The sequence below is a fragment of the Eubacterium sp. AF36-5BH genome (genome assembly GCF_003460505.1).
GTDB lineage: Bacteria > Bacillota > Clostridia > Lachnospirales > Lachnospiraceae > Eubacterium_G.
Window position 1 is genome coordinate 1 of record NZ_QTVG01000002.1, and the last position, 57,671, is coordinate 57,671.

The window sequence follows — 57,671 nt, forward strand, 5'->3', positions numbered from 1 at the left end:
AGCGGGCATTATGATACGCCCCGGTCAGATAGACAGGGGAGTATCATGAAGCCCGTTATTTTTGCTTAAAAGCAAGTTAAATAAACAGATAAGGCTTTATCATTAGGTTAATCTGAAATTACTGCAAGATCGGAACTGATACCCATAAGGACATACAGAATAGTCCAAATAATTGGGAAAATACATCCCAGTGGAGAAAAAGGCAGCTTGTTTATCCATCTCAAAGGTCTGCATATTTCCCCGGGTTAAAAGGACAGATAAAACACCTAGTATAAGCGGTAATGCTATGCATATGGTAATGGTAGTTTTGTCGGTTTTCAAATAATTCTCCATACAAAAAAATATATGTAGAAGAAATGTTTTATATGAATATTTTAGTAATTGGCAATTAAATTAGATTATGAAAAAATACCCCAATATGCTTTAATATATCTGTCAAAAAATAAACAATAATTGCTATTTAATATGTTAGAAATTATAATATAAATAAGAAAAAACGCAGCAAATATACCCAAAATTGAAAGGAAGGAACATATGAAAAAAACTTTGAAAACACTAATGCTAATTGGAGCAATAGCATTAGTAATGAATTTTGCGGGGGTAAAAGCCCAGGCAGTAGAAGAAACAACGGTTGTGGCAACTACGGTGACAGAGGAAACAACTACAGCACCGGAAACCACTACAAAGGTGGAAGAACCAACTACGAAGCAGCCTACTACTGAGAAACCAACAACGAAACCTAACGTGGACACAAAAGGAACAAAAGTTAAAAAAGGTGGCTATGTTAAGAAATCAGTTTATGCATATAATTTAAAGTTGGAGAAAGTAACAAAGGTCAAAAAAGGAGTCCGCTACTATGTTTATAAGAAATGCAATAGCGGATATTCAATGTTAAAAGTTGGAAATAAGAAGCTATTAGTAAAATCAAAATATGTTGTCTACAAATGTAATGCTAAAAAAATAGTAAATACATTAGATAAGAAATATTCCTATGCAGACATGAAATCTGACCTTAAGAAACTAAAAGAAGCCTACGGCTCAATATTGAAAGTTGAAGTTGCAGGAAAAAGTTTAGATAAGAGAAAGTTGTATTACGTTACTTTAGGTAAGGAAACGGCTAAGAAGACTGTTTATGTAGAAACGTCAATACATGCAAGAGAGTATATGAATACTAAATTTATGATGAAAGTAATTGAAGAGTATTGTAGAGGATATGATACCAAAAAATATCAGGGAAAGAATTACAGTACAATTTTTAACAAGGTAAAATTAGTAATTATGCCAATGGTAAATCCGGATGGTGTAACAATTAGTCAATATGGACCTAAGAAAATAAGAGATATTAATTTACGTCAGAACCTTTACAAAATAGCAAAAGGAGCTAGTTTTAAAGAATGGAAGTCAAATGCAAGAGGCGTGGATATCAATAGAAACTTCGCCGAAGGCTTTGGAAGAGAAAGCGCAAAAGCACCTGGTCAAAAGTTATATGCAGGAAAGAAAGCTGTATCTGAACCTGAGACAAAGGCACAGATAGCCGTAGTTAAAAAAGTAAAACCTAATGTAGTAATTTGTTATCATCAGGCTGGAGAAGTTATGTATCACCGTAAACATACAAAACTTAGCAATATGTTGTATTCTATGACAAAATATACTCACGTAATAAGTGAGCCAACAGCTTATGGTACATTTAGCGATTATTTAGATGCTAGAAATATTTATAATTGCACATTAGAAACTGGTAAAGTACCGGCGCCTGTAAAAAATATTGAATTTAAGAAAATATATAAATTAAACAGATATGTATTAGTAGCAGTTGCAAAAATGTATTCATAAAATCAAGTGTATACAGTATTTTAACAGTGAGAAAAGGTGGTCACATATGAATAAAAATACGATTAAAAAGATAATTGCATCAGGACTAATTATAACAATAATAGCTGCAGGAACAGAAATTGCTGATAAAAGTTCGCAAGTGGCAGGAACAAATTCCATAAACACCATTGTTGGGGCAGAAGAGATTGCTAGATCAGCTACAGATTTTGAAAAGGAAAGACCCACAATAACATCCGTTATAAATAATAAAAACAGCACAACTATAAAATGGAACAAAATAGAATGTGCTAAGGGCTACGATATTTACAGGGATGGAGTGAAAATCTGTCAGGTAAAAAAATCAATTCAGTATACTGATAAGAAAGCAAATAAGAATGGAAGCTTGTACACTTTTAAGGTTGTGGCATACAAAACAGCAAAAGGTAAGAGATACGAGAGCAAACCTTCTTTAGAAGTTAAAAACTATTTCCTTAAAGGAAGCAGCATTAACATATTATCAGGAAAATCTGGAAATAATCAGATTTCATGGCGCAAAAACAGTAAAGCAAACGGATATGAAATTCAATATTCAACAAAAGAAAATTTTACAAAGGGTGAAACTATAAACGTACAAAACAAAAATTCTGCAAAGCTTAGTAAATTAAAGAAGAAAAATTACTACGTGAGAGTCAGGGGATATGTAAAAAAAGGAAAAAACAAATATTATTCAGTTTGGAGCACCTGCGCCGAAATAATTGCATGGAATTCTAAATGGAAATTTGCAGGTTATTCCAAAATACATACAGACGCAGCAACATTATATTTTTCAACAGCATCTAAACTTAAGCAGAAAACAGTTTGTGTAAATGCCGGTCATGGAACAAAAGGCGGCGAAAGTGTTAAGACTTTTTGTCATCCTGACAAAAGTGCAAAGGTGACAGGTGGAAGTACAGCTCAGGGAGCTGTAAAAGCTACATCAATTAACGGTGGAACTACTTTAAGTGACGGAACACCTGAGGCAAAGGCAACACTTAAACTGGCAATGGTTGTGAAAAAGAAACTTTTAAAAGCAGGCTATAATGTTTTGATGGTAAGAGAAAGTGAAGATTCACAGATAGACAACATAGGAAGAACGGTATACGCAAACAACAATGCAGATTACCACATTGCCCTACATTATGATTCTTCATCAGCAAATAAAGGCGCATTTTATATTAGCGTTCCAAATAACAAGTCCTACAGAAATATGTATCCGGTTTCAAAGAATTGGAAAAAACATAATAAATTAGGACAAAATCTTATTTGGGGAATGAAAAATGCCGGTGTAAAAATTTATGGAAATGGAGCTATGGCAATTGATTTAACGCAAACATCCTATTCAACAATAGCATCTGTTGATTTAGAAGTTGGGGATAAACGAAGTGATCATTCAGGTAAGGCATTAAATAAGATTGCCAATGGAATTGTGAAGGGCATGAATAAGTAGGTAAATAGTTAATTAACTCGGAATAAACCGAGTCGGAGATAACCGAATAAAATTAAAGCCAATTAAATTTAATGGATTTATTGTAAAACAATTAAATAAAATTATTAAAAAGTCATTTGTTTTAACTGATAATTATCTGGAAACAGAGATATAGGTCAGTTAGAGCAGGTGACTTTTCTTTTATTTTATAGATAAATGTGATATAAAGGCAGGAATGGATATACTGGATATTGGATGTGGAAACGGTTTGCTCTGGGTTAAGGAAAAAGAGATTTTGCCGGAAAATATAAATATATATTTGGTGGATAATTCTAAAGCCATGATAAATGCTGCAAGAAAATTGATTTTGAATGAAAAAGATTATTATGAAAAGAAAAAGAAGTTATTAGATTTATAAGAGTTTTTTTATGTCTGATTGAATAACACACATTCGTGGCGGTAGTATAATAAATAGTGTAAAAATAGTGAAAATATAATGTAAAAGCATTTCCTTTTAGATATAATAATATTTGAAAGGAAGTGTTTTCTTATTACATAAAAAACGTTCCACTATGGATGTACACTCGCGCAAATGGAAAAATGTTGCTAAATAGGCACGCGCTGGTTGCGTAGAATGTCGCAAGCGACATTCTTTGTTCTAAAAAAATATTGAACCAAATATTATAACGAGCATATCGCAGTAAGTCTATTCGACTTATGGTTACGTGTAAATCTTAAAATATATTCTGAAAGGAGAAAATATGAGTTTAATTAAAGGCATACATCATGTATCAATGAAGTGTAAAAATCAGGAAGAGTATAAAAAGGTAGTAGAGTTTTATAATGAGATACTGGAAATTCCTGTTGCAAGAACATGGAGCGAGGGGATAATGTTTGATACAGGTAATGGAATTATTGAAGTGTTTAACAATGGTGGCGGAAGTGAAGAGACGGGGATTATAAGACATTTTGCCTTTGCCACTGATAATGTAGATGAATGTGTTAAGAGAATTAAGCAGGCTGGTTACAATGTATTTGTAGAACCTAAAAACGTGGAAATTCAGTCCAACCCAAAATTTCCTATAAGAATAGCATTCTGCTTTGGACCGTTAAGAGAACAAATCGAACTTTTCCAAGTAAGATAATAATTACAATCTAAGTAATAAGGAGAAGTGGCATGGAAATATTGTTTGATTTTGTTGTGGAGTTTATTATGGAAATATTGCCAGAATGGATTGCCAATATAATAGGAGTAAATCCTATAAAGATATTCGAAAAAAAGGTGCATAACAAGGTAATACAAAATATATTAATAGTGATTGTGGCAACAATATGTTTGATAATAGGTGTACTAATTGCAGTCGGGATAGTTATTGGTGTAGTATACTTAATTTCAAAATTTGCGTAATGAAAAGCAATTTCAAATTTTGTAATAAATACGGAAACAAATGGAGAAAGGGGTGTTGTAATATGAACATCTATCATACATTAGGAGGACAATATCTTATACATGGTCGAGAATTTCCAATTAACACAGTTGTATTAATATTAGATAATGGTGTAGAGTTGTTTTGTTGTAACTTTAATATGACAAAGGATAAAAAAATAATAGTTACTGTATATAATCCTGCAAGCAAACAATGGGTTAAATGTAAATTAAGAAATAACTATACCAAAGTTATGTGGGAATATTATAAAAAGAATATAAAAAAAAGAAATCATACAAAAAAATATAAAAAAAATAAAACTAAAAGATGGAAAGGTACAGTTGCACGTTGTAATAAGATACCAAATAGTGTGCAGTGGGCGGCAATGCATCCTTTTCAAGGGGGAGGAATGACACCTAGATAACCAAATCCCCAATATTCTTCTTTTTTGCACCCATTTCCTGAAAACAATCGTGTGTTATGTAGAAAGAGAAATCTTTCAAATTTTGAAAGGAGGAAAGTTATGAGTAACACATATGCCGGCATGAGTTATGAAGAAGTTATTGAAAAATATTCTGATTACATAACTAGGATGTGCGTGGTATGGACACAAAATGAAGAGGCGGCTAAAGATTGTTTTCAAAATACATTTATAAAATTATATAAATGTTCAAAAACATTTAACGACAGTGAGCATTTAAAAGCATGGTTGCTTAGGGTGGCAAGAAATGAATGTAATGATTATCATAAGTCTTTCTGGAATAAAAATGTATCCGTTGGTTTAGATAAGGAAAAGTTGGAAAATGTACATAAAGATAGTGGCAATTCAATGAGAGAATTGCAATATGACAGCGATACCGAAATTTTGATAAACGCATTGAGAAGAATACCTTTAAAGTATCGTGAAATTTTAGTTCTTTATTATTACCAGGAATATACTACAAAAGAAATTTCAGACATTCTTCAATTAAGTGTTAATACCGTAAAGTCAAGATTACGACGTGGTCGGGAAAAACTTGCTACAATTGTAAAAAAGCAGGTCTAAGAAATAGAAACTTATTAAAAATTGGAGAATGGAGGCAAATATGAATTTAAAAAAATTAGATACAATTAAAACTCCTGAAAGCTGGAAAAAAGAATTACTTGAACAGTCAATTGAAACTGAAAGTGTAAATTTCAAAATCAAATTTACAAGTTTGAGAAAAATGAAATGGGCAATGGTCAGCTTGGCAGTAGTGTTAGTTTGTGCAACGGGAATTACTGTTGGAGCAAACAATTCGGATTCTTTTAAGGGATTTTTGCAGGGATTATTTGGAACAAATAAGGTTCAGCAGGTAAATGTGGAATCTAATCGCTCAAATGATAAAGGGGAGAAAACTAAAAATAAAATCCAGTTAAATGACAAAGGTGAAACACCTGAAGGTAAAATTCAGTTAAATGAAAATATGGAAATTGCTGGTAGAAATGAAACTTTCATATTGGAATATAACAAAGAAAGTTCTGAAAAAGTTGAAAACGTATATTCAATAAAAGATGATCAGCTATCAAGAGAATCTGTAAATAAATTTAAGGGAAAATATGAGGGTGAAGGTTTTTCATTTCAATATGTTATAAAAGACAAAGAAATTTGTGCCTTTAATTATAGCGGTGCCATTAGTGAGGTTTTTCAGGTTATAAAAGGAAGGTCAATTTATGCTACTTTGTGTCATACCCAAAAGGACACTATTGTGAAGGAAACGATAGTAAAGATCAATTTGGACACAAATGAAATTGAAAAACTTTCAAACGATAGAATGATATGTAATTTTGCCCTTTCCCCAAATGGAAAAACACTTCTTTGCAATTTTAGGTCAAAAGGATATTGGTCGATGTTTGATTTAGAAAACAAAACAGAAAAGAAATTAAAAAAGGACACAATAAATGGATATGCAACTACTGACGAAATTAGTTATGTTGATGATTATCATATATTGACTTTGGGCAAGCCATTTACAAAAAATAAAACTGAGTATTACAGTAAGTACCTTGTAAATCTAAAGAACGGAAAAATAGAAAAGGAATTTTTCAACATAAATATTGACATAAATTTAAATTGGACATATTTATTTGAAAAAAATATCCTGACAATTGAAAATGTAATAAAAGGTGATAGATTTCAAATCAATATATCTGAAAAAAATGTGGAATCAATTATTTCCTCAGAAAAATACGCTATATTTGGTGGTGTTTCCAATGGTGATCTATATTTGATAAATTTTGAAAATAAACAGTTGATGAAACTAAATATACCGGAAAAATATCGGGACAATATACAGTTTTACTTAATGGGAAAAGAAAACAAAATGTTGATTACATTTGATAAAAAAGCGTATATTGTAGATATATCAGATTTAAAATAGTAGAGGATTATAAATAGAATAAGAAACTCTGAATTGTAAAAAAATTAACGTGGAAGTCAGTAGTTAAGAACATACTTAAACAGGTATGCACAAGGGATGCATTTTACAAACAATAATTTAGAAAAAATTTAGATATGACCTTCTGGTAATTTATATATATTAGTTATGCTAATAATATAAATTACCAGGAGGTTCTTTTGGTTGCGGTAGGGAAAATGAGAATGTTAAGGGTGAAAATTAAATAACTTAAAAACTGTTTTCTATGTTGAAATGATGTATACTATAACTAAACGGTTACGATTATAGGGAGGTATTTATGGTTTCTGAAGAAAAAGTTGAAAAGTACGGTTTAGTTCTAGAAGGTGGTGGCGGTAAAGGCGCTTATGAAGTTGGAGTTTGGTTAGCAATTAATGACTTAATGAAAAGCAGAAATATTGAAATTGTGGGATATGCCGGAACATCTGTCGGGGCTTTAAATGCTGCGTTATTTGCCTGTTGTTCACCTAAAGAAGCTGAAGAAATATGGAGACACATACATTGGTCAACAGTTTTAAGTGCAGGCTTGGATAGACAGCCCGGAAAAAAACAAAAGCTTGTATCTGATTATTTCTTTAGCAGAAAGGGCTTAGAACAGGTTATTAAGGACGCAAATGAAAAGAAAAGATATTAAATGTAAAAGAGCCTGTATATGCAGTATGCACTTTTTTACCTGAAAGTTCTATTGATGCTATAAAAAAGGCAATAACAAAAGCTCTGAAAATAAATACCAAAAATGAAGCTACAGATGAAATTGCTAAACAGGTTAGCAAAGGAATAGTTGGAAGTAGTAAAAAAATTAATACAATAAAAGATGTTAGAAGAATGGCTAACATAAGCAGAGTAGGAAAACTAAGCAGGTTTGCCACACCAGTAGTAGAAAATGGAGTGGGTATAGTAGCAAAGCCAGTGGTTGAATTAGCATACAAATATTTCAAAAGAAAAACATTGGGAAAAGCGAAGTATTTTAAATGTAATAACCAATCTGAACAAATAGAGAAAATATTATTAGCTTCATCTGCAATGCCAATTATTTTTAAGGATGAAAACTTAACCGGCAAGGTAGAGTTTAATGAAGATATGGAGCAAATTAAAGATGATTTATCAGGATATTATTGTGATGGTGGAATAAGAGATAATTTACCAATTAGTTGTTTAATAAAGGATATGGAATGTGATACAAACAAATTTATAGTAGTTCACTTAGATAATGATAGTGGCGAGCATAAGAAAGAAAAGTTTTTGGGAAGTGAAATGGTACATATTTTCCCATCAGTTAAATTTTATGGCTTGCTTTCTACAGTAAATTTTTCAAGAGAAAAAATTAACGATTTAATAGAAATTGGCTATAAAGATGCTAAGGAGCAGCTGTATGATTATTTTTCAAAAAGAGAGAATCACGTGAAAAATAATAACGATGAATTACATTACGCAAATGGAGAGTTTTACAATAGTATTGCAGATGTATATGATTCAAAAATTTATGAAAAACCATTGGAATTAGGTGGAGAAATAGTTTCATATATGAAAAATAACAATGAAATAAAATCTATAGAAGATGAAAATAAAGACATTGTTATAAATAGAGAATATCGAACAGATGAAAATAAATTTGTTGAATTTAATATTTCAAGAGAAACATTAATAAGCAATATTATAGTAGAAAAAGATTTAGAAAATCAAAAAGAAGTTCTAAAAGTTTACAATGACAAAAATGATAACATGTCAGATTATCAAAATAACATACAGATATTAGCCGGAAAGGCATTGTCTTTGGCTAAAGACTTAGAAGGAAAAACTATAATAATGAATGATGTCATGCACGACGAAAAAGAGTTCTATTTTGATAAGAAAGATAGAAACGAATATTTTTTTAGAAGTTCATTATATGAGTCTTTTGCAGGAAAAGATGAGGCAAAAAGATTAGATAAGGCAAACAGAAAAAAAGGTTTAGAGTATATAGCTGTTACTCCTAATGTTGTGGTTTTCAGAGATGAAAATCTGAAAAAAACAGATGAAGTTTATACTGTAAGTTTTGAGTCAGTATATCCATTAACAAAGTATAAAGATAATAGAAAAGATTTCGCAAATAATATTGAGGATTTTAAACAAAGAGTTAAAGATTCTTTGCAGGTTGCAGCAAGCATGAAATATGAAAATATTTTAATTAATGAATGGGGAATTGATGAAGATGGAACAAATGCTGAAGAAGTAGCGTCATGTTTTTATGAAATTCTAATATCAGAAAAGTATGCTGAATTTTTCAAAAATATTATTTTTAACTTTGAAAATCCAATACAAAACATACCATCTTTCATTCAAAAATTTAAGGAAGTTATTTCAGTTGAACAATATGAAGAATATCACTGGCTAATTAACAACTTAAAAACTGAAAAGAAAGAAAAAGTATGTGCTTTTGATGAGAATAGTAAATGGTCAATTTTTTTAGAAAGACCATTTAAGTTTGAGGGTATAGAATTTAAAAGTGTATTTCAATGTATGCAGTATAAAAAGGCTCTCATTTATGGGGACAAGCTTATCGCTAAATATATATTGAAAACAAATGATAAGAAAAAGATGCGACATTATTTCAAAGCAGATGTAGTGTCGACTGTAAAATACAAAAAGCACTGGAATGCAGTAAAGCAGAATATAATGATTGAATGTTTAAAAGTTCAAATAGAAAATTATCCTGAGTTGAAAGAAGAATTAAAAAGCACAGAAAATACAACAATAATTTTCTGTACTAAGGATGAAAAGAAGTACGGAATTGTTGCAAAAACTACAGATGAAGATTTGGATAACCAGAAAAAATGGAAGGGAAATAATAAACTGGGATATGCTCTGATGAGCATTAGAGATAATTTACAATAGTACCTTATAAAAAACAAAAGCTTTCAGTAAAAATAGAATAAAATAACAAGGAGATAAAAGGAGTTTTATAAATGGACTATGGAATTGAATTAATGTTAGAAATAGCTGATATGGATATGTATTATGGATTAGGAAATAATTTAAATAGAATAATTAGAATAGAAGATATGGTGAATACAAGATTTGATAATGATTATTTTGATTTGTTATCTGCAATGTTAATATATCATCAGATTGTTGAAGAATTAATGAAATCTTTAATTGCTATTGGTAATTTTAATACTAGATTAAATTTGTTTCCACAAAAAATGCCTATAAAAATTAAATTTGATAGAGAATTTTATAAATTAGTAAAAGAGTTAGAAGAGGGGGTGGAATTTGAAAATAAAGAAGAATTTATTTCATTAATTAAAAAATTTAATAGAAATAGAAATATAGTTGCCCATAAAATTATAAGAGATGAAAATTTTGAAACAGAGTATCTTAAAGAATTAGAAAATACAAAAGATGAATATGAAAAAATTCAGCATATTTATGCGAGTGTTGCTCTTAATTTCTTTAATTATGTTAATAAGAATCTAAATAAAATCAGTAGATATATTGATTATAGTAAAAATTATGATGAGGATTTAAAACAATTAGAAAGTAAAGAAATAGAGGATAGATATAGTATAGAAGCAGTAAATTCAGTAAAAAAAGCTGTTAGGATGTATTTAAATAGCAGAGTTGAAGAAAGGAAGTGTTTGGAAGTTCAAAATAAATATTCATATTTATTTTAAAAGTTTTTGCACAAAAGAACCTGCACAAAAAATTTTTTCCCAATGCAATATTTTTCAAAATGTCAACGTTTCATAATTAAATTAAAGAGAAAGGAGAATAACGATTATGAGAAATTTTAAGAAAAAGTTATTAGTTGGTTCATTAATCATTACGATGGCATTAGGAGGTGTATGTCAGGGAACACCGGTTGGTGCTTATGTAAACTATTCCAGTGACACATCTTTTAACAGTGCAGGTGGAAAGAATTTGACAATACATTATGGAACTAAAACAAAATTAGGCAAGTACACCATATCCACCGGAAAGAATAAAGATAACAAACTTTGCATTTATTCAAAAAAAGTAGGTAAGAAAAAAGAATGTTTGGGAAGAGTGGTAAATGGAAATCACTACTTTACTTACAAAAAAAGAGTTTTTTTCTTGGGAAAACAACATGCAACATACAAATATGTTCCAGGTAAGAAGGTTGAGAGAGTAAAGGCAATAAAAAAAATCACTTACATAGCGGGAATTTATGGGAAGAAGAATTTGATTATTCGTAGTAAGAATGTTTTGAAGGCTTATAATGTTGCAACAGGTAAAATGAAAGTCCTTACAGATAAGTTCCCAAAGAATGTTTATAATTTTGGCATTTATGGAAATTACGCATACTGCGAAAAGTATGTTAAACATCAGGAAAAATTATATGCGTATAATATGAAAAAAGATAAAATGATGTTAACAAGATTGCCAGTAGGAATGTTTATTAAAAACATAAAGATGAATAACAATATATTATATTTTACAGGTAATCAAACTACTGTAAAAAACGAGAATGGAGAAATAGCAACATATACATCAGATGATTATAGAATTTTCAAGTGGGATTTGAAGAATGAACCTGAAGAAATGATAAGTAATGCACAAATTATTAATTTCCATGGTGATAATATGTATTATTTCAATTATAAAGCAGACGAAGAAAATAAGATTCAGGCAAAGACAATCCATGAGTACAACATGAAAACCAAAGCTGTGAAAGTAATTAAAACCCCAGAAGAAGTAGATGTTGAATATGCAAGCAAAATTATCAAAAAAGGAAATGTTTTAAAAATATACATTGCGGGTGAACATTATGATGAAAGTAGAATTTATTCTATAAAAGATGATGGAACCGGTTTTAAATTAGTTAGAACAGAAGAAAAGAAATAACTAATGATAAAGGAAATAAACTTAAGCGTTTACAATGAAAAAAGAAAAGTCGGTAAAATAAAAAGTGCTTACAAGGATAAAGAAATATAATAAAAGGTGGTCAAAGATAAAAAATAAAAAGTAATAAAATAAAAGAGAAGAAGGATAAAACAAAACCTCAGTTGATAAAAAAGTCAACTGAGGTTTTAATGTATGCCCACTTGCGTAAAAAGAAAATGTTGCTAAATAGGCACGCACTGGTTGCGTAGAATGTCGCAAGTGACATTCCAGATTCTTTTAAAAGAATTTTGAAATTAACCCATTTACAATAATGAATATAATCGTAATAGGGAGAATCCATTTACAGTAAAAACGAATTTGTTTTGGAATTTTCAAACCTGAGCCTGAATTAACTTCCTTAATATAATTATCCCATCCCCAACCATATCTGCTTGTGCAGAATAGAGTGTAAATAAGTGAGCCAATTGGAAGGATTAAATTACTTATTAAAAAGTCTTCTAAATCCATAACATTTGTATTTTTTCCAAAAGGCATGAATCCTGACCAAACGTTAAAACCAAGAACGCAAGGGATGGAAGTAACAGTTATAATAATTGCATTTATAATTGCAGTTTTCTTACGTGACCATTTCCAAAGATCCATACATGATGACATAATATTTTCAAAAACGGCAATTACAGTTGAAAATGCTGCGAAAGCCATGAAAATAAAGAAGCAACTTCCCCATATACGACCACCCGGCATCTTTGCAAAAATATTTGGCAAAGTAACAAATATAAGTTTTGGTCCCTGATCAGGGCTAACACCAAATGCAAAGCATGTTGGGAAAATAATCAACCCTGACACAATGGCAACAAATGTATCTAATGCAACAATGTTAATTGATTCTCCAAGTAGTGAATGGTCTTTTCCAAGATAGCTGCCAAAAATTGTCATAGAGCCCATGCCAATACTAAGTGTGAAAAATGCCTGATTCATTGCAGCTACTATAACATTAATAAGGCCAATCTTTTTAATTTGTTCAAAGTCAGGTACCAGATAAAAATACAAGCCCTTGCCGGCACCTTCAAGAAAAATACTGTTAATTGCCAAAACAACCATAATTACCAAAAGGGCAATCATCATGACTTTGGAAATCTTTTCAACTCCGTTTTGTAATCCAAGTGAACAAACCAGGAAACCTACAATAATAACAAGAGTTGTCCAAAATATCATTTCCGAAGGAATGGCATTCATATTTGAAAAATGACTTTGAACAGCATTAGTGTCTGCGTTTACAAAGTCACCTTTTGCTGTATCAAAAAAGTATCGTAGCATCCAACCGGAAACTGTTGTGTAGAACATCATAAGAATATAGTTACCTGCCATTCCGATGTAACCATGCAGATGCCAATATTGACCTTTTTTCTCAAGAGTCTTAAAAGCTCTTGAAATACTTTGCTGACTACCACGACCAACTGAAAACTCCATTGTTAAAATAGGAAGCCCTAAAATAACAAGGAATAAGATGTAAAATAATACAAAACATCCACCACCATTATTTCCAACAACATAAGGAAAACGCCATACATTTCCAATACCTATGGCACAGCCGGCAGAAATAAGAATGAATCCAAGTCTGGATTTAAATTTTTCTCTTTCCATATACAATCTCAATTCTATTTTTATTACAGCATTCAAAAGTCATATTAAATAAAAAAACTTATTCCAAAATGGACGACACTGCAAACAACATCTTAAAGAAATAAGAAGAGTTTGTCAATTTAACGTGTTAGTATTGTAAAGTGATAAGGTTAATACACATTTGCATTAGTGCAATTACTTAAAAAAATTTTCAATAACAAAAATATTGAAGTGTCAATAGTTGCGTAGAATGTCGCAAGCGACATTATTTGTTATTATAGTATAAGTGCAAAAATGTAAATTGAAAAAGATTGAAAAAAAGAAATTATAGTGCTAAACTGAACACGTTAAAAAAACAAACGGAGGTGATATTCATGGATAGTTGCGATAGTATTAGGTCGAGAAATGATTGTGGTATTATATTAGTGAAACAGTTAATGTGGCTGTCTGTGAAATATCAGTAGCCATGTTTAATTAATATGTCTTTTTATAAGCACCACAGTATGGACCTTATATCACAACAGGTAACTATAGGTTCCACGTTATGTGGTGTATTTTTTATGCACTGGCATAAAAAGAGAATATAAGGAGGCATAGATGAGAACAAATAAATTTGTAAAGAAAAATTATGTAAATGAATTATTAGCAATAATTAAAGGCAATTTTACTGAAAATGAATTAAAAAAGAAAATAGCAAATTACCATGAGAAAGATATTGCAGATGCATTAACACATTTAACAGAACAGGAAAGAAAACGTGTATATGGAATATTAGGGGCTAAGAATGTTGCTGAAATTTTCACATATATTGATGATGTGGAAAAATATTTTGGCGAGTTGTCTTTAGAAAAAGCTGTAAAAGTTGTTTCTTTTATGGATTCTGACGAGGCGGTTGATTTAATTGAAAGTCTTGATAAGGACAAAAGAGAAGAGTTAGTAAATAATTTACAGGGTAGCCTTAAGATAGATATTAAGAAGATTTTATCTTACGATGAAGAAGAGATAGGTAGCTACATGACTACTAATTACATTTGTATTCATAATGACTTAACCATAGGCAAGGCAATGAAAGAGCTTATAAAACAGGCTGGAGATAATGATAATATTTCTACAATTTATGTGGTAGATGAAAATAATAAATATTTTGGAGCTATTGACTTAAAAGATATAATTCTTGCAAGAGAAAATGACGAATTGATTGGAATAATCAGTCAGTCATATCCTTATGTTTTAGAGTACGACAAAATAGATGATTGTATGGATAAGATTCTTGAATATTCAGAAGACTCCATACCGGTGTTAATGGAAAATGGCGAAATTGTTGGAGCAATTACTTCAGAAGATATTGTAGAATTAGTGGATGATGAAATGGGTGAGGATTATGCCAAGTTAGGTGGTCTTACAGCAGAGGAAGATTTAAAAGAACCACTTTTAGAGAGCAGCAAAAAAAGATTGCCATGGCTTGTAATCTTACTTTTTTTAGGAATGGCAGTTTCTTCGGTTGTGGGAATGTTTGAAACAGTTGTGGCAATTTTGCCAATAGTAATCTGCTTTCAATCATTAGTTTTAGATATGGCTGGAAATGTGGGTACGCAGTCATTGGCAGTAACAATTCGAGTATTGATGGATGAAAAATTAACCGGTAAAGAAAAGTTAATGCTATTAATAAAAGAGGTAAAAGTCGGTTTATTAAACGGTATGATTTTAGGAATCATGGCACTATTCTTCTTAGGAATTTATATTCACATATTCAAAGGCTATACATTTGGAAATGCGTTCCTGATTTCAGGCTGTGTAGGAATTTCATTATTAGTTGCAATGGTAATTTCAAGTATGGTTGGAACAGTAATCCCAATGTTCTTTAGCAAAATAAAAATTGATCCGGCAGTTGCATCCGGTCCATTAATTACAACAGTAAATGACCTTGTGGCAGTAGTAACATACTATGGACTTGCACTTGTATTCCTTATTAATATTTTCGGATTAGCATAAATATAAAAATATTACGTCTTAGCGTGATATATTCTTTTTCTGTACAACCAGATAAAAGGGAATATCACACTAGGACGTTTTTATTTAATAAGAAATCACTTCGGAATTTCTTATTAAATAAAAAGCGTTCCACTAGGGATGCATATTTGCACGAAAGGAAAATGTTTATAACGGGTACGTGCTTGGTGCGTAGAATGTCGTAAGCGACATTCTTTGCTATATGGAATAAGCTGGGATGGTGTGGTAAAATAAATAGCAAGAAAATTAATTTGTGAAAGGACAAAAATGAGTAATACATTTATCGCACAGGGAGCACATGTGATTGGCAAGGTGACAATAGGGGAGAATGTAGGTATATGGTACAATGCAGTTGTGCGTGGTGATATGGAAGAAATAATAATTGGTGACAATAGCAATATTCAAGACAATTGCACACTGCATACTGGTGAAGGTTTTCATATTGAAATCGGAAAAGGTGTTACAGTTGGGCATAACGCAATTGTTCATGGTGCTATTGTGGGTGATAACACTGTTGTTGGAATGGGAAGTATTTTACTTAATGGAGCTAAAGTTGGAAAGAACTGTATTATAGGAGCAGGTGCATTGGTTACGGGAAAAATGAACATTCCTGACAATTCTATGGCTCTTGGGAGTCCGGCAAGAGTTGTTAGAAAACTTACAGATGCTGAAATTGAATCAAACAAGAAAAATGCAGAAGAGTATGTTAAGTTAATGAAGGCAAGCAAAGAGTTGAAGTAATGCATACAAACAAGGAGTAAAATCTATGCAAATGACTACATTGTGTTACATAGAAAAAGATAATAAATATTTAATGTTACACAGAACCAAAAAGAAAAATGACATTAATGAAGGTAAGTGGATTGGAGTAGGAGGGCATGCTGAAGGAAGCGAGAGTCCGGAAGAATGTTTAAAAAGAGAAGTAAAAGAAGAAACAGGATTAAAACTTTTGTCTTATAAGTTAAGAGGGTTAATAACTTTTGTAAGTAATCAATGTGAACCTGAAATGATGTGTTTGTTTACGGCAGATAAGTTCGAGGGACAAATTACATCCTGCGATGAGGGCGATTTAATGTGGGTGCCTAAGAAAGGTGTTTTGCAACTTCCAACTTGGGAAGGAGATGCTGTTTTCTTGAAATTACTACTTGATAATGAAGAAAAATTTTTCACATTGAAATTAATTTATGAGGATGAAAAATTAGTTGAAAAAAATATTCAGTTTTATTAGAAAGTCAGAGAATTGCAAATGTTTAGACATACAAGAGTAAATCGTGTAATTAAAAATCCTGTAATGAAAACTTGAGTGAAAATAAATCACGCAGAATGGAATCAGATTTTTAACACGAAATAATGTATGATTATAAAAAAGAAAATGAAAACAAGATAAGAAAAAGGAGATAAGATGAGAAGGAAAAATAAAATGAGAGAAAAATTTATATTAAAATTAAAGAAATGTTTAGTCTTGGGAATGTGCTTGTGTATATTCCAGACTACCGTAAGTGCAGCTACACCATGGTCCCAAAGTAACGGTATTTTTTATGATGGTAATGGAAATGAAATTAAAGGTGCAATTGCAAAAGGAATAGACGTAAGTTACCATCAGGGAGATATTGATTGGGCGAAGGTTAAGGCTGAAGGTTTTACTTTTGCACTTCTAAGATGTGGATACGGCGATAATATTGAATCTCAGCATGACAGCAAATTTGTGCAGAATGTAAAAGGCTGTGAAGAAAATGGAATCGAATATGGCGTGTACATATATTCTTACGCAGTGAATACACAAATGGCAAAGAACGAAGCAGACCATGTTTTAACAATGCTTGAGGCCGCAGACGCAAAACCTGCCATGCCAATTTATTATGATATAGAAGACGAAGAAACTCAGGGGAATCTAAAAGCTTCTAAGTTAGGAGATATTGCAGAAACTTTTTGCAGTATTATAAGAGATAAAGGTTATAAGGTTGGAGTTTATTCCAATTATTATTGGTGGACAAATAAGCTTACTGATGCCAGATTTGAAAATTGGGCAAGATGGGTTGCAAGATATAATAATGAGAGTGGTTATGACAAAAAATATGATATTTGGCAGTATAGTGAAACCAGTACAGTTAACGGAATTGGTGGAAATAAGACAGATGTAAATATATTGCTGTCAAGGGAATGTAGCGTGACAGGTCATAACTACGCAGTGGAACAGTTAATTACAAAAGGAACAATATCAAAGTCTGGTAAAGCTACATATTATTGCAAAACCTGTGGTCACAAGAAAACAGATATAATACCCAAAATAAAAAGCATAACTTTATCAAAAACAAAATATAAATATTCAGGCAAATTAAATAAACCTACAGTGAAAATAACTAATTCAAAAGGAAGTCTTTTAACAAAAAATGATTTTACAGTAAGCTATAAGAAGAACAAAAATGTAGGAACTGCTACAGTGACAATAACACTTAAAGGAAATTATCAGGGAACTACCAATAAGACTTTTAAAATAGTACCAGGCGCAGTAAAAAAATTAACAGTAAAAAACAACAGCAGACAAAAGGCAAAGGTAAACTGGAAGAAAGTATCGCAGGCATCAGGCTTTGAAATTCAATATGCTACAAATAAGTCAATGAAGAAAGCGAAGACTGTAACAGTGAAGAAGACTTCAAAAGTATTATCAAAGCTTAAGAAAAATAAAACATACTATATAAGAGTAAGGGCATACAAAACAGTTTCAGGTAACAAGCTTTATGGTTCTTACAGTGGAAAGAAATCTGTAAAGATAAAGAAATAATTAGGAAGTAGGACTATGACGATAAAAAAGAATGTGGATGCTTCTTTGAAAGAACAGAAAAATTTAGAAGAACAGCAGAATTCAGAAAAGCAAAATAAATTAGAAAAACAGCAGAATTCAGAAGAACAGAAGGATTCGGAAAAACAAAATAAGTTCAGTGAACAGGATAATTTAAAGAAGCTGAATTCTGTTGAGCAGCAAAGAGATTTGAATGAAGTGTTAGATGAGGACATTTTGCTTAAGTTAGAACAATTGTTGGAACAGAATCAATTCGAATTGGTTTCAGGCAAAGTAAAACAAAATAAACTGAAATTAATTTATCTTATGAATGATGCTGTTGAAAGTTTTATTGTATTTGAAAATGCTAAAACTACAGGGGAGTATCTAAAAGAATATCAGGGCGAGATATTTTACTCATTAAGCAAAGAAGATACAAATAAATATGTTTTGGTTGTACATCAGGGAGATGTGGTTTTAACAATTTGGTTTGAAAAATTATATATGGAAATTAATTTGTACCAATACGGACGAACCGGACATTTTTGGGTAAAAGGTTATGAAAATATAAGACAGTTAGAATATAAAATTGCAATCCTAACAGACAAAAGAGATTATTTGGGAGAAGAATATTGTAATAAGGAAGAATTGGAACTTTCCAGATTGAAGAATTTCCCACCACTTAATTATTGCTGTTATCCATCAGTACCGGAAAAATATCTTGTGCCAAAGGAAAATCCATGGGTGCCAACAAGTGAAGCAATAGACATAATGAAAAAATATGCCCAGCTTGTTAAAGACGAATCGTTGGTTAAAGCCCTTGAAAAGTACAGAAACAATCCGGGAAAAAAGCAGGCTAAGAAGATTGCAACTATGCTACACCGAAACAGTCATAAACAAATAATTGACCATATAACAAACCGTTTTATAGAAATAACAGATGAATATCCAAAAAGACATTTCGGAAAAGCAAATGACGAAAAGTATAAGCTAATTATAAATAAAGGGAAAAAGCTCCAGAAACAGTTTGCAGAAAAAAATGTAAAAACGCAGCTTTATATTGAAGAACCTTTTGTGGAATTAAAGGATTCAATAGAATTTAAAGTATATGTTTTGGTGGAAAAGAAGAGTATTCTAAATCAGAAAAATTACTATATTAAACTAACAGACAGTAATGATTTTAGAATGTTATAAAGAGTAAGGAGTTGTTATCAAATAGAAAACAACTCCTTTAGTGATTGATATGAAATGTTGTAATAATCATTTTGCTAGGAATAACCTATTTTTCAACAGGAATAAGTTCCATAAGCTCTTCGTTCCATTCGTATTCAATTTCTTTTGTCATAGTCCTTATCCTCCTTTAATGTTTTTATCTTTTTTATAAAAGTTTTTGTTGATAGTTAAATAATAGTACTTTTTAAGAGAAAGTAATATAAAAATATTATCAGAAAAATATAACAATAGTTCAAAAAAATAAGAATAATGTGCTATAATTTAAGTACAAAATACAACAATAGTCCAATACATATAAAGATAATATCTGAATTTAAAATTTATATTGAATGATACTATTGTGGATTTAACGGATCCAGTTATTTTTCAGAAACCTTTAAGAAAGTGATGGGAGTTACACCGAGACAATATAGAAAAAGGCTGCATGATAATAATTAAAAAGAATAAGAGGGAAAAATATGTGAAAAATCATAGTGTATTATTATCAGGACAAATGAAAAATGTATGGTGATAAAACCGCTTAATATAAAAGGCGCAGAAATCGTGAATGTGAATCTGCGCCTCTTTTAATTATTAAATAAAAAAATCTTTTGAAACTTTCTTAATATAAAAATGTTAATTAAGGGTAAATTACAAAATCTAGTGAATATTATTACGTCTCTTTCCGGTCATATCAGAAACAACAAGCTTAAATACTGTTGTAACCTTCATCATAGCAGTGTTGAATTTGAAATCTTCTGCATGATATTGATTCATTAAAATTTTTAAAGCTTCAAATTTATGCTCGTCATCAATAAATTCAATAGTGCCATGTCCAATAACACTTTCGTATCCCATTGTGCATGACATACGTTCCTCATATAAAATAAAATTATGGTTGCAGTCCATTTCAAAAGTTGCACGATTATCTTTTCTAATTAAATCAAGTTTAGTACCTTCGGAGGCACAATGGAAATATAATTCAACCTGCTTGCCACCAACAACATTTAATCCAAAATTGAGAGGGACTATGTAAGGATAGTCACCATCATTGAAAGCTAATCTGCAGGCGTCACATTTTTTTATAATTTCTACTATTTCATTAAAATCTGTAATTTCGCGGTCTTTTCTTCTCATATTTTCACCTTTAACCTTTAACCAAGTTAGTATGGTTAATCCTTTCATTGTTATTTAATGTATAATAATTTTTACACATATTTGCTGAATTTACAATAAAATATTGGTTGTGAAAACCTTTTGGTTCACTAGTCATATATTACAAAAATTAAAAAGTATTTTATACAAGAATAATATTTAAAAAATATAAAAATAATATACATATAATGTTTAGTTAAAAACAAATAAATTGCATAATTATTAAAATAGATAAATTGGGCAATTAGTAAAACAAATACTGTAATTTGACATTACATTATAATTGAATTAAGATGGAGAAAAGACTGAAAATGAAGGAGACGTATTATGGAAAGAAAGAACGCTTGGAAAACATATAATGATAGTGAAAAAGAACAATTACAGAGTTTAAATGCAGACTATATAGATTTTTTGTCTGAATGCAAAACAGAAAGAGAATGTATTAGCGAAACAGTAAAAAGAGCTAAGAAAAAAGGCTATATTAGTTTAGAAGAAGCTATTGCAAATAACAAGAAATTAAAACAGGGCGATAAAGTTTATGCAGTTTGTATGAACAAGACAATTGCCTTATTTAATATAGGTAAGGAACCATTAGAAAAAGGTATGAATATTCTTGGGGCACATGTGGATTCACCTCGAATGGACGTAAAACAGAATCCGTTATATGAGAACGAAGGTATGGCTTACCTTGACACACATTATTACGGTGGTATTAAGAAGTATCAATGGGTAACATTACCACTTGCAATCCATGGCGTAATTGTTAAGAAGGACGGCACAACAGTTAATGTAAATATTGGTGAGAAACCGGAGGATCCTGTATTTTGTGTTACAGATTTACTTATTCATCTTGCAGCTAATCAAATGGAAAAGAAAGCAGCCAAAGTTGTTGAAGGAGAAAATCTTGATATTTTAGTTGGCACTATTCCTCTTAATGATGAAGAAAAAGAAGCAACTAAAAAAGGTGTTCTTGAAATTCTTAAAGAAATGTATGGCATGGAAGAAGAAGATTTCATGTCTGCAGAGCTTGAAGTTGTACCGGCAGGAAGAGCAAGAGAAATGGGATTTGACAGGAGCATGATTATTTCATATGGTCAGGATGACAGAGTGTGTGCTTACACTTCATTAGTAGCAATGCTTGAAATGGAGAAGGTTGATAAGACTTCATGTTGCCTTTTAGTAGACAAAGAAGAAATCGGTAGTGTTGGTGCTACAGGAATGCAGTCACGCTTCTTTGAAAATACAGTGGCAGAATTATTAAATTTATTTGATGATTACAGTGAAATCAAATTAAAGAGATGTCTTGCTAACAGCAGAATGTTATCATCAGATGTAAATGCAGCATTCGATGCATTATATGCAGAAGCTTTCCAGAAGAACAGTTCATCATTTATGGGAAAAGGTGTTGTATTTAACAAGTTTACAGGACGTGGAGGCAAGTCTGGTTCAAATGATGCTAACGCAGAATATCTTGCAGCCTTAAGAAAGATCATGGATGACAATAATGTAAACTACCAGATGGCTGAACTTGGAAAAGTAGATATTGGTGGTGGCGGTACAATCGCTTACATTATGGCATTATACGGTATGGAAGTTATTGATAGTGGTGTTGCAGTGTTAAGTATGCATGCTCCTTGGGAGGTGACAAACAAGGCAGATGTTTATGAAGCATATAAGTGCTATAAGGCATTTTTAAAGGATGCATAAAGTAATGGCATAATTTTTATATAAATGTTATAGAAATAATAATGTAAAAATAATATAATATTTGCAGATAGACATATTTAGTAAGCATGAGATAGTTAGGTGAATCTGTTTCATGCTTATTTAGAGTAAAAAACTTATATTAAAATTAATAAACTTATTTTAAACTAAAAAACATTTTAAAGAATGGAGAAGTTATGTATAAGAATATTGAAAAAAAACAGGTAATTGATTTGAAAGATTTAGTTGAATATCAGGATGGACAGGTTGTAAGTAAAACGTTAGTTCAGAATGACTATGTAAGTGTAACAATTTTTTCTTTTGACAAAGGCGAGGAAATTTCTACACATGCATCAGGTGGAGATGCAATGGTTACTGTATTAGATGGTACAGGCAAATTCACAATTGGTGGAGATGTCTTTATTTTAAAAACAGGAGATTCTATTGTAATGCCAAAGGATGTACCACATGCAGTGTTTGGAGAAGAAAGATTCAAAATGGAATTAGTTGTTTCATTTTAAATAAATAATACAAAAAGTAACTACAATATGATAGAATGAAAAACGGACTTCAAGGAGAAATAATGGAAAAAAACAAAAGAGAAAATATGTCTAATGTATTTTATTTTCTAGGAAGAATTTTAACAAACAAATTAGTAATTGCGTTAATTATTATTGCAGTTTTAGGGGGCATATCTTTGGGTGTAAAACAGGTTGCTTTTACTGACAATAAAACTACCAAATTAGGATTTGAAGATATAGGAGAATTAGCAACTCAGGAAGCACGATGTACAGAAGTTAATGTAACAGACCAGTCGAAAAAACTTTTTGGAATAAAGATTCCATTTACACAGAGTAAGTACATATATAGTTATGATGTGGTTGTAAAAGCAGGGATTGACTTTAATAAAATTACATGGAGCGTTAAGAATAAAACAATTACTGTAAAAATGCCTGAAAGTAAAATTTTAAGTTGTGAATTAGATATGGACTCATTTAAGGTTTATCATGAAGAAGAAAGTATTTTTACAAAAATAACACTAAAAGATAACAATAAATCTTTTGAAAAATTAAAAGCCACAGCGAAGAAAGATGCTAATGCAAATGGACTTTTGAGCAATGCTGAAAAAAATGCAAAAACTATTATAAATTCTTTTTTCTGGAAAGAATATAACAAGGACGAGTACAAAATAAAATATGTAAGATAAAACAAAAAAATATATAAGATAAATGAGGTTAAGGTTTTGGTTAAAGGATTCGATAATGAGAAATATTTAAAGATGCAATCAGAACACATTAAGGAAAGAATTGCACAGTTTGGGAACAAGTTGTATTTGGAATTTGGTGGTAAGCTTTTTGATGACTATCATGCATCAAGAGTGTTGCCGGGATTTGAGCCAGACTCAAAGTTACAAATGTTATTACAGTTAAAAGACCATGCAGAAGTTGTAATTGTAATTAGCGCAGAAGACATTGAAGAAAACAAGATTCGTGGAGATTACGGAATTACATACGACATGGACGTGTTAAGATTAATTGACGAATTCCAGTCAGTAGGTTTGTATGTGGGAAGTGTATGTTTAACAAAATTTACAGGACAGCCTGCAGCAGAATCATTCCAGAACAGATTGCAGGAATTAGGAATTAAGTCTTACAGACATTACAAGATTCCGGGCTATCCAAATGATGTTGATTACATAGTTAGTGATAATGGATATGGTAAAAATGATTACATTGAAACAGAAAGACCATTAGTTGTTATAACAGCTCCGGGACCCGGAAGCGGAAAGATGGCAACCTGCCTTTCACAGTTGTACCATGAACACAAAAGAGGAATTAACGCAGGATATGCCAAGTTCGAAACTTTTCCAATTTGGAATATTCCATTAAAACATCCGGTAAATTTAGCATACGAAGCTGCAACAGCAGACTTAAATGATGTTAATATGATTGACCCATATCATCTTGAAGCTTACGGTGAAACAACAGTCAACTACAATAGAGATATTGAAATTTTCCCTGTTGTAAATGCAATTTTCCAATTAATATCAGGAGAAAGTCCATACAAGTCACCTACAGACATGGGGGTTAACATGGCAGGTAACTGTATTATAGATGACGAAGTTTGTTGCAAGGCTTCAAAGCAGGAAATAATCAGAAGATACTATCAGGCACTTTGTGAAAAAAGAAGAGCCGGTGAAACAAAGAAGAATATTTCAAAGTTAGAGAATTTAATGCAGCAGGCGCAGATTACCGTAGAAGACAGAAAAGTAATTGTTGAAGCATTAAAGAAGGAAAAAGAAACAGATGGAAAACCTGCTGTGGCATTAGAACTTCCAAATGGAAAAATAGTAACAGGAAGTACATCTGATTTGTTAGGAGCAGCGGCAGCAGCTCTTCTTAACGGAATAAAAGCTTTAGGGGAAATAGAAGACGATGTGAAATTAATTGCAAAAGAAGCAATTGAACCAATACAGATTTTGAAAACAAATTATCTTGGTAGCAAGAACCCACGTCTTCATACAGATGAAATCCTAATTGCATTATCATCAACAGCAGCTCATAACGAAAACGCAAAGAAAGCAATGAGCCAGCTACATAAATTAAAAGGATGTGATGCACACTCAACAGTATTATTGTCATCAGTAGATGAGAATATATTTAAAAAATTAGGAATCCAACTTACATGCGAACCAAAGTATGAGCATGACGGAAGAAAATATCATAAACTGTAAATTATGATGGAAAACTTGATTTAGTACAAATATTTGAAAATATAATTAAAAGAATAAATATAGAAAGTTCCCAATTAAGTTGATTGTAGAAATGGCTTGGTTTGGAACTTTTTTCTTGGGAAATATTCTTTAGTAGATGAGGAATGTAAGATGATAAAATTGTTAGGCTTTAATATTGAAGACTGAAGTTGGTACTAATGGAGGACTCAAAAAAATCAATGTATTGAAATCGCAAATGAAATAGAAATCAATGTGAAAGAAATGTTGAGGGAATATATAATGGTGTAAATTACAAAGTAAAAAATAAAATTAGGACACCTTTATAACAAATGGTATCTAGAAAAGTTTTTTTTGTATGTTAGAATTAAGAATATAAACCAAAATGAGGAGGAGTTAAAAAATGAAAAAGTTACAAAGTAGAATACTGGCAATTGTACTTGTAATTGCCGTGGCAGGAGCTTACATGCCAATTTCAGAAGTACCAACTTATGCAGCTACTAAAAAAGTAAAGCTGAGTAAAAAGAAAGTACGTCTAAAAGTTGGAAAAAAGAAAACTATTAAATTAAAAAATGTAAGGAAAAAGGTTAAATGGAAAGTAGTAAAAGGGAAAAAAGTAGTTTCCATTAAGAAAAAAGGAAAATTAAAAAACAAAATTGTAATTAAAGCTAAAAAAGCCGGAAAGGCAGTAATAAAAGCTACATATAAGAAGAAGAAATACAAAGTAAAAGTAACGGTAAAAAATAATAAACAAACATCAGGAAATGCACAGACATCTACAACAGTTGCTCCTACAACTGCAAATGGTGTAGTAGTTACAACTAAAGTTGTAGAATCAAAAACAGAGATTACGACGGAAACTCTGACAGCAGCGCCAACAGAGGCGCCAACAGAGGCACCAACAAAGGCACCGACAGTAGCGCCAACAGAGGCACCGACAGTAGCCCCAACAGAGGCACCAACGGTAGCACCAACAACAGCGGATCCTAATAAACCTGCAGCACCGATAGGATTAACATCTGCAGGAAGCAAGGATTTACCATTCTATTTTGCATGGGCAATGACTGAAGGAGTTACATATAATTTTTACATAAATGATACAAAAATTGAATCAGGAATTGTTGCAGGATTCTATAATTGTGATTCAAAATATTTTACAACAGTGGGAGATTATAAAATTTCCGTAACAGCAGAAAAAAATGGATATGAGTCAGATAAAGCTACAATCGATTTTAAAGTAACAAAAGATAATGTAGCTACAACAGTAGCACCAACAGAGGCGTCTACGGAAGCACCAACAGTAGCACCAACAGAGGCGTCTACGGAAGCACCAACGGTAACCCCAACAGATGCACCTACAGAAGCACCAACGGAAGCTACAACTAAGGCACCGGAAGATGCATCTCATGTAGTAAAGAATCCGGGGGTTCAGGAGGAAGCAGCTGATTCTCAGGTAGCAAGTGACATTTCACTTACACCATATTTGGATGGTATTGATGATAAATTGTCATCAACCAAAGGAAATACAAGTAACAACGAAGGAATAGAAAATTTATTTGACAATAATGTTAATACAAAGTTCTTTACAAATGATGCTCCGGCAATCAATATTGCATGGAAAATGAAGAGAGCAGTTACACTTAAGAGTTACACATTTGTATTAGCAGGGGATGCATCCACATATAAGCATAGAGATCCTCACAGCTGGGCAGTATATGCATCAATGGATGGTGAAAACTGGACAACTGTTTCAGATATCGATAATGGTGGAATTACCCACACAAATAATGGTGAATACACATTTAATTGTACAACAAAGATGTCAGCACAATATTTTATGATTATTATTAAAAATAGTGGTGATGATGGAAAGTTGTATTATGGTTCACAGATGTCTGAAATTTATCTGAAAGGTGATGTCGACAGAATTACAGAAAGTAGAGGAAGTGATATTACGGATCAGGTAAGTGGAATAGATACCGGGGCTACTACAATAAACGGATTTAATTCAAATGAAGGTGTGGAAAATATATTTGATGGTAATAGAGCAACTAAATTATATTCTACATCTAAGATACCGGGGAATATAGTATGGAAAATGAAACAGAATACAACACTTTACAGTTACACAATTACAACTGCTAACGATAATTCAAAATATCCAAACAGAACAATTAAGGCATGGAAGTTATACGGCTTGGCTGACGGAAAAAACTGGGAATTAATTGATACGGTAAATGAAAGCGGAATGGCAGATCAGGATTATGCTGATTATACATATCTTGTTGATAAGATAGGAACATATACTCAGTATAAAATGGAAATTACAGAATTGTACGGAAATAGTTTCCAGATTTCAGACATTACATTAAGGGGTAATTCAGTAACTGATAGTGAGTTCAAAGCTTTGTTTGTAGGTGACTGGGATAAGGTTACAGCAAAGGGATATAAAGAAGCATTGTATAATGCATTCTACGAGGTTTACCCAAGACAGTATAAACGTTGGGGAACAGGTTCGGAACCTAAAAAAATATTTGTAAGAGCTGACAAGGGAGAGAAAGGAGTGGCATACACATCCGGTTCTTCAATAGTAATTTCAGTTGACTGGATGAATAATAATCCAAGAGAAATTGGATATTTTACACATGAGTTAACACATGCTGTACAGCAGTACGGAAATGTATCTTCATCATCAAAAGCATGGTGGGTAGAAAATATGGCAAATTACGGTGGATTCCGTTACTATCATTGGGCACATGAAGATACTGCACAGATATATTATGCCAACGATACATCCCTTCAGGACTGGGGCTATGAGGCATATGGAAATAATAAATGGTTCTTCTCATATATGGATTCAAAATATCCAACAACAAAAGATAGTAATGGAAACGTAAAATATGGTCTTATTGATAGTCTTAACCATTTATTAAAGGACAATAAGGGTACAAGATATGATGACAATCCATATGATACATCAACACCATGGAATCAGTTAGTAAAGAAGATTACAGGATATGATTGTATAGAATCTCTTAGATTACATTATGTAGAGGAACTAAAAAATGGTACATGGAAATTTACAGGATTTGGAAATTATTCAGATAATTGGATTACTACAGATTTACCTGGAGTACCTAATATTGATTATCCTGCGTTCGTAGGAAAAAAACATGGAAATACAACCGGTACAAAACTGTCTTCAGCAGTAACAAGCGGAACAAATTTATTGTCAGGTGCAACAATTATCAGTGAATCAGGTTACACAAAGGATGGTGAGTCTTCATCTAAACTTATTGATGGCGATTTGTCAACAAAATGGTGTGCAACATCAGGAAACGTCGTAAACCAGGCATATGCTTTATCAGGTGCTCAGCACTTTGTAAAGATAGACCTTGGAAGTACAAAGACATTTAATACCTATACTCTTTACAATACACAAAGTAAGGAAGGTTTCGGTAATACTACTGAATGGGAAGTTCTTGTATCAAACGATGGAAAAGAATGGAAGTCAGTAGATTATCAAGTAAATCAGAATGATGCAATTTCATCCTTTGACATAGGAAAACAGACAGCAAGATACATTGTATTTAAGATATTTAATTCAGATAATGGTGGAGTTGGTACTGTAAGACTTTACGAACTTCAGTTATATAACAGATAGAAAAATATTTAATGACCCTTTATGCTATTAACAGTGGCATAAAGGGTTTTTTTAGGTTAAAATAAAACTGAAAGGATATTAATTCAATGGCCTTTGGAAATCCGGCAAAAATAATTAGAAAACTTACATCAAAAGAGATAATGGCTAATAAAGAAAATGCTATGGAGTATGTGAAACTTATGAAGGAATATAATTAAAAAGACTGAAATACGATTTTCTAATGATAGGAAAAGAGACATAAGTAATTCGATATTTAAAAATAAAAAATTTGTATCGGTTTTGGCATTTTTGTGTGCGGCAGGACGGTCATTGGCGTATCCTCTTATAAAACTTGGATATTCAAATCTAAATGTGGCATCAGATGATCTTGGAAGCAAAATCAATATTAATAATAAGTTCTCTAGTGTTAATATTAGCAGTATGTTTTGGTATATACAATCAGCTGATTGCCTGTAACCCAATAAGCAAAATAGCAATTTTTAATGCATTTATTCCTATATTGGGAGTTATATTCTCGGCAATAATATTAGGAGAGCCAATGAAGCTTAAGTACTTTGTAGCAGGAATGCTTGTGGCACTTGGAGTGTATGTAATTAATAAATTTGATGGTAAGTAGAAGGAGGAAAGAATCATGAAGAAGATGTTAACTTTTGTAATTGCAGTAATCTCGTTATGTGGTTTATTTACCATACTAAAGAGTGACAATGCCTATGCGGCAACCAACAGACTGTTGGAGAAGGACAAGGTATACTATTATGATTTGGATGGAGATGGCACTAAGGAAAAGATATATTACCAGACCCATGTAAGCGCTAAAGACAATGAGTTTTTTGACAGTGTAAGTCTGTTTATAAATGACAAAAATGTATATACAAAAAAATTAACAGACGTATGGGCAAGCTATAAGGTAATTGACTTTGACACTTCTGACAAGACAATAGAGTTAAATTTTCAGGTAGGCAGTTATTCGTATACATTGGATTACAGTTCTTTTCAAAGATGGAACGGAAAAGAAATTACAGAATTTGAAACAAGCAGTAACAAGGCACTGATGTATGGGAGAGGATATCGGTTCAAGAATGTGAAAGGTAATGGAAGGTTCCATATTATTGTGGATACACCTTACGCATTGCCAATAGGATGTTTTTACGCGGATATTCCATTACAGTTAAAAGGTGATAAAATTGTACCGGCTACGGGAACTTACAAACTTGTGGAAAGCTCAAAAAAATATATGTATACTGTAAAGAAAAATATGAAATTGTACAAAACTGCATCTAAAAAATCAAAGAATAAATTTACTTTGAAAAAGGGAGATAAGCTTAGAATTATAAAAATCAAGCCGGCAAAGAATGTAGCAAAACGCCCTAAGGGAAAATATGGTCTTGATAAGAGGGATAACGGTTTTGCATATGTAAAAACTAAAACCGGAAAGAAGGGATGGATTTTCTTAAGTAAGAAAATGTCAAGCTGGGGAAAGAAAACTTTGTTTAAAAAGGTTCCAGGATGGGGCTGATATAATAGTGATAACTCCCTATCTTTTTTTTATAACTCACTTATTTTAAGTCAGCAGGAAAAACAATATCCTGCTGATTTCTTATTTTATCCATAACCTTCAATGCCATAAGAGACCCGTTTGAAAAATCTTTGTTAAAGGCGAAGATAATTGTAAGGATGACGGGATATATAAGTATGTAGTTAGACGAAAAGGGAAAGCAACAAATTCTCAAGTGGAAGAAGATGGTTACTTTTTTGTAAATGATAAAGATATTACATATGACCAGATTATGACAAGTCATTATACAAGCAATCTAGATGAAAAACTTGATTTTGTGCAGGCATTTGAATTCTAATTGTATACAACAATAACAAATCCACTATTGCATTATATTGAATTGAGAGATACAATACTATAGGAAATTAAATACAGGGGAGCTTGTAGGCAGGCTGAGAGGAAGTAATCAACTTCGACCCTTAAACCTGATTTGGATAATGCCAACGTAGGAATTAAGTATAGGATTTATTGCGGACAAACCAGATTAGGTTTGTCCGTTTTTCATTTTAACGTAATAATTATGATGAGATTCTGCTGTAAAAAGTATTCAGCAGAACGATAAGGAGGAAATATGTTTAAGGAATGTGTAGAAAACGTAAGAAATAATGTGCCTTTAGTTCACAACATTACTAATTATGTAACAGTAAATGATGTGGCTAATGTTTTACTGGCTTGTGGCGGCAGTCCAATTATGTCAGATGATATTGATGATGTGGAAGATATTACATCTATTTGTGGTGGTTTGAACATTAATATTGGAACATTAAATAAAAACACCATACCATCTATGTTTGCAGCAGGAAAGAAAGCAAATGAATTAGGACATGTTGTTTTACTTGATCCTGTTGGGGCAGGGGCAAGCAAGTTAAGAACTAATACAGCAAATGAATTAATGGAAAAAGTGAAATTTGATGTTGTAAGAGGAAATATTTCAGAAGTTAAGACTTTAATGCTGGGTACAGGAAGTACAAAAGGTGTAGATGCAGATGTTTCTGACAAAGTAACAGATGAAAACTTAGACGACACTATTAGCAAGCTCAAGAGTTTTTCAAAGGCAACAGGAAGCATTATCGCAGTAACAGGCGCAATTGATTTAGTTTGTGACAGCGAAAAATGCTATGTTATAAGAAATGGTAGAGCCGAAATGAGTTCAATTACAGGAACAGGATGCCAGTTATCAGGTTTGATGACAGCGTTTTTAGTTGCAAATCCAGAAAACAAATTGGAAGCAGCAGCGGCAGCAGTTTGTACAATGGGACTTGCCGGAGAAATTGCATGGTCAAGAATGAGTGAAGGCGATGGAAACTCAACATACAGAAACAGAATTATTGATGCCATCTACAATATGGATGGTGAAACATTAGAAAAAGGAGCTAAATATGAAGTTAAGTAATACAACAAAGGAAGAATTACTTTTATACGGCGTAACTGACAGAGCTTGGTTAAATGGCGAAACTTTGTACAGTCAGGTTGAAAAAGCTTTAAAAGGTGGAGCTACTTTTATGCAACTTCGAGAAAAGAAACTTGATGAAGAAAGTTTTTTGAAGGAAGCCATTGAGATAAAAGAATTATGTAGAAGGTACAATGTACCATTTGTAATTAATGATAATGTTGATATTGCTTTGGAAATGGATGCTGACGGCGTTCATGTTGGACAAAGTGACATGGAAGCTTTAGATGTAAGGGCAAAGCTTGGTCCTGATAAGATTATTGGTGTGTCAGCGCAAACTGTTGAGCAGGCAATTTTAGCGGAAAAACACGGAGCAGATTATTTAGGAGTAGGCGCAGTTTTTCCAACCGGCTCAAAAGATGATGCAGAAGAAGTTACTTTTGAAACATTGAAAGCAATATGTCAGGCAGTAAAAATTCCTGTTATAGCCATTGGTGGAATTTCAAAAGGCAATGTTTTAGAACTTGCAGGCAGTGGCATTTGCGGTATAGCAGTTATTAGCGCTATTTTTGCAGCAAAGGATATTGAAGAAGCAACTAAGGAATTAAAAGAAAAAACAATCAAAATGTTATAAAAAGGTGAATAATGGCAAAAGGATTTATTTTTGATGTTGATGGGACAATACTTGATTCTATGGAAATATGGATGGATGCAGCTAAGTTGTATTTAAAGGATTTAGGTATTGAGGCTGAGGAAAACTTAGGAGACATTATGTTTAGCCTGACTATGGCAGAAGGAGCAGAGTATATCAGAAAAACATATAAGGTTAATCTTTCTGACAAGGAAATTTGCGATGGTATAAACCAAAAGGTTTTTGGTTTTTATAAAGAAGAAGCTCCACTTAAAGGGAAGTCAATTGAAATTTTAGAGTATGCTCAAAAGAATAACATACCTATGGTGGTTGCAACATCAACAGACCGTCCTATGATTGAGGCGGCTTTTGAAAGGTTGAATCTTGGAAAATATTTTAAGAAAATATATACAACTACAGAGATTGGTTCAGGAAAAGACAAACCGGAAATTTTTATGAGAGCAATGGAAACATTAGGTACAAAACCTGATGAAACATGGCTGCTCGAAGACGGAGCTTATTCCATGGACACAGCAAAGAAAATGGGTATTCACACAGTTGGTATATATGATAAGTACAGTGATAAGGATCAGGATATGGTTAAGAGCCTTGCAGATGTTTATATAACAAGCTGGGATGAATATGAAAAAGTAATTAAGGCTGTTAAGTAAAACATAAACATATGATGAACCGTTGTTGACACAGGGTAAAAGAATGTTTACCAGCAAAAAGAGTGTTTAATAACAAAAATTAACAGTTGATAAGTTACTAAAAGGATAAGTTAGTAAAGCGGTAAATCGGGGGCACCACTTTTTATCGCTATAAAAAACAGTAGAAATACTGTACCACAATAGAAGACATAAGGAGGAAGCAAAATGAACACAGCATTAACCATTGCGGGAAGTGATTCATGTGGAGGCGCCGGAATACAAGCAGATTTAAAGACAATGACAACTAATGGAGTGTATGGCATGAGTGCCATTACAGCTTTAACTGCTCAAAATACAACCGGCGTATCAGACATTTACGAAGTAACAGCAGATTTTTTAAAGGCACAGCTAAAGGCAATATTTGAGGATATTACACCTGATGCAATTAAGATTGGGATGGTATCTTCAAAAGATTTGATTATAGCAATTGCCGAGAGCCTAAAGAAATACAATGGCAAGAATATTGTGTTAGATCCGGTCATGGTAGCAACAAGTGGAGCAAAATTAATTAGCGATGATGCAATAGAAACACTGAAGGAATATTTAATTCCAATGGCTACTGTAATCACACCGAACATTCCGGAAGCAGAAGTTTTATCAGAAATGAAAATAACTAATGAAGAGGAAATGATTAAGGCAGCAGAAAAAATCAGCAAAAAGTATAATGTTGCAGTTTTGTGCAAAGGTGGTCACAGCATTAATGATGCCAATGATCTATTGTACAGAGATGGTGAATACAAATGGTTTAAGGGGAAACGAATTAACAATCCAAATACACATGGAACAGGATGTACACTTTCAAGTGCTATTGCTTCAAATCTTGCCAAGGGAAGAAATCTTGATGAGGCAGTTGAGAAAGCAAAAGCATATATTTCAGGTGCTTTAGGAGCAATGCTTGATTTAGGAAAGGGTAGTGGACCAATGAATCATGCATTTGCAGTAGAAGGCGAATACTAGAATTAATGGGAGGTACAAAATGGATAAAAAAGGAACATCAGTATTTAGCAACAGTTTAATTTGGTTTGGAGCAGGAGTATCAATTGCAGAAATAGTTACAGGTACATATCTTGCATCGCTAGGAATGGCAAAGGGAATCGCAGCAATTATTATAGGACATCTTATAGGGTGTGGCTTGCTTTTTCTTGCAGGATTAATTGGTGCAAAAACAAAGAAAAGTGCCATGGAAACTGTAAAAATCAGTTTCGGTGAAAAAGGCAGTATTATTTTTGCAGTTTTAAATGTAATTCAGTTGGCAGGTTGGACAGCAATTATGATATATGACGGCGCAGTTTCAGCTAATGGAATTTTTGGCACAGGTCGTCTTATTTGGTGTATTGTAATTGGCTGTTTAATTATTGTTTGGATTTTTATTGGAATTAAAAATATTGAAAAAATAAATGTTGTGGCAATGACAGCATTGTTTGTTTTAACAATTATTTTATGTAGAGTTGTATTTTTCACAGGGAAAGGTGCTACAGCAGTGGCAGCAGATGGACTTACATTTGGGGCAGCAGTAGAGCTTGCAGTAGCGATGCCACTTTCATGGTTACCTTTAATCAGTGATTATACAAGAGAAGCAGAGAAGCCTGTTAAGGCAACAGCGGCAAGTGCCATTGTTTACGGTTTGGTAAGTTGCTGGATGTACATAATCGGTATGGGAGCAGCTATTTTTGCAGAAAATGCCGGTATAGACCAGATTATGTTAAAAGCAGGTTTAGGTATTGCCGGACTACTTATTATAGTATTTTCAACAGTTACAACTACATACCTTGATGCCTATTCAGCAGGTATTTCAAGCGAGTCAATTTGGAAAAAAATTAATGGAAAATATATGGCAATAATAATTACAGTTATTGGAACTGTTGGCGCAATAGTCTATCCAATGGACGATATTACAGATTTCTTATATTTAATAGGTTCAGTATTTGCCCCAATGATAGCAATTCAGATTGCAGACTATTTTGTAATTAAAGAATCTAGTGAAGATAAAAGCTTCAATACCGTAAATATTGTTATTTGGGTAATCGGATTTGCGCTATATAGATATTTAATGACAGTAGACATAATTGTAGGAAACACATTACCAGATATGGTAATAACACTTATATTATGTGTTATTGTAAATTTTGTTATGAAAAAATCAAAAGCTTAAATTGATTAAAAAAACACAGGGAGAAGGATAGCAAATATCTAAATTTCCTGTGTTTTTTATCGTCATAAATTAGTTCTTGATTTCTTTAGTAAACATTCTATTTAACAGATAAGCATGTACAAAGCCTGATATTTCAGGTAGAAATACAATAAAAACTGTAAAGCCTTTAATAACTATTACCCACATAACAATATCTACAACTGTCATTATTAAGAATGACCATATATATTTAACTACAAACTGCCAGGATAATTTCAGAACTCTTCTCACACCGTCATAGAACTGGGCAATGTATGCAAAGGCAGCACTTAAAACCATGTAATAGAATAGAAAAATAATCACGTACAAAGGTAGTGCATATTGAAATACACCGCCAATGGTTTTGGTATTTAAAACTATGTAAATGCTTGTAAGTAAAACAGCTCCGATTACTCCAAGTATTAACCAGACAATAGTGGCAATTTTGAAGTTTTCTTTAAAAGCCTTAAAGAAACTTTTTGTAATGTAGGATTCCTCATCTTTTACAAGTTTAAGCATTACAGAGTAATAGGCTGTAGTAGAAGCACCGATGGTTATAATAGGTATTGAGCATACAAGGCAAAGTAAAGTAGCAATTAGAGTGTCTGTAGCTTTGTTTGAAAAGTTAATAAATTTTCCGTCGTAATCTAAAATATGTCCCATTATTTTCACCTCAATCAATGTAATTGAAAGTCCTTTCTTTTAGTTATTGTTAATTGGTTTGATGTATAAACTGATTTCTATATTCTTTTGGACTAAGTCCTGTATTCTTCTTAAAAAGAGAAGAAAAATAAGCCGCATCATGTATACCGATACTATCAGCAATTTCAAAAGTTCTAAGAGTAGAGCCTGCTAACAAATCTTTTGCTAAGGCAATTCTCAAAGTAGTAATGTAATTGATTATTGAAATGCCACATTCTTTCTTAAAAGTTCTGCTAAGGTAAGATTCATTTGAATTTACAATTTTTGCTAAAACTTCCAAAGATAAATCTTCAGCTATATGGTCCTGAATGTAAGAAATAGTTTCCTGTACAAAATCACTGTATTTCTTAGTGGATTGAGTAAGGAGTTGTTTAACGGTATTAAGTAAATCTCCTATGAAAGTTTTTAACTGAAAAATATCTGAACAGTTATTTATCATGCCACTGTAATCTTTTTCAGGCAAAATCAAATGTGACTTCAAAACTACTCTGTAGCAAATATAATAAATTTGGAAACATATATTTACAGCAGTATCTTCATCAGCAAAAGAGCTTTGCAGTTTAATGAAAATGTCAGAGGCAATATCGTTAGATTTCTTAAAGTCAAGTTGTATTATGGCTGTTTCAAAATCATGTAAAAGTAATGTAGTTTCTGCTGAAAGATTGTTATTACCATCAGCGGCTTTGGCAGTGTAAGTTACAATGTGCGAAGAAGAATAAAAGCATAGCGACAAAGCCGAAATAGCCTGTGAAACACCTGCTGCAAATTCTTCAATGCAGTTATGATGTTCGCTTATGCCAACAAACACCGGCTCGTTGTATTCTTTATAAAACTCGTTAATAACAAGGTTACAGTTGTCTACTATCTGCCCTATGTAATTTTCGTTTGTTTCATAATAAATAGTTATAATCAGATTATTATATCTGTAGCAATAGCCGTTGGATTTAAAATCAATAATTGTGTCTTTAAGCAGATTAATTGAATCTGTTGAATCAACTAATTGAAAGGCAGCAACATAGAAGCCATTCAAATTAATATCGTGTTCAGCAGCACGTTTTTTTATATCCTCAGTTACAACAGAAGAGTCTGTCAATTCCTGAAAAACAGTATCTTTTAAATAAGCAAATTCCTTTTCATCAATTGTTTTGTTGCTTCTTGAGGTAATCAGTTTCTGGGCTACATTTTGAACAGATTCAATAATTTTTTCTTTTGCCGCAGGCTTTAATATATATTCGTTTACCTGATATTTAATTGCAGACTGTGCATATTCAAATTCGGAATAACCTGACAAAATAATAACTGCAATATCAGGGTGGTTTTCATAAACATATTCTGCCAGCCCTATACCATCAAGAACAGGCATTTTTATATCAGTTAAAACAATGTCAATATTGTTGTTTTCTATAATTTCGATTGCCTCTTTGCCGTTACTGGCAGCGGCAGTAACCTGACAATCATAAGCATCCCAATTAATATAATCAGATAAGCCTTTTCTAATGACAACTTCGTCATCAACAATTAACAAGTGAAATTTCATAGTGTGTTCCTCCTTACAAAGTTGTATCTTCAAAGTTAAATGGTACCATAAAGGAAATTGTAGTTTTTTCCATTGGTATACTTTCTATATGTAAGCTGGAATTTCCTCCATACATAAGAAATAAACGTCTGTTTAGGTTTTTTAATCCAACATGAGTGTGACCACCAACCTGTACATCCTGTGTTTCGTTGGTATCAAAAGTTGGAATTTTGGTAAAACCAACACCATCATCAACTACAGATATACAAACATTGTCACTAATTTTCTTTATGGAAATAGTTAAAGTACCTGATGTTTCTTTTGGCTCCAAGCCATGTACATAAGCATTTTCAACTAATGTTTGAATTGAGAAAATTGGTATATGACATTTATCAAGATTTGGTTCAATATCAAAAAATACCTGTATTTTATCTTCAAATCTCATTTTCTGTAAATAGTTATAAAATCTAACATAAGACAATTCATCTTCAACAGTAGCTTCAAAATTATCTCTTGAAATAACTGTGGCTTTTAACAGTTCCCCGAGAGCAATTGCCATGGAATAAATTTCATTATTATCTGACATCTGAGCTTTCCAAGCCATTGTATTAAGCACATTAAATAGAAAATGTGGATTAATCTGTGACTGTAAGGCTCTGATTTCTGCATCTTTTAAAAGCATGTTTTGTTCTAAAATATCATCATGATATGAATGGATTTCGCTTAACATATTATTAACTGATAATTGAAGAGAATAGAACTCTTCGTAATCATCAAGGGAAGAAATGTGTTCTGAATAATTTCCATCAGCTATTCTGTCAACATATCCCTTCATAACTGTTATAGGGCGGGTAATAACCCTACTAAATAAGAAAGCAATAATTGTTACGGCAACAATTATTAAAATAATTACAACTATATATGGAAGTAATACATTAAATAATTGTTTTGATATTTGAGCTTTAGGTGCCATAACTACAGTGTTAAGTTCCATTTTTTCTATATTGTTTGATAGGGCAAGATAACTATTATCTTTAAAAGTTGTATCAAAAAATACCCAGTCACTGTTTTTTATAATAGAATTTTTTAATGCATTCATTTCGTGTTTAGTAGTATTTCCATCGGTCCCGGAAATAAGTTCAACATCTTTATTATATAGAAAAATATGCCAACCGTTAGAAATACTTTGAGTTAAGTCAGCAAGCCATTCCTTTTTGTCAATGGAAATAATTACTGTGCCTAGAATTTCACCACTATCTGAACTGTAAATGGATCTGATGAAATACAGGCAATTGGAATTATCCAAAGAACGTATTGTTAAAGTTGGAGTTTCCTCATTATAAGTTCTATATATTGTTGTTGTCTCTGTTGTGGATAAAACAGATTCATCTTTTGAGACGTGAATTTGGCTACCCTGATTATTATAAACGTATATTGAATTAATGTAGGATTTCTCCCATATATTGTTCATAATAAGAACAGAAGTCATTTGTTTTAAAACTACTGATGAATTAGCATCATATTCATAGTTTTTTCCCAGCCATTTATAAACTGAATCATTTAAAGTAAGTATTCTGTATACAGAATCTATTGTATCTATATTATTGGAAATGGCATCAATTGTGGAACGGCCTTCCTGTAACATCTGCTCCTGATAGCTTTTGGTAAATTCCTTTGCAGTTTTGTAAGAAAGAAGAATACCACTTACAAGTAGGGCGACTACGATTGTAATGGTAATAAGAGTAGTAACCTGTGTTTTGATTTTTTTTCTGTGTGTGTGAGCTTTGCCGGCTTTTGTTATTTCGGTAATGTTCACATTATTAGTTTTTTCTTTATTAATAGTCATGTAAACCTCTTCTGTGTAAATGTATAAAATAGAATCCTATTTGTATTGCTTTTTGTTTATGTTAATTATAACATAAGAAAATAATAAAAGTTGCGTTTATGGAAAATAGACAAAAAATTACAAAAAAATGTAAAAATATGTAAAAAAATCACAAGTTTAAGTAAAAATATTCTATTCAGAAACACACAAAAAACAAATATAATGTAATCATCAAACAGAGCGAAGGAGGAATATTTTATGAGAAAGAAGAAATTGTTAAGCTTGTTACTTGTTGGAACAATGGTAGCAGGACTTATAACAGGATGTGGTTCTTCAAGCAAGGACACATCAAAGAGTGATTCAGGAAAATCAAAGGGCGGAAAGGTAGTACTTAACGTAATTAACTATCATGTAGGTACAGATTACGCAGCAGATTACTACAAATACTTATTTGATGCATTTAAGAAAACAGATGAAGGAAAGAACGTTGAATTTAATTTTGAAGAAATTCCTACAACAGATGCATTTAACCAGAAGATTAAATTATTAATTTCAAGTGGTGATTTACCGGACATCGTTTTAAATGGTGGAAACAACATTACAGCATTAGCTGCTAAGTCAGGTAAGGTTCAGGACTTAACACAGTATCTTGAAGATGACAAAAAATGGAAAGCAATGTTTAGTGATACAGACCTTGAGTTTAACTCATACAAAGGTAAGGTTTATGGAATTCCAGTATCAAAAGAAATTTCATACATTTACTATAACAAAGACTTATTTAAGAAAGCAGGAATTGAAGCTCCTGAAACAGGATATGCAACATGGGATGAATTCTTTGCAGCATGTGATAAGTTGAAAGCAAAAGGAATTACACCTGTAAGTATGGACAGCGCAGACCTTGGCTGGTTATCAAATCTTTGGTACAGTGGTTTAATTGGTACAGCAGGAAAAGAAGGAAACGACTTTATGAACAAGCAGTACCCAACAGACTACAATACATCAGTTGTTGAAGATGCAACAGCAACACTTCAGAAAATGCTTCAGAAGTATACAACATCAGATGCACTTGGCGGAAAATATGACACAATGGCTACACACTTCTTTAACGGAGAAGTTGCAATGCTTCCAAATGGACCTTGGATGATTCCTGATTTCAAGAGCACAGACAAAGCTCCTGAAGGTTTCTATGACAAAGTTGGTATTATGCTTCTTCCAGGTTCAGGTATGGAAAGTGTTCCAACACCTGGTGACATGGTAGGTGCAAAGGATCCTGATAAGATTAAAGCAGCAGTAGCATTCTTAAAATTCGAAACATCTGCTGAAAATCAGATTAAAGCATTAGAAATGGCAGGATTGCAGCCAGTATCAAGCAACATTGAAGTACCACAGTCTCTTAAAGATTCAGATCCATTAATGGCAGACGTATTAGAGATTCAGTCAAAAGCTAAGTACACATACGGTCAGAACCAAGCTTACTGGTATCAGAATGTTATTGATGTATTCTCAAATCAGTTGCCTGAATTAGCTTATGGAAACATTACACCAAAAGAATTCTGTAAGAAATTATCAGACGCAGCTAAGAAAAATTAAAGTAAATTAAGGTTGATGACTGTCTCATATAAATAATCACAAAGAAAATTATATGGGACAGTCTTTTTTTGTGAAAGGATAGTGAGAAAATGTCTACAAAAAATAAAAAAGGATGGATATTGGCATTTGCATTACCCTGTGTGATTCTATTTTGCATAGTGTATGCAATACCTTTGATAATGGTTATAGTTACATCATTTTGTAATTATTCAGTGGCACAGTCACCAGTATTTCAGGGATTGGATAATTTTAAAACAATTTTTGCAGATCCGGATTTCAAAGTCGCAATTATTAACACATTAAAATGGGTGTTAATACAGTCAACATTACATGTTTCTATTGGTTTTATTATGGCTCTTATTTTAAGAAGAAAACCAAGAGGCTGGAAATTTACAAGAGTAGCCTATGTAATACCTAACATTATACCTACAGCTGCAACAGCAGTAATGTATTCATTATTATTAAATCCTACATTCGGTGTAGTAAAAATGATATACGAGAAATTAGGAATTGACACAACAATGGTAATTAACCTTTTTGGTAATTCAAAATATGCATTCTGGACAGTAACAGCAACATGGGTATTTTATTCAGGATTTAACATGTTAATTTTCTTAGGTGAAATGCAGGCAATAAGCCCTGACATTTACGAAGCAGCACAGGTAGACGGAGCAACACCGGGACAGGCTGACAGATACATAACAATTCCATTAATGAAGAATGCATTTGGAACATGTGTAATTTTAGCTTCAGTTGCAATGGTATCACAGTTTGACATTATTTATATGACAACCAAGGGCGGACCTGGTAACAGTACGTTGAATCTGCCAATGTATTTGTACAAGATAATTACTTTAGAGAACAATTATGGTAAGGCAAATGCAGTTGGTGTTGTACAGATTATATTAGGTTTAGTTTTAGTAATTTTAATTCAGAAACTATTTAACCAGAAAAAAGATTTAGAGGAGGTATAAAGATGGCAGAAAAAGTAAGCGGACCGAAATCATTAAAAAAACAGCCGGCTGCCTTAAGGGTTGTTCTAGGCATATTTAAATATTTATTCCTTCTTCTAATTGTATTTATATCAATTGGACCAATTATATGGGCAGCATTAAGTTCATTTAAAACTTATGCGGAAATCAATGCCTCAGCATTATCATTACCTAAGGCATTCCATTTCTCAAACTATGTAGATGCATTTAAATATGCACCTATTCAGAAATACTTTTTAAACAGTGTAATTGTAGTAGGTGTCAGCGTTCTTGTAACACTTATTGTAGTAGGAATGTGTGCCTATGTTACTGCAAGATACAACTTTAAATTAAAACCTTTGCTTGTACTTATGATTTCAGCATCATTAATGTTACCTGCACAGGCTATATCACAGCCATTATTCTCAATGTTCAAAACATTGGGTATATATGATACAAAACTTGGACTAATTATAGTCTACGCGGCCATGGGAATTCCAATGTCATTCTTCGTAATGACAAGTTATTATAAAACAATTCCTTTAGCACTTGAAGAATCAGCATATATTGACGGAGCATCATTTATACAGTCTTTTACAAAGGTAATTCTTCCTTTAGCAAAACCTGGATTTGCAACAATAGCAATGCTTCAGTTTATTAATACATGGAACGAGTTCTACTTTGCATTAATGCTCACAAGTGGAGACACAGCAAGAACAGTTCCAATTGCATTAAATTATTATTTAGGAACATTTGCAAACAATTATTCAGCACTGTTTGCGGCGGTAGTTATAACAGTATTACCAACAATTATTTTCTTTATTATATTACAGAAACAGGTTATGGAAAGTTTAACAGCAGGAGCTGTTAAGGGCTAAATTTTAGAGAAAATTATGGAGGCTTATAATGGAAAAAAATACATATCCGGTAGAAAGCTGGAAAGTTACAGAGAAAAAATTTTTAAAAGAATGGAATTATAGAAATGAGACAACATTTGCTCTTTCTAATGGATATATCGGTACAAGAGGAACTTTTGATGAAGGTTATCCTTTTACAGTAGATGAAGGTTTAGAGGGAAACTTTATTAATGGTTTCTATGAAAGTGAGAATATAAGATATGGCGAGTGGAATTTTGGATTCCCTAAAAAAAGCCAATCATTACTTAACCTTCCTAATCTAAAAAAGACAACTCTCATATTTGATGATGAACCATTTGATTTATTTACAGGAGAAATCAAAGAATATGAGAGAAGCCTTTTGATGGAGGACGGTGAAGTTATAAGAAATGTTTACTGGAAATCACCTAAAGGCAAAGAAGTAAAAGTAACTTTTAAAAGATTAGTGTCTTTTAGTGATAAGAATTTAATGGGTATACAGATTAAATTTACACCATTAAATTTCAGTGGAAAAGTTAAGATAAATTCATTCTTTGATGGAGCAGTGGAAAATCACACAAGCACTACAAACCCATTAATTGATTATGGCCCTTATGGAAAACATTTAATTCCAAGAGGACTTGATGTTAAGGGTGACACACTTATATATGAAGCAGAAGTGAAAAATAACAAATTTACAATGGCATGTGGAAGTGTTTGTAAGTGTGGTGGAAAAATTACAGATAAAGATATTCAGGAAGAAACTGCTGTTGTTACATATCAATTAGATGTAACAGAGAATGAAGAATATACTTTTGAAAAAATCATAGCTTATTCATCTGACTTAGATATGGATAAAGACAAGTTATATGGCTTTATTCAGGAAAAATTAGAAAAAGGAAATGAATTAGGTTTTGACGGCTTAGAAAAATTACAAAAAGAATACATGCAGGAGTTCTGGAAGAAGGCTGACATTAAGATTGAAGGCGATGATCAGTTACAGCAGGGTATCAGATTTAATTTGTTCCACATTATGCAGTCAGCAGGTCGTGATGGTAGAACAGGTATGGGCGCCAAAGGTTTAAGTGGTGAAGGTTATGAAGGTCACTACTTTTGGGATACAGAAATGTATGTACTACCTGTTTTCATTTACACTGACGCAGAACTTGCAAAACAGTTATTAACTTACAGATATGATACTTTAGATGCGGCAAGAGATAGAGCTAGAATTCTCGGTCACACAAAGGGAGCATTATATCCATGGAGAACAATTAATGGAGAGGAAGCGTCAACATATTTTCCACTTGGTACAGCACAGTATCATATAAACGGTGATATTGCCTATGCTTACAAATTGTATTTTGATATTACAGGAGACTATGACTTCTTAATTGAAAAAGGAGCAGAAGTTTTAATTGAAACAGCAAGAGTATGGGCAGATGTTGGCTGTTTTGCAGAGTGCAAGGATAATAAATATTGCATTTGTGCAGTAACAGGACCTGACGAATATAACGCAATTGTAGATAACAATTTCTACACTAACTTAATTGCCAGAGAAAATTTAAGAAGTGCAGTTTGGGCTTTAAATAAAGTAAAAGAATTAGATAAGGAAGCTTACAACAAGTTAGTTAAGAAGTTAGATTTCAGTGAAGATGAAGTTGAGTATTGGGAAAGAATTATTGAGAATATGTATTTCCCATACGATGAAAAATTGCAGATTTATCCACAGGATGACGGCTTCCTTATGAGAAAGCCATGGGATGAAAGTAAGATACCTGAAGAAAAGAGACATTTGCTTTATGAAAATTATCATCCACTGTTTGTTTACAGACAGAAGATGGCTAAGCAGGCAGATGCAATTCTTGGTATGTTACTTTACAGCAATTACTTTACTAACGAAGAGTTAAAGAGAAATTATGATTTTTATCAGACAGTTACATTGCATCATTCATCTTTATCAACATGTATTTTTGGAATTTTGGCAAGTCAGATTGGATATGATGATGAAGCATATAAATATTTCTCACAGTCTGCAACAATGGACTTAGAGGATATGCATAACAACTTTTATGCAGGTATCCATGCTGCAAACATGGCAGGTACATGGCAGGGTATTGTATTTGGTTTTGCAGGCGTAAGATCAAACAGAGGTTATTTAGAAATTAATCCAAAGATTCCAAATCAGTGGAACTCTTATGAATTTAATATTCAATATAAGGGAAGTGATTTAAGCATAAAGATTACAAAAGAGGATGTAACTTATCAGTTACTTAATGATGTGGAAATCAGTTTTGAAAGTTTAGGTGAAAGCCTGACATTGAAGAAAGGAGAAAAATATGTACAAAAAATATAAAGCCATATTTTTCGATTGGGACGGAACAGCAGTTATGTCAAGACAGGCACCTGTGGAAGAAACAGTTCAGGCAATGAAACCGCTTCTACAGAAAGGCATAAAATTAATCATTGTTAGTGGAACTACATACGATAAGATTGCCGGTGGAGAAATTCATAAGTATTTTACAAAAGAAGAAAATGAAAATCTTTATTTAGGTTTAGGCAGAGGTGCTTTTAATTACCAAATGGTTGATGGTAAGCCGGAAGTTTTTGCAGACTGTATTCCAAAGGATGAAGATTTGCTAAAAATACATGATATATGTTATCAGGTTCACAGATATCTGTTAAAAGAATATGGCTTGAAAACTGATATAGTTTTTTCAAGACCCAATTACTGCAAAATTGATTTAATGGTAGAAGATTTACGTGGTGATCAGTTATTTATGCAGGCAGATGAAATGTCAAAATTAAAAACACTTCTTAGTGACCATGGTTTAAAAAATGGTTTAAGAGATTTAATTGACATTTCAGAAAAAATCGGAAAAGAAAATGGCATGGAAGTGTCAGCTACATGTGATGCAAAATATTTGGAAGTTGGTATTTCATGTAAAAGCGACAATGTTGATACTATTTTTGAAGAAATTTCTAAGGAAGGCATTTTGCCTGAGGATTGTTCATTTTGGGGTGATGAATATGTTGGCATAGAAGAAGGCTTGTATGGAAGTGACAGTTTTATGCTAACAGAAAAAACAAAGAATGGTGATTTCTTTGACGTATCATTACTTGAAGGAACAAGACCTGAAAAGATTCAGGTAGTAGGCGGTAGCGTTGATACATTTATCAATTTCCTAAAAGAGCAGAATCAGTAGTAATCAAGAGTAAAATTGATAAGAACAAAAGATAAAAAGAACTGATAAAAGTCAGAATACATAAGAAAAATAAACAGGAATAAATGAATTGTAACAATGGTTTAATTGTTAGTTATAAAAGGAGCGAAACGATGAAAATTATCATAGCAGATGATTACAAGGACATGAGTAGAAAAGCAGCTAATTATTTGTCAGCACAGGTGATTTTAAAGCCGGGCTCAGTAATTGGTTTGGCAACAGGTGAGACTCCTATTGGAACATATAATCAGCTTGTAAACTGGTACAAAAAAGGTGATATAGATTTTTCTCAGACAAAAACTGTTAATCTGGATGAATACAAGGGCTTAGAGGGAACTCACGAACAAAGCTACAGATTCTTTATGAATGAAAATCTTTTTGACAGAATTAATATTGATAAGAAAAATACATATTTACCAAACGGTATGGCAGAAGACGAAGAAGCTGAATGTGAACGCTACAACGGCATCATTGAAAAGTTAGGTGGCATTGACATGCAATTATTAGGAATTGGCTTAAATGGTCACATAGGTTTTAATGAACCGGGCGAATCATTTGAGAAGATGACACATTGTGTTGAACTTACTCAAAGTACAAAAGATGCAAATCAGAGACTTTTCAAACCGGGAGAAAAAGTGCCTGAAAAGGCATTTACAATGGGAATCAAGTCAATTATGCAGTCAAAGCATATTTTACTTATTGCCAGCGGAGCCAACAAGGCTGAGATTGTTAAGGAAGCTTTCTTTGGACCTGTAACTCCAAAGGTACCGGCATCAATTTTACAGTTACATAATCATGTAACAGTTATTGTAGATAAAGATGCTGCTAAGTATATTCAATAATTTACTTATAGAGAAAATTTGTTTAATCAAACAAATAATAATTACATAAGATAAAATAGCATAAAGTGAAATCTACAAGGAAAGTGTATTTCATAAAGTGAAATTCGCAAAAGAATATTTCAAAAAAGTGTATTTCATAAAAAGGGATTAGCCACTGTTAGTTTGTTTAACAATGGCTAATCCCTTTTAATATGTAATGGAAATTCTTCGAGAATTTCCGTTATTCCAATAAAGACACACTTAGGTGTGAAAATAAATTAGTTGCGATTAAGTACGCATCCAGTGTGAAGAACATCGCAAGGGATGTTTTGTGTTGTAAAAATTAACTTTTAGTAATGATATACTTTTCGTTTGTTAATAAAGAAGAAGGCTGTAAAGCACAATGTTAAAAGTTCTGCAACAGCAACGGCAATCCAAATACCGTTAATTCCAAATAGGATTGGAAGTGTCATTACAACAATAATCTGAAATACCAGTGTTCTTAAGAAAGAAATAGTAGCTGATATTAGACCGTTGTTTAGTGCTGTAAAGAATGAAGAACCATATATATTAAAGCCGTTAACAAGGAATGTAAGGCAATAAATTCTGAAACCATGAACTGTTAGGGCAAACAAATCCTTGTCATAACCTACAAAAAGTTTAGACAATGGTGATGCTATTGAAAAAGAAAGAATCGTTAAACATACACCACATATGCTAATAAATGACAGACTTTTTTTAAATAGATTTTTTAGCTCAATATGGTTCTTGGCACCGTAATGATAACTTACAATTGGAGCACTACCAATTGAGTAGCCGATAAATATAGCAGCGAATATAAAGTTTACATACATAATAGTTCCGTATGCTGCAATCCCGTCTTCACCTGCAAATTTCATAAGCTGCAAATTGTATAAGGAATTAACAACGGAGCTTGATAAATTAGTCATTAATTCTGATGAACCATTTGTGCACGCTTTAAGCAAAATTCTTCCTGAAAAAACAGGTTTGCCAAGTCTTAGCAAACTTGAGTTTTTTCTTGAAAAATAAATAATAGGAACAAGCCCACCAATAAATTCACCACAAACTGTTGCACAAGCAGCACCGGCAACGCCCATTTGCAAAATGTAAATAAACACAAAATCAAGAATCATGTTAGTAACTCCCGCAGACACGATTACGCACAAGCCAAGCTTTGGCTTAGCAGCAGTTACAAAGAAACTTTGAAATACATTTTGAAGCATAAATGCAGTTAATGAAATAAAAGAAATTCTTCCGTAAATCAAACAGTTGTTAAGCAGGTCACCTGTGGCACCAAGAGCAATGGCGATTGGCTTAACTAAGAAAAATCCTAATATTGAAACAACAATGCCGCCAATTAAAGCTGTATAAACAAGCATTGAAAAGTATTCATTAGCTTTTTTCTTCTGACCTTTACCAAGGGTTGCTGCCACAATGGCACTACCACCTGTACCAATCATAAAGCCCAGCGCAGAAAGTCCCATCATAAGTGGCATAATAAGATTGACAGATGCAAAGGCGGTTTTCCCAACAAAGTTAGATACGAAAAGCCCGTCTACAACACTGTAAATAGATGTAAAAATCATCATAACAATTGATGGTAGTACGAATCTAAATAATTTTTTATAAGTAAAATGATCTGATAATTGTATATTCATGTTTTCTCCTAAATAATAATTTGGTTAAAGCTTAGAGATACTGTCTTTTAAAGCCTGACAGTAGTCGTTAAAAAGTTTCAACATTAAGTTGCATTCATCTTTCTTCATACAGGAAAAAGCTTTATTTTCCATAGCTATGAGAGGAAAGATTTTTTTTCACAAAACTGTCTGCCCTTTGGGGTAAGGTAAATGTGCATTTGTCGTCCCTTACCACTGGTTAAGGTTAAAAAATCATCTTTTTCCAATCTACGGATAGATGAATTGATTGTCTGTTTTGACATTGAAAGCATAGTGCTTAGGTCTTTTTGCAGGCAACCGTCACCTGTTTCGCAAATAGTATATAAGATTACAAATCCGCTATCAGATAATCCAAGCTCCAAAGCTATGTCATGATAGATGCCATCAAAAGTCTGATAAATTCTGTTAAATGCCATTAAGTTAGGGCTGATATATGCTTTATTAAATTGTTCCATAACAATACTCCTTTGCAATTGTAACTAAATCTTATTAATAAATAAGTTAGGTAAAATAATTTAAAATATTTGCATTTATAAAAATAAATAGGCTTAATAAGTCCGAAATCATACTTTACACATTCTAGTACGATTTCGGACTTGTGTCAACTATTATGTTTTAGTAAATCACTAATTTTTTCTTGACCAAATATATAAAATAGTATATATTATTTAAATAAATAGTTCACAAAGTGAACTATTTTAAAAAGAAAGAAATAGGAAGTAACAGAAAATGAAAGATAAAAATTGGAAAGACATGATAGAAAAACATGGAGAGCTTAGATTCTTCAGTAGTATGGCAATAAAGAAAGCCCACAAAGGTCAGAGTACATCAGCACAGGAATTGGATGTGCTGTTTAGAGTTGCCTTGTCCAAAGAAAAGGTAACACCCGGTTACTTAAAAGATGCAATGGGCATAAGTAAAACAATCATAAGCAGATTAATAGAGCAACTAGAGAGCAAGCAGCTTATAGAAAAAATCCACACAAATGAGGATAAAAGAAGTTATACATTGATAATAACTGAAAAAGGAAAAAAAGAAATTGATGATATGTATTACTATTATTTAAATCCACTATATGCATTAAAGGAAAATATGGCGGAGGAAGAATTTGAACAATTATTCAAACTAATAAAACAGGCAAATAGTATATTGGCAAAATAAACCGCCAACAATATAAAATCGAAAATATAAACAAAATCTGCGGTTAATAAAAATTAAAGAAAGTGCTTGGAACCCGTCGGTTCATCAAGGTAGCGTAGTCGGCTTGATAGAACCACTACGAGGTGGAAGCAGCGGGAGCGTGGTTTCGTAATTTTATTAGACGCAGATTTGGAAATAGTTTAATTTTAGCAAATACAAATTGGCAATAGCTAAATTTTATTAGCCGTGGATTAGTTAAAAGTTGTTAAACATAAATGAAAGGAACAGAAGATGACATTTTATCAGGAATTACAGTTAAGCTCAACAGGCTCAAAACAATTAATAAAAAACACAACAGACAAAAAAGAAAAAACACGACACATTTTAATTTATAATTTCAAAGTATATTTGGTTGTAGCATTTTGCTTTTTGGTAGTAACAGCATTTAGCATGATTTTTGGAAATGACAACAGTGTGCCGGGAGTTGTGGTACTTCTTGCAATACTTGTGTTGCGACAGGCAGATTTTGGAATAAAAACAACCCATGGACTAATCTCAATAGCCGGGATATTTGCAATATTAATAGTCGGTCCAAGGTTAAGCAACATGGTTGATCCGTTTACAGCCTTTCTTATTAATATTGTTTGCATATTTTTACTAATGATGTTTGGATGCCATAATGTAATAATGTACAATCATTCAACTTTTGTACTGGGATATTTATTACTTCAAGGTTACGATGTCGCAGGAAAAAGTTATCAGTTACGTGTAGTCAGCCTTGTTGTAGGTATGCTAATTTGTATGGGGGTTTTTTATAAAAATCAGAAAAACAGACCTCATAAAAGAGGTTTTATGGATATTTTTAGAGAATTCAATATACACTCTGCTAGAAATAACTGGTATTTAAAATTAACACTTACAGTTTCAACAGCAATGTTAATTATTAATCTTTTAAATATACCAAGGGCAATGTGGGTAGGAATTGCCTGCATGTCAGTATGTGTTCCGTTTTCCAGTGACATTGCACCAAAGGCAAAGAAAAGAGCACCATTTAACATTGTGGGCAGCCTAATATTTGTTGCCCTTTACTATGCACTTCCTAAATGGGTACATCCATACATTGGAATTATAGGTGGAATTGGTGTTGGTTATTCAGCCGGCTATTCATGGCAGACAGTTTACAATACATTTGGAGCGTTGTATATTGCCTCTGGAATTTTCGGTGTAAAGACAGCAGTATTGTTAAGAATTTGTGCAAATATTTTTGCTTCATTATATACAGTTTTGTTTGACCATGTATTTAATAATGTATTTTCATATATAAAAAATAGAAAAGAAAATTTAATAACGGAATAACAATGCTTAAAACAAAAAATATAGATGTATAATTAAGAAATTTAAGAGAAGAAAAATTCGAATTAGAATAATAACAAAGTATAGTTTAATATAAAATAGTTGAAAGTGATAATTACAAAAGTTTCCAAATCGAATATATTTTAGCAGGTATAAACTGACTCCTTTTATTAAGAATAATAATTAGATAAATAAAAGTTATTCTTAGTAAAAGGAGTTTTTTATGAAAGATAAAATTTTTGGTGTGTTGCAACGTATAGGAAGATCATTTATGTTGCCTATTGCAATACTACCTGTGGCTGGGTTATTGCTTGGAATTGGCAGTTCCTTCACAAATGAAACAATGCTTAAAGCCTATGGTTTGTGGAAGTTAATGGGACCGGGAACAATTGCAAATGGGATTTTCAGAGTTCTTAGTGATGCAGGGAATATTGTATTTACCAACCTACCTATTATTTTTGCAATGGGCGTGGCAATTGGTATGGCAAAAAAAGAAAAAGAAGTTGCAGCACTTTCAGCAGCAATTGCTTTTTTTATAATGCATGCATCAATTGGAGCCATGATTACAATTAACGGTGGAGCGGAAAATATGCTTAGGGGTGCAACAGCCGATGTAGTAGGTATTACCTCTCTTCAAATGGGTGTATTTGGTGGAATTATTGTAGGTTTAGGTGTGGCGGCACTTCACAACAGATTTTACAAAATTCAATTACATCAGGTGTTGTCCTTTTTTGGAGGTACTAGGTTTGTACCCATTATTAGTGCGTTGGTTTACACATTGGTAGGAATTTTAATGTTTTTTGTTTGGCCGGTAATACAAAGCGGTATATATTCTGTGGGGGAATTTGTTCTTAATTCAGGCTATGTTGGCACATGGGTGTACGGATTTATGGAAAGACTTCTTATACCATTTGGTTTGCATCATGTATTTTATTTACCGTTCTGGCAAACAGGAGTGGGTGGAACCATGGAAGTTGGCGGTCAGTTAATTGAAGGGGCTCAGAATATTTTCTTTGCCCAGTTAGCAGATCCAACTGTTTCAAAATTTGCAGTTTCTGCAACCAGATTCATGTCAGGTAAATTCCCTTTAATGATTTTTGGACTGCCGGGGGCAGCACTTGCAATATACAAAACTGCAAAGCCTGAAAAAAGAAAAGCAGTATCAGGTTTGTTATTGTCAGCAGCCTTAACATCTATGATTACAGGGATAACAGAGCCCATCGAATTTACATTTCTTTTTGTAGCACCTGTTCTTTACGGAATACATTGTGTGTTGGCAGGACTTGCATATATGCTTATGCATTTATTTAACGTTGGCGTAGGAATGACTTTTTCAGGTGGACTTATTGATATGTTTCTATTTGGAATAATGCAGGGAAACAGGAAGACAAACTGGATATGGATTGTGGTAGTTGGTGTAGTGTATTTTATCGTGTATTATTTTCTTTTTACACTTCTTATTAAAAAAATGGATTTGAAAACTCCAGGTAGAGATGATAGCGATGAAGTAAAGCTTTATAACAGAAGTGATGTGGAAGCAAAAAAAGGTAAGAACGATTGGCAGAATGATAAATCTGCAAATGAAGAAGCAGTAGACAAAATTTCGCAAATGATTTGCAATGGACTAGGTGGCAAGAAAAATATTTCGGATGTAGATTGCTGTGCAACAAGACTTAGATGTACGGTTTTTAAATCTGAATTTGTAAATGATGATATTTTAAAAGCATCTGGAGCTTCGGGAGTAATTCACAAAGGCAACGGCGTGCAGATTATTTATGGACCGAAAGTTACTGTAATAAAATCTAATTTGGAAGATTATTTAGAAACTGCGGAAAATATAGAATACGTTGGTGAGAATTTTGAAAACAGCAACGGAAATAACAAGCATGACAGAATTAATGCTAGTGAAAATAATAGTGGCAGTTTGGAGAATCAAAATAATGAAGATAAGATTGGAAAGTTTGCATTAGACACTAAAATTATCTATAGTCCCGTTACAGGCGTGGCAAAAGATTTAGGTGATGTAAATGATGAGGCTTTTGCAAGCAGAATGATGGGAGACGGAGTAGCAGTTACACCAACAGATAGTGTTATTAAGGCTCCAGCAGATGGTGAGATTTCTTTTGTCTTCGATACAAAACATGCAATAGGTTTTACAACAGATGATGGGGTGAGCCTGATTATCCATGTGGGAATTGATACTGTAAAGCTACAGGGGAAAGGTTTTGAAATCCTAAAACAACAGGGTGAGAAGGTGAAAAAAGGCGAGCCAATAATGAAAATTGATATTGACTATTTGAAGAAAAATGCACCATCTCTTGATACACCGGTTATGTGTACAGAATTAAAAGACAATGAGAAAATCCGAGTAATAAAAGTAGGAGAAGTCAAAGCTGGGGAAGAACTTTTCGCGATTGATATTTATAAGTAGAGAGTAAGGTTTGGAAATTTAAAAAGTTAAAAATAAAATAGCCGTAGATACAAAATAAAAGCAATTGATTCCAAAGTTTCTATTAAGGCACTTAGAGGTTTAGGATGCAGATTGGAGTATATGGATGAATAAATTAAGAAACAAAGTTTTCCATGTTTGCTTTTTAATATTGTCAGTTTGCCTTTTGGGTTTTATTGGGATTTTTAATGGGGAGAATTATTTTGAGCAAAAGAAATTAAAGGGATGCAGAAAAACATCTTAAGTTCAAATACAAAAACATAATTGCCGATGCCGGATATGAAAGCGAGGAAAATTACATTTTTCCGGAAGAAAACAATTAGACGGCTTTCATAAAACCTGTCAATTACGAGATTTCAAAAACCAGAAAGTATAAGAATGACAATGGTCAAAAAAGGTACTGTGCTCTAACGATTATAAATCGTTAGAGCGACAGCCCCTTTTTATTTTTTGATTAGCTCAATAAAAGCTTTATGTATCTGTAAATCGTCGTCTAGTTCCGGATGAAAAGCAAAAGCCATTTGATTTTTGTATTTTACACCAATGGTTTTGCCATCAACAACAGCCAATGTTTCAACGGCATTTGTAGTGTCTGAAACGTAAGGGGCGCGAATAAAAGTCATTGGAACTTCACCGATATTTTTTACAGTTCCTGTAGTATGAAAGCTTCCAAGCTGTCTGCCGTAGGCGTTACGCTTAACGGTCATTGGAATTGTGCCAAAATGACTTGTAGTGTCATTGTCAATTTGAGAAGCCAAAAGAATCATGCCGGCACAGGTTGCCAAAACAGGCAGCCCATTTTCGATTTTTTCTTTTAAAATATCATACATTCCAAGTTCCCGGAGAAGTTTTCCCTGAACTGTACTTTCTCCACCCGGTAAAATAAGTCCATCAATATGGTTTTCAAGGTCAGAGGCTTTTCGTAATTCAATAGATGAAACGCCAAGTTTTTCTAAAACCTTTGCGTGTTCTATGAAAGCTCCCTGAACTGCCAAAATACCAATAGTCATAAAAGCCTCCTACTTACCACGTTCTGCCATTAAAAGAGCAATTTCCTGTTCATTGATTCCAACCATTGCTTCACCTAAATCTTCAGAAAGTTCTGCGATAAGTTTGGCATCAGTGTAGTTTGTAACTGCCTTAACAATAGCGTTAGCACGTTTTTCAGGATTTCCTGATTTGAAAATACCTGAGCCAACGAATACACCCTCAGCACCAAGTTGCATCATTAACGCAGCATCAGCAGGAGTAGCAACACCACCGGCTGCAAAGTTTACTACAGGTAATTTTCCGTTATCATGTACATACTCAACCAATTCGTAAGGAACCTGAAGCTGTTTAGCTGCTTCAAAAAGTTCATCTTTACGCATGCTTGTAAGTTTTGCAATTTCGCTGTTCATCATTCTCATGTGACGTACTGCCTGAACAATGTCACCTGTTCCGGGCTCGCCCTTAGTTCTAATCATAGAAGCACCTTCGTTAATTCTTCTTAACGCTTCACCTAAATCTTTAGCACCGCAAACAAAAGGTACTTTAAAATCTCTTTTGTTAATGTGATAAACATCATCAGCAGGTGATAATACTTCACTTTCATCTATGTAATCAATTTCAATTGCTTCTAAAACCTGTGCTTCTGCAAAATGACCAATTCTACATTTTGCCATAACAGGAATAGAAACAGCTTCCTGAATACCTTTAATCATTTGGGGATCACTCATTCTTGAAACACCGCCGGCAGCTCTAATGTCTGCTGGGATTCTTTCAAGTGCCATAACTGCACAGGCTCCTGCAGCTTCTGCAATTTTTGCCTGCTCAGGTGTTGTAACGTCCATAATAACGCCACCCTTTAACATTTGTGCCAATTCTTTGTTTAACTGATATCTTTCGCTCATTTTGAACCTCCTATGTCTAATTCCTTTTGTTGTAGAAATCTTATGGCAAAAATCATAATACAGAAAGTGAGTATAGCAAAATAACCAAAAAATGCATAAACAATAAGACCAGATTAAGATGCAGAACAAAAATATAAAAGATGTAAGAAAAGTAAAAGAACGAAAAAAAACAGGATAAAGTGAAAAATATAGATTGAAATGAACAAAAACGAGAGAAAAAAGAAAATTATCCCAAGGATAAAAAAGGAAGATTAAATATTCCATAAGATAAAATAAAGATTGAATATTTAACATTGATTAAAATATGGTTTAAAGTTATAATCTATTAGGTTGTAAGAAAGATTTTTTTGAAAAAACAAAAAGACCTGTAAACACTTTCATAAGATAAAATAAAGAACGAGAGATTAAGTAAAAATGATAGAGAATCACAAGAGTAATTTTTGTAAAGGATTAAAAGGTGGAATCCCTATTGCATTAGGGTATTTTGCTGTATCTTTTACATTAGGAATTCAGGCAAAAAATGTTGGAATTACAGCATTTCAGGCGGCAGTAACAAGTTTCGGTCTTCATGCATCAGCAGGAGAATACATAGCTTTTACATTAATAGGTGCAAATGCTAACATTTTGGTAATGGTATTGATGGAAATGATAGCAAATGCAAGGTACCTGCTTATGTCATGTTCATTAAGTCAGAAAATTCCCGCAGATACACCAATGTGGAAAAGACTTGTAATGGGATATTTTATAACTGATGAAATATTTGGTGCCTCAATATCTGTTTCAGGAAAGCTGGATCCATATTATATGTTTGGATTAATAGCTGTTGCTTCTCCAGGCTGGGTAGTTGGCACAGCACTGGGAGTGATTATGGGAAATGCCCTACCACTAAGAGCTGTCAGTGCATTAAGTGTAGGCTTGTATGGCATGTTTATTGCCTGTATCATACCGGAAGGCAGGAAAAATAAAATAGTGGCAGGAGTAATTATTGTAAGTTTTGTGTTAAGTTATATTTTTAGTACATTGTCAGTTCTCAAGGGAATATCCTCCGGAATCAAAATAATGATACTAACTGTAATTATTGCAACAGTTGCGGCAATATTATTTCCGGTAAAGGAGGAAAATCATGAATAACATATATGTATATATTTTGGCTATGTCATTAGCAACATATTTAATCAGAGTGCTTCCTTTAACCTTGATTAGAAAAGAAATTAATAACAAATTCATTAAATCTTTTTTATATTATGTGCCTTATGTTACATTGGCTGTAATGACTTTCCCGGCAATACTAACATCCACACAGACTATGTGGTCAGGTTTAATTGCTTTAATAGGAGCAGTGATTTTAGCTTGGAAAGGCGGTAATTTGTTTCAGGTTGCAGTTATAAGCTGTGTACTTGTATTTGTTGTAGAACTAATAATTTATTAAATTATAATAGATTAAGTTATGAAAATTAATTTATAAAGCGTTAAGCCATAAGAAAGTAAATTAGAAAACATTAAACTATAAAACATTAAAAAGCTATGGATTAGCAATAAGTTTGTAGAAGTTAAACTTAACAGTTAATCTATAGCTTTTTATGTAATGAAAAAATCCATTATATATTATAAGTTCTTAAACCATGTTTTTGAAAAATCTAGAAATTCCTTTTCCCAAGGAGTTAAAATCTTATCTTTAGGCCAGGCAAGAAGTAATTTGCTGGCATCTTTTTCTTTAATGGATAGCATCTTAACGTTATTATCAGGATGCATCATATAATATTTTTTTGTCAAAATAGCAACGCCATCGTTTTGTGAAACTCTGTGTATAGTGGCAAAGTCTTCATGGAATTTGAATACATAGTTAGGAGTAAAGCCTGCTGTATTCATACAGTAGTTGTCTACCATTACACGAATCGGAATTGTGTCATATAACCCCACAAAGTTTTCGTTTTTTAGCTCAGAAAGTGAAATTTCATCTTTTTTGCTTAATGGGTGATTTGCCGGCACAATGGCAACAAATTCATCTTCTAATAAAACTTCATAATTAAAGTCATCCAAATCACATATTGGTTGCATAAATGTAAAATCATAAGGCACTTTTTCAGAATGCATTACTTCTTCAACTGTTGCATACTTAAAATGTGTGTGGGTATATTTAAAGCAAAAATCTGCTGTAAGGGGAGAAATGAAAAAATCTCCGTCTTGAATATATATGGTTATTTCGTTTTGTGTAACATTAGAAAAATGAATTTTACATTCATCAATTGTATTTAAAATAGTAGATACCTGTTTATAAAAATATGTACCGTTTTCATTTAA

51 protein-coding genes, 1 pseudogene and 1 riboswitch (1 of these 53 running past the window's edge) are annotated in these 57,671 nt (G+C 32.5%); of the genes and pseudogenes, 42 read left to right on the forward strand and 10 right to left on the reverse strand.

Annotated features, from left to right (window positions below):
* Window positions 1-534 precede the first annotated feature (534 nt).
* The 12 genes from DW006_RS01510 to DW006_RS01565 all read left to right on the forward strand — a co-directional run bounded on the left by DW006_RS01510 (window position 535) and on the right by DW006_RS01565 (window position 11,984).
* The gene (locus DW006_RS01510) at window positions 535-1,833 is read left to right on the forward strand and encodes a M14 family metallocarboxypeptidase (RefSeq protein WP_117998734.1); all 1,299 of its coding nucleotides are present in this window, start codon (window positions 535-537) and stop codon (window positions 1,831-1,833) included.
* Between the two features lie 46 nt (window positions 1,834-1,879).
* Entirely contained in the window at window positions 1,880-3,298 is a 1,419-nt protein-coding gene (locus tag DW006_RS12215) for an N-acetylmuramoyl-L-alanine amidase (RefSeq protein ID WP_243002555.1), read from the forward strand.
* A gap of 214 nt (window positions 3,299-3,512) precedes the next feature.
* Complete coding sequence (locus DW006_RS01520) at window positions 3,513-3,695, forward strand: class I SAM-dependent methyltransferase (RefSeq protein ID WP_117998735.1); 183 nt, start codon at window positions 3,513-3,515, stop codon at window positions 3,693-3,695.
* 343 nt (window positions 3,696-4,038) lie between these two features.
* Window positions 4,039-4,422, forward strand: coding sequence for a VOC family protein (locus DW006_RS01525; protein ID WP_117998736.1), 384 nt, complete (start codon window positions 4,039-4,041; stop codon window positions 4,420-4,422).
* A gap of 32 nt (window positions 4,423-4,454) precedes the next feature.
* Entirely contained in the window at window positions 4,455-4,685 is a 231-nt protein-coding gene (locus tag DW006_RS01530) for a hypothetical protein (protein ID WP_117998737.1), read from the forward strand.
* A gap of 62 nt (window positions 4,686-4,747) precedes the next feature.
* Entirely contained in the window at window positions 4,748-5,128 is a 381-nt protein-coding gene (locus tag DW006_RS01535; RefSeq protein WP_117998738.1) for a hypothetical protein, read from the forward strand.
* Between the two features lie 99 nt (window positions 5,129-5,227).
* Window positions 5,228-5,749, forward strand: coding sequence for a sigma-70 family RNA polymerase sigma factor (locus DW006_RS01540; protein ID WP_117998739.1), 522 nt, complete (start codon window positions 5,228-5,230; stop codon window positions 5,747-5,749).
* Between the two features lie 40 nt (window positions 5,750-5,789).
* Complete coding sequence (locus DW006_RS01545) at window positions 5,790-7,103, forward strand: hypothetical protein (protein WP_117998740.1); 1,314 nt, start codon at window positions 5,790-5,792, stop codon at window positions 7,101-7,103.
* 316 nt (window positions 7,104-7,419) lie between these two features.
* Window positions 7,420-7,773, forward strand: a complete 354-nt coding sequence (locus DW006_RS01550) for a patatin-like phospholipase family protein (RefSeq protein ID WP_117998741.1) — start codon at window positions 7,420-7,422, stop codon at window positions 7,771-7,773.
* Between the two features lie 191 nt (window positions 7,774-7,964).
* Window positions 7,965-10,013 (forward strand): NADAR domain-containing protein, encoded by a 2,049-nt coding sequence (locus tag DW006_RS01555; protein ID WP_117998742.1) that lies wholly within the window; start codon window positions 7,965-7,967, stop codon window positions 10,011-10,013.
* Between the two features lie 71 nt (window positions 10,014-10,084).
* Window positions 10,085-10,792 carry a hypothetical protein gene (locus DW006_RS01560; protein ID WP_117998743.1) on the forward strand — a complete coding sequence of 236 codons (708 nt, stop codon included), beginning with the start codon at window positions 10,085-10,087 and terminating at the stop codon, window positions 10,790-10,792.
* A gap of 106 nt (window positions 10,793-10,898) precedes the next feature.
* Window positions 10,899-11,984, forward strand: a complete 1,086-nt coding sequence (locus tag DW006_RS01565; protein WP_117998744.1) for a hypothetical protein — start codon at window positions 10,899-10,901, stop codon at window positions 11,982-11,984.
* Window positions 11,985-12,260: 276 nt separating this feature from the next.
* On the opposite strand, the gene DW006_RS01570 is transcribed toward DW006_RS01565, so the two are convergent.
* Window positions 12,261-13,628: a sodium-dependent transporter gene (locus DW006_RS01570; RefSeq protein WP_117998745.1), complete on the reverse strand. Its 1,368-nt coding sequence runs from the start codon at window positions 13,626-13,628 to the stop codon at window positions 12,261-12,263.
* A 576-nt stretch (window positions 13,629-14,204) separates the two neighbouring features.
* Between DW006_RS01570 and mgtE the strand changes: the two genes are divergently transcribed.
* The 6 genes and pseudogenes from mgtE to DW006_RS12220 form a co-directional block, all read left to right on the forward strand.
* Entirely contained in the window at window positions 14,205-15,599 is a 1,395-nt protein-coding gene (gene mgtE / locus DW006_RS01575; protein ID WP_117998746.1) for a magnesium transporter, read from the forward strand.
* A 285-nt stretch (window positions 15,600-15,884) separates the two neighbouring features.
* Entirely contained in the window at window positions 15,885-16,358 is a 474-nt protein-coding gene (locus DW006_RS01580; protein WP_117998747.1) for a gamma carbonic anhydrase family protein, read from the forward strand.
* Between the two features lie 25 nt (window positions 16,359-16,383).
* On the forward strand, window positions 16,384-16,845 hold the full coding sequence (locus tag DW006_RS01585; protein WP_117998748.1) for an 8-oxo-dGTP diphosphatase: 462 nt from the start codon (window positions 16,384-16,386) through the stop codon (window positions 16,843-16,845).
* A 174-nt stretch (window positions 16,846-17,019) separates the two neighbouring features.
* The gene (locus tag DW006_RS01590; protein WP_117998749.1) at window positions 17,020-18,399 is read left to right on the forward strand and encodes a GH25 family lysozyme; all 1,380 of its coding nucleotides are present in this window, start codon (window positions 17,020-17,022) and stop codon (window positions 18,397-18,399) included.
* A 15-nt stretch (window positions 18,400-18,414) separates the two neighbouring features.
* Window positions 18,415-19,590, forward strand: coding sequence for a DUF3878 family protein (locus DW006_RS01595; RefSeq protein WP_117998750.1), 1,176 nt, complete (start codon window positions 18,415-18,417; stop codon window positions 19,588-19,590).
* A 389-nt stretch (window positions 19,591-19,979) separates the two neighbouring features.
* Window positions 19,980-20,067: pseudogene (locus DW006_RS12220) on the forward strand (AraC family transcriptional regulator); the annotation flags it as partial.
* Window positions 20,068-20,268: 201 nt separating this feature from the next.
* Here DW006_RS12220 and DW006_RS01605 read toward each other — a convergent pair.
* On the reverse strand, window positions 20,269-20,745 hold the full coding sequence (locus DW006_RS01605; protein WP_117998751.1) for a pyridoxamine 5'-phosphate oxidase family protein: 477 nt from the start codon (window positions 20,743-20,745) through the stop codon (window positions 20,269-20,271).
* Window positions 20,746-21,090: 345 nt separating this feature from the next.
* On the opposite strand from DW006_RS01605, the gene DW006_RS01610 reads away from it, so the two are divergent.
* The 13 genes from DW006_RS01610 to cytX all read left to right on the forward strand — a co-directional run bounded on the left by DW006_RS01610 (window position 21,091) and on the right by cytX (window position 35,300).
* On the forward strand, window positions 21,091-22,470 hold the full coding sequence (locus DW006_RS01610) for an aminopeptidase (RefSeq protein ID WP_117998752.1): 1,380 nt from the start codon (window positions 21,091-21,093) through the stop codon (window positions 22,468-22,470).
* 194 nt (window positions 22,471-22,664) lie between these two features.
* Window positions 22,665-22,988, forward strand: a complete 324-nt coding sequence (locus DW006_RS01615) for a cupin domain-containing protein (RefSeq protein ID WP_117998753.1) — start codon at window positions 22,665-22,667, stop codon at window positions 22,986-22,988.
* Window positions 22,989-23,050: 62 nt separating this feature from the next.
* Entirely contained in the window at window positions 23,051-23,674 is a 624-nt protein-coding gene (locus DW006_RS01620) for a DUF4230 domain-containing protein (protein ID WP_117998754.1), read from the forward strand.
* Between the two features lie 36 nt (window positions 23,675-23,710).
* On the forward strand, window positions 23,711-25,201 hold the full coding sequence (locus tag DW006_RS01625) for a DUF1846 domain-containing protein (RefSeq protein ID WP_117998755.1): 1,491 nt from the start codon (window positions 23,711-23,713) through the stop codon (window positions 25,199-25,201).
* Between the two features lie 400 nt (window positions 25,202-25,601).
* Complete coding sequence (locus tag DW006_RS01630) at window positions 25,602-28,862, forward strand: discoidin domain-containing protein (protein WP_117998756.1); 3,261 nt, start codon at window positions 25,602-25,604, stop codon at window positions 28,860-28,862.
* A 349-nt stretch (window positions 28,863-29,211) separates the two neighbouring features.
* A complete protein-coding gene (locus DW006_RS01640) occupies window positions 29,212-29,478 on the forward strand; it encodes an EamA family transporter (RefSeq protein WP_117998757.1) in 267 nt (88 codons plus the stop codon).
* Between the two features lie 15 nt (window positions 29,479-29,493).
* Window positions 29,494-30,378, forward strand: coding sequence for a hypothetical protein (locus DW006_RS01645; RefSeq protein ID WP_117998758.1), 885 nt, complete (start codon window positions 29,494-29,496; stop codon window positions 30,376-30,378).
* Between the two features lie 214 nt (window positions 30,379-30,592).
* A complete protein-coding gene (locus DW006_RS12350) occupies window positions 30,593-30,715 on the forward strand; it encodes a hypothetical protein (RefSeq protein WP_278286599.1) in 123 nt (40 codons plus the stop codon).
* 65 nt (window positions 30,716-30,780) lie between these two features.
* Window positions 30,781-30,886, forward strand: a riboswitch (TPP riboswitch).
* Between the two features lie 102 nt (window positions 30,887-30,988).
* On the forward strand, window positions 30,989-31,810 hold the full coding sequence (thiM, locus tag DW006_RS01650; protein ID WP_117998759.1) for a hydroxyethylthiazole kinase: 822 nt from the start codon (window positions 30,989-30,991) through the stop codon (window positions 31,808-31,810).
* On the forward strand, window positions 31,797-32,441 hold the full coding sequence (gene thiE / locus DW006_RS01655; RefSeq protein WP_117998760.1) for a thiamine phosphate synthase: 645 nt from the start codon (window positions 31,797-31,799) through the stop codon (window positions 32,439-32,441). Before thiM ends, thiE begins: the two co-directional genes overlap by 14 nt.
* Window positions 32,442-32,452: 11 nt before the next feature.
* Window positions 32,453-33,109 carry an HAD family phosphatase gene (locus DW006_RS01660; protein ID WP_022164983.1) on the forward strand — a complete coding sequence of 219 codons (657 nt, stop codon included), beginning with the start codon at window positions 32,453-32,455 and terminating at the stop codon, window positions 33,107-33,109.
* A 204-nt stretch (window positions 33,110-33,313) separates the two neighbouring features.
* Window positions 33,314-34,105 carry a bifunctional hydroxymethylpyrimidine kinase/phosphomethylpyrimidine kinase gene (gene thiD, locus DW006_RS01665; RefSeq protein WP_022164982.1) on the forward strand — a complete coding sequence of 264 codons (792 nt, stop codon included), beginning with the start codon at window positions 33,314-33,316 and terminating at the stop codon, window positions 34,103-34,105.
* Between the two features lie 19 nt (window positions 34,106-34,124).
* Window positions 34,125-35,300 (forward strand): putative hydroxymethylpyrimidine transporter CytX, encoded by a 1,176-nt coding sequence (gene cytX, locus DW006_RS01670; protein WP_117998761.1) that lies wholly within the window; start codon window positions 34,125-34,127, stop codon window positions 35,298-35,300.
* A gap of 69 nt (window positions 35,301-35,369) precedes the next feature.
* Here the strand turns inward: cytX and DW006_RS01675 are convergent, their stop codons facing one another.
* From DW006_RS01675 to DW006_RS01685, 3 genes are read right to left on the reverse strand one after another with little or no spacing between them, the layout of a single operon-like run.
* Window positions 35,370-35,981 carry a YesL family protein gene (locus tag DW006_RS01675; protein WP_117998762.1) on the reverse strand — a complete coding sequence of 204 codons (612 nt, stop codon included), beginning with the start codon at window positions 35,979-35,981 and terminating at the stop codon, window positions 35,370-35,372.
* A gap of 49 nt (window positions 35,982-36,030) precedes the next feature.
* On the reverse strand, window positions 36,031-37,557 hold the full coding sequence (locus tag DW006_RS01680) for a response regulator (protein WP_117998763.1): 1,527 nt from the start codon (window positions 37,555-37,557) through the stop codon (window positions 36,031-36,033).
* Window positions 37,558-37,570: 13 nt separating this feature from the next.
* On the reverse strand, window positions 37,571-39,382 hold the full coding sequence (locus tag DW006_RS01685; protein ID WP_117998764.1) for a histidine kinase: 1,812 nt from the start codon (window positions 39,380-39,382) through the stop codon (window positions 37,571-37,573).
* 237 nt (window positions 39,383-39,619) lie between these two features.
* On the opposite strand from DW006_RS01685, the gene DW006_RS01690 reads away from it, so the two are divergent.
* The 6 genes from DW006_RS01690 to nagB all read left to right on the forward strand — a co-directional run bounded on the left by DW006_RS01690 (window position 39,620) and on the right by nagB (window position 46,860).
* Window positions 39,620-40,951, forward strand: a complete 1,332-nt coding sequence (locus tag DW006_RS01690; protein WP_117998765.1) for an extracellular solute-binding protein — start codon at window positions 39,620-39,622, stop codon at window positions 40,949-40,951.
* An 89-nt stretch (window positions 40,952-41,040) separates the two neighbouring features.
* A complete protein-coding gene (locus DW006_RS01695; RefSeq protein WP_022164975.1) occupies window positions 41,041-41,925 on the forward strand; it encodes a sugar ABC transporter permease in 885 nt (294 codons plus the stop codon).
* Between the two features lie 2 nt (window positions 41,926-41,927).
* Complete coding sequence (locus DW006_RS01700) at window positions 41,928-42,800, forward strand: carbohydrate ABC transporter permease (protein ID WP_117998766.1); 873 nt, start codon at window positions 41,928-41,930, stop codon at window positions 42,798-42,800.
* Between the two features lie 28 nt (window positions 42,801-42,828).
* Window positions 42,829-45,150, forward strand: a complete 2,322-nt coding sequence (locus DW006_RS01705) for a glycosyl hydrolase family 65 protein (protein ID WP_117998767.1) — start codon at window positions 42,829-42,831, stop codon at window positions 45,148-45,150.
* On the forward strand, window positions 45,134-46,000 hold the full coding sequence (locus DW006_RS01710; RefSeq protein ID WP_117998768.1) for an HAD hydrolase family protein: 867 nt from the start codon (window positions 45,134-45,136) through the stop codon (window positions 45,998-46,000). The genes DW006_RS01705 and DW006_RS01710 overlap by 17 nt, the downstream gene beginning before the upstream one ends.
* A 131-nt stretch (window positions 46,001-46,131) precedes the next feature.
* The gene (nagB, locus tag DW006_RS01715; protein WP_022164971.1) at window positions 46,132-46,860 is read left to right on the forward strand and encodes a glucosamine-6-phosphate deaminase; all 729 of its coding nucleotides are present in this window, start codon (window positions 46,132-46,134) and stop codon (window positions 46,858-46,860) included.
* A 329-nt stretch (window positions 46,861-47,189) separates the two neighbouring features.
* On the opposite strand, the gene DW006_RS01720 is transcribed toward nagB, so the two are convergent.
* Both DW006_RS01720 and DW006_RS01725 read right to left on the reverse strand, forming a co-directional pair.
* A complete protein-coding gene (locus DW006_RS01720) occupies window positions 47,190-48,518 on the reverse strand; it encodes an MATE family efflux transporter (protein WP_117998769.1) in 1,329 nt (442 codons plus the stop codon).
* Window positions 48,519-48,652: 134 nt separating this feature from the next.
* A complete protein-coding gene (locus DW006_RS01725; protein WP_243002556.1) occupies window positions 48,653-48,991 on the reverse strand; it encodes a MarR family transcriptional regulator in 339 nt (112 codons plus the stop codon).
* A 274-nt stretch (window positions 48,992-49,265) separates the two neighbouring features.
* Between DW006_RS01725 and DW006_RS01730 the strand changes: the two genes are divergently transcribed.
* The 3 genes from DW006_RS01730 (at window position 49,266) to DW006_RS01740 (ending at window position 53,460) form a co-directional block, all read left to right on the forward strand.
* Window positions 49,266-49,697, forward strand: coding sequence for a MarR family transcriptional regulator (locus DW006_RS01730; RefSeq protein WP_117998770.1), 432 nt, complete (start codon window positions 49,266-49,268; stop codon window positions 49,695-49,697).
* A 270-nt stretch (window positions 49,698-49,967) separates the two neighbouring features.
* Window positions 49,968-51,032, forward strand: coding sequence for an FUSC family protein (locus tag DW006_RS01735; protein WP_117998771.1), 1,065 nt, complete (start codon window positions 49,968-49,970; stop codon window positions 51,030-51,032).
* Window positions 51,033-51,252: 220 nt separating this feature from the next.
* Window positions 51,253-53,460 carry a PTS transporter subunit IIABC gene (locus DW006_RS01740; RefSeq protein ID WP_117998772.1) on the forward strand — a complete coding sequence of 736 codons (2,208 nt, stop codon included), beginning with the start codon at window positions 51,253-51,255 and terminating at the stop codon, window positions 53,458-53,460.
* 461 nt (window positions 53,461-53,921) lie between these two features.
* Here the strand turns inward: DW006_RS01740 and pdxT are convergent, their stop codons facing one another.
* Window positions 53,922-54,488 carry a pyridoxal 5'-phosphate synthase glutaminase subunit PdxT gene (pdxT, locus tag DW006_RS01750; protein ID WP_117998773.1) on the reverse strand — a complete coding sequence of 189 codons (567 nt, stop codon included), beginning with the start codon at window positions 54,486-54,488 and terminating at the stop codon, window positions 53,922-53,924.
* 9 nt (window positions 54,489-54,497) lie between these two features.
* A complete protein-coding gene (gene pdxS, locus DW006_RS01755) occupies window positions 54,498-55,370 on the reverse strand; it encodes a pyridoxal 5'-phosphate synthase lyase subunit PdxS (protein ID WP_117998774.1) in 873 nt (290 codons plus the stop codon).
* Between the two features lie 414 nt (window positions 55,371-55,784).
* Between pdxS and DW006_RS01760 the strand changes: the two genes are divergently transcribed.
* Together DW006_RS01760 and DW006_RS01765 are read left to right on the forward strand one after the other, a co-directional pair.
* A complete protein-coding gene (locus DW006_RS01760; protein WP_117998775.1) occupies window positions 55,785-56,501 on the forward strand; it encodes an AzlC family ABC transporter permease in 717 nt (238 codons plus the stop codon).
* Window positions 56,491-56,799 carry an AzlD domain-containing protein gene (locus DW006_RS01765; protein WP_199521872.1) on the forward strand — a complete coding sequence of 103 codons (309 nt, stop codon included), beginning with the start codon at window positions 56,491-56,493 and terminating at the stop codon, window positions 56,797-56,799. The genes DW006_RS01760 and DW006_RS01765 overlap by 11 nt, the downstream gene beginning before the upstream one ends.
* 176 nt (window positions 56,800-56,975) lie before the next feature.
* Here the strand turns inward: DW006_RS01765 and DW006_RS01770 are convergent, their stop codons facing one another.
* A protein-coding gene (locus DW006_RS01770) for a LysR family transcriptional regulator (protein ID WP_158561036.1) crosses the window boundary here: on the reverse strand, window positions 56,976-57,671 show its 3' portion. 168 nt of this gene lie beyond the right edge of the window; 696 of the gene's 864 nt are visible here — the last part of the coding sequence; its start codon lies beyond the right edge, outside the window; its stop codon occupies window positions 56,976-56,978.

What these genes read in the sequence shown, in the direction of transcription:
- DW006_RS01615 (WP_117998753.1), top strand. Translation starts at nt 22,665, where the DNA reads ATGTATAAGAATATTGAAAAAAAACAGGTAATTGATTTGAAAGATTTA.
- DW006_RS01530 (WP_117998737.1), top strand. Translation starts at nt 4,455, where the DNA reads ATGGAAATATTGTTTGATTTTGTTGTGGAGTTTATTATGGAAATATTG.
- DW006_RS01610 (WP_117998752.1), top strand. Translation starts at nt 21,091, where the DNA reads ATGGAAAGAAAGAACGCTTGGAAAACATATAATGATAGTGAAAAAGAA.
- thiE (WP_117998760.1), top strand. Translation starts at nt 31,797, where the DNA reads ATGAAGTTAAGTAATACAACAAAGGAAGAATTACTTTTATACGGCGTA.
- DW006_RS01620 (WP_117998754.1), top strand. Translation starts at nt 23,051, where the DNA reads ATGGAAAAAAACAAAAGAGAAAATATGTCTAATGTATTTTATTTTCTA.
- nagB (WP_022164971.1), top strand. Translation starts at nt 46,132, where the DNA reads ATGAAAATTATCATAGCAGATGATTACAAGGACATGAGTAGAAAAGCA.
- pdxT (WP_117998773.1), bottom strand. Translation starts at nt 54,488, where the DNA reads ATGACTATTGGTATTTTGGCAGTTCAGGGAGCTTTCATAGAACACGCA.
- DW006_RS01510 (WP_117998734.1), top strand. Translation starts at nt 535, where the DNA reads ATGAAAAAAACTTTGAAAACACTAATGCTAATTGGAGCAATAGCATTA.
- DW006_RS01695 (WP_022164975.1), top strand. Translation starts at nt 41,041, where the DNA reads ATGTCTACAAAAAATAAAAAAGGATGGATATTGGCATTTGCATTACCC.
- DW006_RS01700 (WP_117998766.1), top strand. Translation starts at nt 41,928, where the DNA reads ATGGCAGAAAAAGTAAGCGGACCGAAATCATTAAAAAAACAGCCGGCT.
- DW006_RS01725 (WP_243002556.1), bottom strand. Translation starts at nt 48,991, where the DNA reads ATGGAACAATTTAATAAAGCATATATCAGCCCTAACTTAATGGCATTT.
- DW006_RS01545 (WP_117998740.1), top strand. Translation starts at nt 5,790, where the DNA reads ATGAATTTAAAAAAATTAGATACAATTAAAACTCCTGAAAGCTGGAAA.
- cytX (WP_117998761.1), top strand. Translation starts at nt 34,125, where the DNA reads ATGGATAAAAAAGGAACATCAGTATTTAGCAACAGTTTAATTTGGTTT.
- DW006_RS01730 (WP_117998770.1), top strand. Translation starts at nt 49,266, where the DNA reads ATGAAAGATAAAAATTGGAAAGACATGATAGAAAAACATGGAGAGCTT.
- DW006_RS01595 (WP_117998750.1), top strand. Translation starts at nt 18,415, where the DNA reads ATGACGATAAAAAAGAATGTGGATGCTTCTTTGAAAGAACAGAAAAAT.
- DW006_RS01565 (WP_117998744.1), top strand. Translation starts at nt 10,899, where the DNA reads ATGAGAAATTTTAAGAAAAAGTTATTAGTTGGTTCATTAATCATTACG.
- DW006_RS01705 (WP_117998767.1), top strand. Translation starts at nt 42,829, where the DNA reads ATGGAAAAAAATACATATCCGGTAGAAAGCTGGAAAGTTACAGAGAAA.
- DW006_RS01675 (WP_117998762.1), bottom strand. Translation starts at nt 35,981, where the DNA reads ATGGGACATATTTTAGATTACGACGGAAAATTTATTAACTTTTCAAAC.
- pdxS (WP_117998774.1), bottom strand. Translation starts at nt 55,370, where the DNA reads ATGAGCGAAAGATATCAGTTAAACAAAGAATTGGCACAAATGTTAAAG.
- DW006_RS01525 (WP_117998736.1), top strand. Translation starts at nt 4,039, where the DNA reads ATGAGTTTAATTAAAGGCATACATCATGTATCAATGAAGTGTAAAAAT.
- DW006_RS01570 (WP_117998745.1), bottom strand. Translation starts at nt 13,628, where the DNA reads ATGGAAAGAGAAAAATTTAAATCCAGACTTGGATTCATTCTTATTTCT.
- mgtE (WP_117998746.1), top strand. Translation starts at nt 14,205, where the DNA reads ATGAGAACAAATAAATTTGTAAAGAAAAATTATGTAAATGAATTATTA.
- DW006_RS01585 (WP_117998748.1), top strand. Translation starts at nt 16,384, where the DNA reads ATGCAAATGACTACATTGTGTTACATAGAAAAAGATAATAAATATTTA.
- DW006_RS01520 (WP_117998735.1), top strand. Translation starts at nt 3,513, where the DNA reads ATGGATATACTGGATATTGGATGTGGAAACGGTTTGCTCTGGGTTAAG.
- DW006_RS12215 (WP_243002555.1), top strand. Translation starts at nt 1,880, where the DNA reads ATGAATAAAAATACGATTAAAAAGATAATTGCATCAGGACTAATTATA.
- DW006_RS01690 (WP_117998765.1), top strand. Translation starts at nt 39,620, where the DNA reads ATGAGAAAGAAGAAATTGTTAAGCTTGTTACTTGTTGGAACAATGGTA.
- DW006_RS01720 (WP_117998769.1), bottom strand. Translation starts at nt 48,518, where the DNA reads ATGAATATACAATTATCAGATCATTTTACTTATAAAAAATTATTTAGA.
- DW006_RS01580 (WP_117998747.1), top strand. Translation starts at nt 15,885, where the DNA reads ATGAGTAATACATTTATCGCACAGGGAGCACATGTGATTGGCAAGGTG.
- DW006_RS01590 (WP_117998749.1), top strand. Translation starts at nt 17,020, where the DNA reads ATGAGAAGGAAAAATAAAATGAGAGAAAAATTTATATTAAAATTAAAG.
- thiD (WP_022164982.1), top strand. Translation starts at nt 33,314, where the DNA reads ATGAACACAGCATTAACCATTGCGGGAAGTGATTCATGTGGAGGCGCC.
- DW006_RS01685 (WP_117998764.1), bottom strand. Translation starts at nt 39,382, where the DNA reads ATGACTATTAATAAAGAAAAAACTAATAATGTGAACATTACCGAAATA.
- DW006_RS01555 (WP_117998742.1), top strand. Translation starts at nt 7,965, where the DNA reads ATGGCTAACATAAGCAGAGTAGGAAAACTAAGCAGGTTTGCCACACCA.
- DW006_RS01560 (WP_117998743.1), top strand. Translation starts at nt 10,085, where the DNA reads ATGGACTATGGAATTGAATTAATGTTAGAAATAGCTGATATGGATATG.
- DW006_RS01540 (WP_117998739.1), top strand. Translation starts at nt 5,228, where the DNA reads ATGAGTAACACATATGCCGGCATGAGTTATGAAGAAGTTATTGAAAAA.
- DW006_RS01735 (WP_117998771.1), top strand. Translation starts at nt 49,968, where the DNA reads ATGACATTTTATCAGGAATTACAGTTAAGCTCAACAGGCTCAAAACAA.
- DW006_RS01535 (WP_117998738.1), top strand. Translation starts at nt 4,748, where the DNA reads ATGAACATCTATCATACATTAGGAGGACAATATCTTATACATGGTCGA.
- DW006_RS01680 (WP_117998763.1), bottom strand. Translation starts at nt 37,557, where the DNA reads ATGAAATTTCACTTGTTAATTGTTGATGACGAAGTTGTCATTAGAAAA.
- DW006_RS01660 (WP_022164983.1), top strand. Translation starts at nt 32,453, where the DNA reads ATGGCAAAAGGATTTATTTTTGATGTTGATGGGACAATACTTGATTCT.
- DW006_RS01640 (WP_117998757.1), top strand. Translation starts at nt 29,212, where the DNA reads ATGTGGCATCAGATGATCTTGGAAGCAAAATCAATATTAATAATAAGT.
- thiM (WP_117998759.1), top strand. Translation starts at nt 30,989, where the DNA reads ATGTTTAAGGAATGTGTAGAAAACGTAAGAAATAATGTGCCTTTAGTT.
- DW006_RS01710 (WP_117998768.1), top strand. Translation starts at nt 45,134, where the DNA reads ATGTACAAAAAATATAAAGCCATATTTTTCGATTGGGACGGAACAGCA.
- DW006_RS01550 (WP_117998741.1), top strand. Translation starts at nt 7,420, where the DNA reads ATGGTTTCTGAAGAAAAAGTTGAAAAGTACGGTTTAGTTCTAGAAGGT.
- DW006_RS01605 (WP_117998751.1), bottom strand. Translation starts at nt 20,745, where the DNA reads ATGAGAAGAAAAGACCGCGAAATTACAGATTTTAATGAAATAGTAGAA.
- DW006_RS01760 (WP_117998775.1), top strand. Translation starts at nt 55,785, where the DNA reads ATGATAGAGAATCACAAGAGTAATTTTTGTAAAGGATTAAAAGGTGGA.
- DW006_RS01630 (WP_117998756.1), top strand. Translation starts at nt 25,602, where the DNA reads ATGAAAAAGTTACAAAGTAGAATACTGGCAATTGTACTTGTAATTGCC.
- DW006_RS01740 (WP_117998772.1), top strand. Translation starts at nt 51,253, where the DNA reads ATGAAAGATAAAATTTTTGGTGTGTTGCAACGTATAGGAAGATCATTT.
- DW006_RS01645 (WP_117998758.1), top strand. Translation starts at nt 29,494, where the DNA reads ATGAAGAAGATGTTAACTTTTGTAATTGCAGTAATCTCGTTATGTGGT.